This is a genomic window from Streptomyces sp. NRRL B-3229 (genome assembly GCF_000719505.1).
In the GTDB taxonomy this organism is placed as follows: domain Bacteria; phylum Actinomycetota; class Actinomycetes; order Streptomycetales; family Streptomycetaceae; genus Streptomyces; species Streptomyces griseorubiginosus.
This window is the reverse complement of the sequence record NZ_JOGP01000027.1, coordinates 1-54,839: the sequence shown is the minus strand read 5'-3', so window position 1 is coordinate 54,839 and position 54,839 is coordinate 1. Positions and strand designations below refer to the sequence as shown.

Sequence of the window (54,839 nt, the reverse complement as noted above, 5' to 3'; positions counted from 1 at the left end):
AGGCGCGGCGCCGCCGCATCCTGCACGCGAGTGCGCAGTTGGCGAGCCGGGGCGGGTTCGACGCGGTGCAGATGCGGGAGGTCGCGGAGTCCTCGCAGGTGGCGCTCGGCACTCTCTACCGGTACTTCCCGTCCAAGATCCATCTGCTGGTCGCGACCATGCAGGACCAGTTGGAACACATGCACGGCACGCTCCGCAAGAAGCCACCGCAGGGCGAGACGGCGGCCGAGCGGGTCGCGGAGACCCTGATGCGGGCCTTCCGCGCCCTCCAGCGCGAGCCGCATCTGGCGGACGCGATGGTCAGGGCGCTGACCTTCGCGGACCGCAGCGTGAGCCCGGAGGTCGACCAGGTCTCCCACCAGACCACGCTGATCATCCTGGACGCGGTGGGCCTCCAGGACCCGACCCCCGAGCAGCTCTCCGCGGTCCGCGTGATCGAGCACACCTGGCACTCGGCACTGATCACCTGGCTGTCGGGCCGCGCCTCCATCGCCCAGGTGAAGATCGACATCGAAACGGTCTGCCGCCTGATCGACCTGACGGAGCCACGGCGGTAGGCCTCTTGGGACCGACTTGGCCGAGGCGTACGAGCTGGGCCGGGAGGCGGCCGCCCGCGGCCCGCGCGGCTCGCGTACACCGCCGTACCCCGGGCGCGGACGCCCCTGCCGGCACCCACCGCACCGCACCCCACCGCCTCGGCCCCCTACTCCTCCGGCGGGAACACCGGCTCCCCGCTTCCCAGCAGGCTGATCATGATCGCCTCGACCGGGCAGTTCTCGGCGGCGGCCAGGATCGTCTCGTGGGCGTCGGTCTCCGGGTCGGTGGGGTGGGACTGGCGGGCGGTGTCGAGGTGGAAGCCGTCCGGGGCGGTGTGGACGCACTGGGCCGAGCCGATGCACAAGGAGCGGTCGACCTCGACGTGCCAGCGGTCCCCCATCGCCTCAGCCCTCCCAGCCGGCCGGCAGGTGGATCATCTTGTGCTCCAGGTACTCGCCGAAGCCCTCGGGCCCGAACTCCCGCCCCAGACCGGAGGACTTGTAGCCGCCGAAGGGGCCGAGCATGTCGAGACTGAAGGTGTTGACGTTGTAGGTGCCGGTGCGCACCTGCTTCGCGACCTCGATGCCGTGCGCCACGTCGGCGGTCCACACACTGCCGGAGAGGCCGTACTCGGAATCGTTGGCGATCTTCACCGCCTCGGACTCGTCGCCGTACGGCAGCAGGCAGATCACCGGGCCGAAGATCTCCTCCCGCGCGATCCGCATCGAGTTGTCGACGTCCCCGAAGAGCGTCGGCTCGACGTACCAGCCGCGGTCCAGGCCCGCCGGACGGCCGCCCCCGGTGAGGATCTTCGCGCCCTCCTCCTGGCCGATCCTGATGTAGTCGAGGTTGCGGCGCTGCTGGCGTTCCGCGACCAGCGGTCCGACCTGGGTGGCCGGGTCGAGCGGGTCGCCGACGACGAGTGAACTCGCCGCCGCGGCAAGGGCCTCGGCGAACTCGTCGTAGCGGGAGCGGGGCAGCAGGATGCGGGTCTGGGCCACGCAGGCCTGGCCGTTGTTCATCCACGCGGAGGGGACGATCCCCGCGACGGCCGCCTCGACATCCGCGTCCGGCAGGACCACGGCCGCCGACTTGCCGCCCAACTCCAGTGTCACGCGGGTGAGGTTGCGGGCGGCGACCTCCATCACGCGCTTGCCCGCGCCCACCGAGCCGGTGAAGGAGACCTTGTCGATCCCGGGGTGTCCGACCAGGTACTCGCTGACCTCACGGTCGGCCGGGAGGATGGAGAGCACGCCCTCCGGCAGCCCGGCCTCCTTGGTGATCTCGGCCAGGATGTAGGCGTCCAGCGGCGACTCGGGCGACGGCTTGAGCACCACCGTGCACCCGGCGAGCAGCGCGGGCGCGAGCTTGGCGGCGGCGACGAACTGGGGAACGTTCCAAGGGACCACGGCCGCCACGACCCCTACCGGCTCGCGGCGCACGAGGAGGCGGCCGAGGACTCCGTCGCGCTGCTCCTCATAGGTGAAGTCCCGGGCGACCGTGATCGCCGAGTCCCAGACCATCATCGCGCCGAGGGCCTGCGCGAGGACGCTCCAGGAGTACGGGGAGCCGTTCTCGGAGGAGATCACCCGGGCGATCTCCTCGTGACGTACCGCGATGGCGTCCTTGATGCGGGTGACGACCTCGATGCGCTCGTCCAGGGACAGGCGCGGCCAGGGTCCCTCGTCGAAGGCGGTGCGGGCGGCGGCGACGGCCGCGTCCACGTCCGCGCGGGAGGCGTGCGGGACCCGTCCGATGACCTCCTGGGTGTGCGGGGAGATCACCTCGATGACGTCCTTGCCCAGGGGGTCGGTCAACTCCCCGCCGATGAACAGCTGTCCGTGTTCCACGAGCTCGGCCATGGCGAACGCCTCCCAGGGGCGGCTTGCTGACGGTCCATCAGATACCTCGGATACGGAACTGATACCAGTTCCACTCGGAGGAGTCCACGGCCCGCGCACCACGGCTGTTGGTGACCTCAGGCTACCGTCGAAACTCGTTCTAGTTATAGTGGCCGCAGTGGGCGGACGCGGTGATTGGGGAGCTCATGGCGCAGGTGCACGACCATGGCGGCGGGGTGTACGACCATGGCGGCGGCGTCCGGTCCGTCCAGGTACCCATCCCCGACAATCCCCTCGGCCACACGCTCGTGTACGTCGTCGAGACCGACCGGGGTCCGGTCCTGGTCGACACCGGGTGGGACGACCCGGACTCCTGGGACAGCCTCGCCACGGGACTCACCGCGTGCGGAACCGGCGCCGACGAGATCCACGGCGTGGTCATCACCCACCACCACCCCGACCACCACGGTCTGTCGGGCAGGGTCCGGGAGGCTTCCGGCGCCTGGATCGCGTTGCACGCGGCGGACTCCGCGATCGTGCGGCGCACCCGGGAGACGCGGGCCGAGCGCTGGTTCACCTATATGACGGCCAAGTTGGAGGCGGCCGGCGCCCCCGAGGAGCACGTGGCGCCGCTGCGCACCGCACGCCGGCGCCAACTCCCGGGTTTCTCGCCCGCGTTGCCCGACCGCGAGATCGTCCCCGGCGAGCTCCTCGACCTCCCCGGCCGCAGACTCCGCGCGATCTGGACCCCGGGGCACACGCCCGGCCATGTCTGCCTGCACCTGGAGGAGGAGCACCCCGCCCAACTCCCCGGCCACGGGCGGCTGTTCTCCGGCGACCACCTGCTCCCCGAGATCACCCCCCACATCGGCCTGTACGAGGACCCGGACGACGCCACGGTCACCGACCCGCTCGGCGACTACCTCGACTCCCTGGAGCGGATCGGCCGGCTCGCGCCCGCCGAGGTCCTCCCGGCCCACCAGCACGTCTTCACCGACGCGAGCGCCCGGGTGGAGGAACTGCTCGCGCACCACGAGGAGCGCCTCACCGACCTGCGCTCCCTCCTCGCCGAGCCCCTCACCCCCTGGCAGCTCGCCGAGCGCATGGAGTGGAACCGGCCCTGGGAACAGATCCCGTACGGCTCCCGCAACATCGCGGTCTCGGAGGCCGAGGCGCATCTGCGGCGGCTGGTGAAGCTGGGGCGCGCGGAGGCGGTGCCGGGGAGCGAGCCGGTGACGTACGTGGCGGTCTGAGGCCTCGGGAACAGCGCCGTGTGCCGCCGCACAGGGGGCTCTCAGGCGGTTCCCTACGGGCGAGTACAGTAGCCAGGTCGTATCACACCCGTACGGGGGGAAGCCGGTGCAATTCCGGCGCTGACCCGCAACCGTAAGCCCGTCCCAGCGGCAAGCCGGACTGCCCCGCACGGTTCGTGACCGGCTCGCGCGCACCGGCAACCCGCCGACGCGCGGCACCGTCGAGGTACGCGGAGCCGAGCCGCCCGGGGGGTTCTCCCGTGCTGCCCGGCTCCCGCAGTGGAGAAGGGCATCCGCCGATCATGAACGTCCGCCGCAGCGCCGCGGTCCTGGCCGCCACCGTCGCGATCGGCGCGGCCGCGCCCGCCGTCGCCGCCTCGCCGTCCCCGTCGCCGTCCCTGCCCTCGGGGCTGTACGGCAGCGGCGACCCCACGTACGACGGGGTCTGGCGCCAGTCCTACGCCCTGATCGCCCTGCACCGCGTGCACGAGCAGCTCCCCGCCGAGGCCATCGACTGGCTCGCCGGACAGCAGTGCGCGAATGGGGCTTTCCCGGCTTTCCGCGTGAACCCGGCCAAGGCCTGCGACGCCAAGCTGATGGTGGACACCAACAGCACCGCGGCGGCCGTCCAGGCCCTGTCCGCGGCCGGGGGCCACGCCGACGCGGTCACCAAGGCGGTGACCTGGCTGAAGTCCATCCAGAACAAGGACGGCGGCTGGGGTTTCGCCCCCGGCGGGGCGAGCGACGCCAACTCGACGTCCGTGGTGATCGGCGCGCTCCTCACCCAGGACCTCTCCGTCCCTGAGGTCCGCAAAGGCACGAAGTCGCCCTACGACGCCCTGCTGAAGCTGTCCCTGCCGTGTGCGGACGGGGGCGCCTTCGCCTACCAGCCGGACAAGAAGGGCAAGCTCATCGCCAACGCGGACGCGACCGCGGCGGCCGTCGTCGCCGTCCTGGGGAGCGGCCCTCTCACGGCGAAGGCCGAGACCCGGGGGGAGATCACATGCGCCGACACGCCTGGCCTCACTCCGCAGCGGGCCGCCGCCAACGGGGCCTCCTATCTCGCCGGGTCGGTCGCGAAGGACGGCTACCTGAAGTCCGCTCTCCCCGGCGCCGAGGACCAGCCCGACTACGGCAACACGGCGGACGCGGTCGTCGCGCTCGCCGTGCAGGGTGGCACCGGGGCCGCGCGGAAGCCTCTGGCGTGGCTGGAGCGGAACTCCGCGAAGTGGGCGAAGCAGAGCGGTCCGGCGGCCTACGCCCAGTTGATCCTGGCCGCCGAGACGGGCGGCGCCGACCCGAGGGACTTCGGCGGCACGGACCTGGTGGAGCGGCTGACCGCGACCGGCCCGACGCCGGTCGCCGCGTCGAAGGACGACTCCGGCGTCTCGCCGTGGTGGATCGTGGGCGCGGGTCTCGCCGCCGGCGCGGGCATCGGTTTCCTTCTGAGCGGCCGCAACAAGAGGAAGCGGCCGTGATCCGCCGAGCGCCCCTCCTCGCCGTCCGAGCGCCCTCCCTCGCCCTCCTGGCGGCCCTCCTCGCCGTCCTGGCGGGCCTGCTCCTCGCCGTGGCGGAACCGGCCCACGCCACCGGCTACCGCTACTGGTCCTTCTGGGACCGCACGGCCACGACCTGGACGTACGCCACGCAGGGGCCCTCGACCGCGGTCCCCTCGGACGGCGACGTCCAGGGCTTCCGCTTCGCGGTGAGCGAGGACTCGTCGGGCGCGACCAAGCCGCGCGGGACGGCGTCCTTCGCGACGATCTGCGCGCACACGCCGGCCCAGGCGGACCGAAAGCGTGTCGCCCTGGTCATCGACTTCGGCACGGCCGCGGACGCGCCCTCCGGCGAGAGGCCCCATGCGCGGCGGGACGCGTGCGCGGTGGTGGACCGTGACGCGACGACGGCGGAGGCCCTGGCGGCGGTGGCGAAGCCGCTCCGGTACGGCACGAACGCCTTGCTGTGCGCGATCTCGGGGTATCCACGGACGGGTTGCGGCGAGGCGGTGACCGGGGCGAAGAAGCCGGCCTCCGCCGAGAAGAAGCACGACGGCGGTCCCTCCCTGGGACTGTGGGCGGGAGCGGCGGCCGTGCTGGCCCTGGCCGCGGCGGCGACCTGGCAGGCGAGGCGCCGCCGCGATGCGTGACGACGCCGGGCCCCCGCCCCACGGTGGCGGCACCGAAGCCCGCTCCGCCCAGCCCGCCGGTCCCTCCACGAGCCGTCGCGGCACCGGAGCGTCGCCTGAGGCGAGGCCCCGCGGAATCGGCGTGAGGCCGGACAGCGGTGCCGGCCGGACCCCTCACCCCGTTGCCGACCCAATCCCCCGCCCCGTTTCCCTGCACACGGGTGCCTGGTGGCTCTGGGCCCTCTCGCTCGGTGTCGCGGCCACCCGGACCGGTAACCCGCTGCTCCTCGCCCTCCTCGTCGCCGTGTCCGCCTACGTGGTGGCCACCTGCCGCCGCCCCTCCCCCTGGTCCCGCTCCTACGCCGCGTTCCTCAAACTCGCTCTCGCCGTCCTCCTCGTCCGCCTCCTGTTCGCCGTCACCCTCGGCTCACCGATCCCCGGCACCCACGTCCTCGTCACGCTGCCCGGACTCCCCCTCCCCGACTGGGCGCAGGGCATCCGGCTGGGCGGCAGGGTCACCGCCGAATCCCTCGTCTTCGCCCTCTACGACGGCTTGAAACTGGCCGCGCTCCTCATCTGCGTGGGCGCGGCGAACACCCTCGCCAACCCGCACCGCCTCCTCAAGTCCCTCCCCGGCGCCCTCTACGAACTCGGCGTCGCCGTCGTCGTGGCGCTCACCTTCGCCCCCCACCTCATCGCCGACGTCCAGCGGCTGCGCGCCGCCCGCCGTCTCCGCGGCCGCCCGGACACCGGTCTGCGAGGCCTGCTCCAGGTCGGACTCCCGGTCCTGGAGGGCGCGTTGGAGCGTTCGGTCGCCCTCGCCGCGGCGATGGACGCCCGCGGCTACGGCCGCACCGCCGAGGTCCCGCCCGGCGTCCGCCGTACGACCACGGCCCTCACCCTCGGCGGTCTGCTCGGGGTCTGCGCGGGAACGTACGGGCTGCTCACCGCCGAAGGCGGCACGTACGGCCTGCCCGTCCTCCTCGCCGGTCTGACCGCCGCCCTCGCGGGACTGCGTCTGGGCGGCCGCCGCACCCCGCGCACGCGCTACCGGCCGGACCGCTGGACCGCCCGTTCCCTGCTGGTCGCCGGTTCCGGCGCGGCCGTCGCGGCGGCGATGTCCGTCGCGGGCGTCACCGACCCGGCCGCCCTGAACCCCGGCGTGGTCCCGCTGGTCGCGCCCACCCTCCCGCTGTGGCCCGCCGCGGCCGTCCTGCTGGGCCTCCTGCCGGCCTTCCTCGCCCCCGCCCCCAAGGAGCCGTCGCCGTGATCCGCTTCGAGGACGTCTCCGTGACGTACGACGGGGCCGCCGAACCCACCGTCCAGGGCGTCGACCTCGAGGTGCCCGAAGGTGAACTGATGCTGCTCGTGGGCCCGTCGGGCGTCGGCAAGTCCACGGTCCTGGGCGCGGTCAGCGGACTGGTCCCGCACTTCACCGGCGGCACCCTGCGCGGCCGGGTCACGGTGGCCGGCCGCGACACCCGCACCCACAAGCCGCGTGAACTGGCCGACGTGGTCGGCACGGTGGGCCAGGACCCGCTGTCCCACTTCGTGACGGACACGGTCGAGGACGAACTCGCCTACGGCATGGAGTCGTTGGGTCTGCCGCCCGCGGTGATGCGCCGCCGGGTGGAGGAGACGCTCGACCTGCTGGGCCTGGCCCCGCTCCGCGACCGCCCCCTGGCCACCCTCTCCGGCGGCCAGCAACAGCGGGTGGCGATCGGCTCGGTCCTCACCCCGCACCCCGAGGTCCTGGTCCTGGACGAACCGACCTCGGCACTGGACCCCGCGGCGGCCGAGGAGGTCCTGGCCGTCCTCCAGCGCCTGGTTCACGACCTCGGCACCACGGTCCTCATGGCCGAACACCGCCTGGAACGCGTCGTCCAGTACGCCGACCAGGTCGCCCTCCTCCCGGCCCCGGGCTCACGCCTGCGCGTGGGCACCCCGGCCGAGATGATGGCCGAGTCCCCGGTGTACCCGCCGGTGGTGGACCTGGGCCGCCTGGCCGGCTGGTCCCCCCTGGCACTGACGGTCCGGGACGCCCGGCGCAGGGCGGGCTCCCTGAGGGAACGGCTGGCCGGACGGGTACCGACAGACAACGCACCCACGGCCGCCGACGGCGGGCCCGCGCCACAGGGGCCACCCGCAGCCGACCACGGAAGCGAAACGGGTGGTGCGGGTGGGAACCCCGGAACGCCCCGCCGAAGGCGGGCGTTCCGCAACCGACCCACCCCCCTCCCGGCGAACCCCGCCGACGTCACCGCCCTCTCCGTCCGCCGAGCCCACGTCCAGGCCCTGCGCCACATCGACCTCACCATCCGCCCCGGCGAGACCATCGCCCTCATGGGCCGCAACGGCGCCGGAAAGTCCACCCTCCTCAACACTCTCGTAGGGCTCGTGACACCGAGCACCGGCACGGTCGAGGTCGGCGGCGCCCCACCTCACCGCACCCCGCCCCAGGACCTCGTCCGCCGTGTGGGCCTCGTGCCCCAGGAACCCCGGGACCTCCTCTACGCGGACACCGTCGCCGCCGAGTGCCGGGCCGCCGACAAGGACGCCGCCGCCGCACCAGGCACCTGCCGCGACCTCGTGACCGACCTGCTCCCGGGAGTCACCGACGACACCCACCCCCGGGACCTCTCCGAGGGCCAGCGCCTCGCCCTCGCCCTCGCCGTCGTCCTGACCGCCCGCCCACCGCTGCTGCTCCTTGACGAGCCGACCCGCGGCCTGGACTACGCGGCCAAGGCCCGCCTGGTCGGCCTGCTGACGGACCTCGCCGCCGCCGGCCACGCGATCATGCTGGCCACCCACGACGTGGAACTCGCCGCCGAGCTCGCCCACCGGGTGGTCCTGCTGGCCGAGGGCGAAGTGATCGCCGACGGTCCGGCGGCGGACGTCATCATGTCCTCCCCCTCCTTCGCCCCCCAGGTCAGCAAGATCCTCGCCCCGCAGCGCTGGCTCACGGTGGCCCAGGTCCGGAAGGCCCTGTCATGACCCGGGCCCCAGGCGGGCAAGGCCCCACCGCAACTCCGGCCCCCGGCACGCCTCGCACACGCCCGCCTCGCACACCCAGGGCCGTCCACCTCGGCCCCCGCTCCCTCCTCACCCTGGCCCTCGTCAGCGCCGTGGGCGTCGCGGCCTTCGGCTGGCCCTTCCTCGCCCCGCCCGACTCGCAGGTCGGCAGCCACACCCAGGACGCCCCCTGGCTCTTCGCCGGACTGCTCGTACTCCTCGTCGCGGTGGTCGCGGCGTCGATCGCGGAGTCCGGCCTGGGCCCCAAGGCCGTGGCGATGCTCGGCGTGCTCGCCGCGACCGGGGCCGCCCTCAGGCCCATCGGCGCGGGCACCGCCGGTATCGAGCCGATGTTCTTCCTGATGGTGCTCAGCGGCCGGGTCCTCGGCCCCGGCTTCGGCTTCGTGCTCGGCAACGTCACGATGTTCGCGTCCGCCCTGCTCACCGGCGGGGTCGGCCCGTGGATGCCGTTCCAGATGCTGGCGATGGGCTGGTTCACGATGGGCGCGGGCCTGCTGCCGGTGCCCGCCCGCGCCCCGGGCCGCACCGAGGTCCGGATCCTGGCCGCGTACGGCTTCCTGGCCGCCTTCGCCTACGGCACCGCCATGAACATGGCCGGCTGGCCCTTCATGGGCGCCCTCGCCTCGAACATCGCCTTCGACCCGCACGCCGGCGTCCCCGCCAACCTGGCCCGCTTCGTCGCGTACTGCCTGGCCACCTCGCTCGGCTGGGACCTGGGCCGGGCCCTGGTCACCGTCGTCCTGACGCTCACCCTCGGCCCGGCTCTCCTCAGGGGGCTGCGTCGGGCCACCCGCCGGGCCGCCTTCGAGGCCCAGGTCACATTCGAGGGGCCCGAGTGGTGAAGCACCCCACATGACACAGCTCACGTACTAAGCGGAACAGTAGGTGAATATCGGACATAACGCCCATGAGGCACCCCCTCTGACCTGCACTTTGCGAGCCGGATCACACGGGCGGCCATTCCCGGCGATTCGACCAGAACTAGTAAAAGGGGTCTTTGCGGACGACTTTCGAACCTGTTTCTGTGGACGACGTCGCACGGCGCCGACAAGCCCACGGGCCTCGGCGCCGCCGCATGTCCCCCGGGACCGCGAGCGACACCACCGTCCCCGAAGAAAAGGTTCTCCGTGTCCGTCTCCCGCATCGCCCGCCGCATCGCTTCCCCGAAGAAGGCCATCACCACCGCCGCGATGGCCGCCGCCACCGCCGGCCTGGTCCTGACCGCGGCGCCGGCCCATGCGGCCACGACCAGCTCCTCCGCCCAGGCCAAGGCCGTCGCGCACCAGCTGATCCCGAACGCCGCCCAGTACGCGGCCTTCAGCAAGATCGTGGAGCACGAGAGCGGCTGGAACGTCAACGCGACGAACTCCTCCTCCGGCGCCTACGGCCTGGTCCAGGCCCTCCCCGGCTCCAAGATGGCCTCCGCCGGCTCCGACTGGAAGACCAACCCCAAGACCCAGATCAAGTGGGGTCTCGACTACATGAACTCCCGCTACGGCAGCCCGACCGGCGCCTGGGCCTTCTGGCAGGCCAACGGCTGGTACTGAGCCGACGCGCCCGGATCCGCCGTACCCCTTCGACCCGCCGCGCGGCTCACCGCCGTACCCCGTCGAAGAACCGCACCACCTGCGGGGCCGACACCACGACCAAACCGAAGTGGTCCACGGCCCCCTGATCGACCACCCGCACCCTCGCTCCCTGACCTGCGAGGGTGCGGGCGCATGTCCGGGTGTTGGCGAGGGGCACGTCGGTGTCCCCGGCCGCGGCGTACAGCCGCACCGGCACCTCCGGCTTCCAGTCGCAGGTGTGGTCGGCGGCGCGCATCGCGTCCAGCACCGCGCCGGACGGGTGCCGAAGCCGCTCGTGGAAGACGGGCGTGAGCAGCTTCCGCACCGAGGGGGCGAGTCCCCTGACGACCTCCTCCTGCTCGTGGCCGCCGTCGAGGAGACGCTCGACCCGGCTCGCATAGGGCGCTCGGAACGCCTCGGAGGGGTCCTTGTAGAGCGGGTGCAGCCGGTTCTGCGCGACCAGCCAGTACGCGGTGTACAGGACCCCGCTGACGTGGTTCACCCGGCCGTCGAACAGCGCGGGCATCTCCTGGCCCTCCAGGTCGTACGGGCCGCTGACCGGGGCGAGCGCCCTGAGCCGGAAGTGCCGGTCGGCACCCCTGTCCAGGGCCTTGCCGAGCGCCATCGCCACCTGGCCGCCCTGGGAGAAGCCCGTCACGTACAGGTCGCCGGTGAGCGGGCGGCCGAGCCGGTCCGCGGCGGTCCGGGCGGCTCTCAGCATGTCGAGGGAGGCGGTCACGGACGAGGCGGTGTCCATGTACGGGTGCGGGCCCGGCCCCTCGCCGAGACCGAGGTAGTCGGGGGCGGCGACCGCGCGCCCCGCGCTCGCGTTCAGATACGACGGTATGCGCCCGAAGTCCTCGCTCGCCGAGGGCGCGTAGTCGCGGTCGACCATCGTGCCGTGGGTGTCGGAGACCAGGTCGAGGCGGTGCGGGCCGCCCGCGGGCAGCGTCAGCAGGCCGGTCGCCGTGGTGGGCGCCCCGTGCGGGTCGACGGTCCGGTAGGTGAGCCGGTACGCCCGTACGCCGTACCGCACCACGTCGGCGTCGACGTCCCGCTCCGTCAGGAACGCCCTGACCTGCCGGGCGTCCCGGTCGGCGACCGGCGTGACGGACAGCAGCCCACCGCGCGGCGCCGACCGCGCCGGTCCGTCCGGGGCCACGGCCACGGCCACCGGGGCAACGACGAGCCCGGCCAGCATCAGGGCCGCCGCCGCGGCGAGTGCCCTGCGGGCCCGCCGACCTGTTTCTTTTCCCTTGTCTTTCCCCGTGTCATCCCTCATGGCCGTCGACGCTACGGACGCGCCGCGACCCCCGACATCCGAGAGTCCCCCGCTTCCGTGGTGGACTTGGGTGCACCCCGACCGTCCGGCTGTCCGGAGCATCGATGAGCGAACAGAGCGGAACCGGCACGAAGGCGGCCGACGACCCCGAGGCGCGCGGACTGCGGCTGGTGCTCGTGCTGCTGGGGCTGACGGTGGTCAGCGGGCTGATCGACGCGGTCAGCTATCTGGGTCTGGAGCACGTCTTCACCGCGAACATGACCGGCAACGTCGTCGTGCTCGGGTTCGCGGCGGCCGGCGCCCCGGGCTTCTCGGTGGCGCACACCCTGACCTCGCTGGGGTCCTTCGTCGTCGGCGCGATGGCGGGCGGCCGGGTCGCCGTGCGGCTCGGCTCCGGCTCCCGGCGCACCTGGGCCCGGCTCACGCTCGCCGTCGAGGCGGTCCTCCTGGGCGTCTCGGCCGTGGTGGCGGTGGCCGCGCCCGGGGCCACCGCCACCGCCTACACCCTGATCGCCGTCACGGCGTTCGCCATGGGCCTGCGCAACGCCACGGTCCGCAGGCTCGGCATCCCTGACCTGACGACGACCGTGCTGACCATGACGTTGACCGGCCTGGCCGCCGACTCGCGCGCGGGCGGCGGCCCCGGCACCCGCTCCCCCCGCCGTACGGCGTCCGTGGTCGCGATGGTCGCCGGGGCCGGGGCGGGCGCGTGGCTGGAACTCCACCACGGCCTGGCCCTGCCGCTGGCGATCGCGGCAGGGCTGGTGGCCGTGCTGGCGGCGGTCGCCTCGGGGCGCGAGTGACCGCCTTTTCGGGCGCTACTTCGCGAGGAAGGACAGCAGCGCCGAGGTGACCTCCTCCGCGTGCGTCCACAGCAGGCCGTGCGGCGCGCCCTCGATCTCGACGTACTCGGCGGACGGCAGCAGCGCGTGGAAGGGCCGGCCCGTGGCGTCGATGGGCAGGATGCGGTCGCCGGTGCCGTGCAGGATCAGCGCCGGGACGTCGATCTTCGCCACGTCGGCCCGGAAGTCGGTGATCCAGGTCGGCACGCAGGCCACCGAGGCGTGCGCCGAGGCACCCGCGGCCACGTTCCAGCTGCCGCGCACGGCCGCCTCGCTGATCCGGCTGCCGAGCGTCTCGTCCAGGTTGTAGAAGTCCTGGTAGAAGGCGTCGAAGTAGGCGTACCGGTCCTTGGTGACGGCCTCCAGGATGCCGTCGAACACCGACTGGTCCACGCCGGTCGGGTTGTCGTCGGTCTTCAGCAGGAAGGGCTCCAGGGAGGCCAGGAAGGCCGCCTTCGCGACCCGGCGCGAGCCGTAGGTGCCCAGGTAGCGGCCGACCTCGCCGGTGCCCATCGAGAAGCCGACGAGGACCGCGTCGGTCAGGTCCAGGGTGGTGAGGACCTTGTCGAGGTCGGCGGCGAAGGTGTCGTAGTCGTAGCCCGTGGTGGGCTGCGAGGAGCGGCCGAAGCCGCGGCGGTCGTAGGTGATGACCCGGTGGCCGGCCTCCAGGAGCGCGGGCAGCTGCTTCTCCCAGGAGTGGCCGTCGAGCGGGTAACCGTGGATCAGGACGACGGGCTGTCCGGTGCCGTGATCCTCGTAGTAGAGCTCGATCGGCGCGCTGTTCTCTTCACCGACGGTGATGTACGGCATGGGGTTCCTCTCCCTCGGACGGAGGTTCCAGCTCACCAGGAACCGTCCATGGTCACCAGGCAGAAGTGCAGGCGGAAGTAGCGAGTGCTTGTTCTAATTGTCGTGATGACCAGTCATGTTTCCGAAGTCCCGCAGTCCGAGGTGCCCCAGGGCGGCACCGCTTTCGGTGTGATGCTGCGCTCCCTGCGCCGGGCCGCCCGGCTGACCCTGGAGGAGCTGTCCGAGGCGTCGGGGGTGAGTGTGCGCGCCCTCGGTGACCTGGAGCGCGGCCGCAGCCGTGGCCCGCAGCGCCGTACCGTCGAGGCGCTCGCGGGTGCCCTCCACCTGGACGCCGAGCAGCGTGAGCGCCTCCAGCGGCTGGCCGACACCGGCCGGGAGCGCACGGCGGCGCCGGCCCCGCCGTTCCTCCTGCGGACCGTCCCGGACTTCACCGGACGGCGGCAGGAGCTGGCGGACCTGGAGGCGCTCGCCACCGGCACCCGCACGCGGGCCGCGATCCTGTTCGGGCCGGGCGGGCAGGGCAAGACGACCCTGGCCGCGGAGGCCGTACGGCGGCTGAGCGGGGCCTTCCCGGACGGCAGTGTCTGCGTCCAGCTGCACGGGATGAGCGAGGCCCCGCTGCCGCCCGCCGAGGCGCTGGTCCTGCTGCTCACCGCGCTGGGCCAGCCGCCCGACCGGATCCCGGTGGACCCGGTCGCCCGCGAGGCGCTGTACCGGACCACGCTCGCCGGGCGGCGGGCGCTGATCGTCCTCGACGACGCGGCCGACGAGGCGCTCACCCGGCCGCTGCTGCCGGACGCCGAGGGCAGTTTCGTGCTGGTCACCAGCAGACGGCCGCTGGCCGGTCTCGAGGGCGTACGGCGGATCAGGCTCGGCGGGCTCAGCGGCGGCGAGTCGGCGCGGCTCCTCGAGCGGATCCTCGGCGCCCCGCGCACCGACGGCCAGTCCGAGGCGATCACCCGGCTCACCGAGCTGTGCGGCCATCTCCCGCTGGCCCTGCGGATCGTCGGCAACCGCCTCTCCAGCCGCCCGAGCTGGACCCCGGCCCGGCTGGTGGAGCAACTCGCCGACGAGGAGCGCCGGTTGAGCGGGCTGGTGGCGGGCGACCTCGCCGTGCGCAGCGCGCTCGCCCTCTCCTGGGGCCAACTCACCGATGAGCACCGGCGGTTGCTGCGCCGGCTCGCCCTGGTCCCAGGCCATGACACGGGCCCCGAACTCGCCGCAGTGCTGACCGGCGAGGAGTTGTCGGCCACCGAGGACTCCCTGGACCTGCTGGTCGACCGGGGCCTGCTGGAGGAGACGGCACCCGGCCGGTACGCCCTGCACGATCTCGTAAGGCTCTTCGCGCGGGAGCAACTGGACGCCGAGGAGCCGGAGTCGGTGGTCCGGGAGGTGCGGCTGCGGATGGCGGACTGGCTGTTGCGGTCGGCCTCGGCGGCGGGCCGCCGGTTCGAGGCGCCGGGTGCGCCGCAGCCGTGGCCTGGCGAGGTCCCGGCCTTCACGCCCCGGTCCGTGCCGGTGGCCGAGGAGTGGCTGACGGCCGAACGCGCGAACTGGGCGGGCGCCCTGCCGGTGCTGTTCGCGGCGGACCGGCACGCGGAGATCCTGCATGTGTCGCGCACCCTGTACTGGTTCTCCGACCGCTGGGGCCAGTGGCCGGAGTGGCGGACCCTCTTCTCGTACGGCGCCCGGTCCGCGGCCGCCCTCGGGGACCGGGTGGCCGAGGCGCACCAGCTCAACTGTCTCGCCTGGGCCCACTCGGTGGGCGCCTCCCAGTACGAGCGGGCCGAGCAACTGGCCCGACAGGCATTGGAGTTGGCGTCGGAGACCGGCGACCTCGATCAGCAGGCCTGGTCGTGGTCGTACATCAGCGGGGCTTGTATGGGGCTGGCCCGGCCCGCTGAGGCGGCGGAGGCGGCGGCGCGGGCCACCCGGCTCTTCGAGGAGGCCGGCGACCCGGCGGGCAAGGCGGTGTCCCAGCGGGTCCTCGGCAAGGCGCTGCGTGAATCCGGCCGCGCAGCCGAGGCGTTGACCCTGCACCGGGCCCTGCTGGGCACCTCCGTGGGGGACGTACCGGGCCTGGACGCGTACGTCGAGGCCCTGCTCCGGTACGAGATAGCGAGCGACCTGCTGGCCCTGGAGCGCTGGTCCGAGGCGGTGGCGGCCTACCGGGCCGTCACCACCCCTCTCTCCCACGGCGGCCTCGACCGCCTCCAGGCCCAGTCCCTCACGGGCCTCGCCACGGCCCTGCGGCACTGCGGCGAGCTCACGGAGGCGCGCGAGCACCTGGGCCGGGCGCACGGGCTGTTCCTGTCGGTGGGTGACGTGCCGTCCGCGGAGCGGACGGCGGCGGAGATCGAGGAGCTGAGGGGTGCCGGCTGAGGGGACGGGTCTCGGCAGATCCGTTCTCGGGGTGACGGTGAGCGCTCAGGCGCCTTCGCTACACCCCCACCCGGTGATCCGGCCGCCCGTCCTTCGCCAGCATGGAGTGCGCCTCGGCCACCGCCCGGTAGAGCCGCATCCCGGAGTCGCCGCGCGCGTCGTCGAGGGTCCACACCCGCCCGCCGTGCAGCAGCGACCGCCGCGAGAACACCTCCAGCGCCCTCTCGGCCCCGTCCACCAGCTCCTCGGCGACGGCGGACATGTACACCCCCTGCCCGGTGCCGATCTCCGCCGAGGAGTCGAAGACGACGATCCCCACCCGGGGCCGTACGGCGATGTTCCGCGAGTGGGTGACGTCCGGCGAGGACACCCAGTAGAACTCCCGGCACCCCACATGGGCGAAGTAGACCGGCGTGCTCCACGGCCGCCCCTCCGCGTCGGCCGTGGCCAGCACCAGGTACCGGCTCGCCTCGACGATCCCGCGCGCGTTCCCGGCGCTCGGCCGCATCTCAGCGGCTCCTTCGGTACGTCAGCCCGAAGTCCGTCTCCCACTCCGCCGAGGCGGCCTTCGACCGCTCCCACACGCCGTGGATGCTGTCGCCGTCCGCGCTGAGCCGCCCGGTGAACCGCTGCCGGAAGGAGAGCGGCGTGAAGTCCGCCTCCTCGCGCAGCAGCTGCCACACCGCACCGTCGAAGGTCATCGCGTACACGCGCACGACACCCCGCGAGTCGAAGTAGTGCTGCGTGTACGCCCCCGTGCCCGGCTCGACCGACACGATCGCCATGCTCTCGGGCGCGGGCTCCGGCGCCCGCATCCGCTGCACCAGGAACCGTCCTCCGACCTCCCACTCGAACACACACCGCCCGGCGGCGGCCTCCTGGCCGGGGAACTCGGCTTCGACCATCCATTCCCCGACCAGGACCCGCAGCCGTTCCAGAGCTTCCCGCTCCGCCGTCGCGCCCATCACGACCACCTCCTCGCAGTCAGGACCGCGAGGAGGGCGCAAACTCATCGGTGCGGCTCCGCCCGGGCGGCGGACGGGGCCCTACGCCTGGGCGGCGACACCCGCTTCCTTCGCCGCCCGGTGGGTTCGCCACTCCTTGCGGAAGAAGTAGCCGCGCAGGGCCGCGATCGCCAGGAACAGCAGGCCGAAGCCGACCCTGCCCAGGCCTCCGGCCGTGACGAACCAGTACAGGCCCAGCCCGGCGAAGAAGAGGCAGATCCCGATCATGATCGGTTCGCGGACGTAGAAGGGCAAAGCACGGAGGATGACGTTGACCAGCATCCGCAAAGTTGACCAGTGCGCATCAACCCTGTCTACAGCCTTTGAATGATCGTGCCGGTCGCCAGGCCCCCGCCCGCACACATCGTGATCAACGCGAACTCCTTGTCCGCGCGCTCCAGTTCATGGAGCGCCGTGGTGATGAGCCGCGCCCCCGTCGCCCCCACCGGGTGCCCGAGCGCGATCGCGCCACCGTTGACGTTGACCTTCTCCAGGTCCTGTTCGAAGACCTGGGCCCAGCTCAGCACCACCGACGCGAAAGCCTCGTTGATCTCGACGAGGTCGATGTCCTTCAGGGACATGCCCGCCTTGCCGAGGACCGCGCGGGTCGCGTCGATCGGGCCGTCCAGGTGGAAGTGGGGGTCGGCCCCGACCAGCGCCTGCGCCACGATCCGCGCCCTCGGCTTCAGCTTCAGCGCCCGCGCCATCCGCTTGGACGCCCACATGATCGCCGCGGCCCCGTCGCTGATCTGCGAGGAGTTGCCCGCCGTGTGGATCGCCGTGGGCATCACCGGCTTCAGGCCCGCCAGCGCCTCCATGGAGGTGTCCCGCAGCCCCTCGTCCCGGTCGACCAGCCGCCACATGCCCTGCCCGGCCCGCTGCTCGTCCTCGGTGGTCGGCACCTGGACCGCGAACGTCTCCCGCTTGAAGCGCTCCTCGGACCAGGCGACGGCCGCCCGCTCCTGGGAGATCAGACCGAGCGAGTCGACGTTCTCGCGGGTCAGCCCCCGGTGCCGGGCGATGCGTTCGGCCGCCTCGAACTGGTTGGGCAGGTCCACGTTCCACTCGTCGGGGAACGGCTTGCCCGGCCCGTGCTTGGAGCCCGAGCCCAGCGGCACCCGGGACATCGCCTCGACCCCGCAGCTGATCCCGACGTCGATGACCCCGGCGGCGACCATGTTGGCGACCATGTGGGAGGCCTGCTGCGAGGACCCGCACTGGCAGTCGACCGTCGTCGCCGCCGTCTCGTAGGGCAGCCCGACCGTCAGCCAGGCCGTGCGCGCGGGGTTCATCGACTGCTCGCCGGCATGCGTGACCGTACCGCCGACGATCTGTTCGACCGCGTCGGCGGGGATGCCGGTGCGGCCGAGGAGTTCACGGTAGGTCTCGCCCAGCAGATACGCGGGATGCAGATTGGCGAGCGCGCCGCCGCGCCTGCCGATGGGAGTGCGGACGGCTTCGACGATCACGGGTTCGGCGGCCATGGGTGCGGGTCCTCTCCTCCGAACGGATCCCTGGAACTAGTACGTGTTCTAGTTAGCGCACTGCTTGCAGTCTGCGGACGATCCGGCCACCACCGCAAGGGTCTTGCAGGCAATTGGGGACTCCGCACCTCTTGCCTCTTGTAGAACCCGTTACTACCTTCACGGCAGCTCTGTTCCTGATGGGCCGTCAGAAAGCTGTCGAACAGCTGGAGTGAGTTGCCGATGCAGTGTCCAGCGCTTCCCGACGGGTTCGACTTCACCGACCCCGACCTGCTGCAAAGCCGCGTACCGCTGCCGGAGTTCGCCGAACTGCGCCGGGCCGAACCGGTGCGCTGGATCCCCCAGTCGGGCAACATCGCCGGCTTCCAGGACGGGGGGTACTGGGCGGTCACCCGGCACGCGGACGTCAAGTACGTCTCCACCCACCCCGAGATCTTCTCGTCGTACCTCAACACGGCGATCATCCGCTTCAACGAGCACATCCAGCGGGACGCGATCGACGCCCAGCGCCTGATCCTGCTGAACATGGACCCGCCGGAACACACCCGGGTCCGCGGGATCGTCCAGCGGGTCTTCACGCCCCGGGCCATCCGCGCCCTGGAGCAACGCCTGCGCGACCGCGCCCTCGCGATCGTCGAGACCGCCCGCACCCTGCCCGGCGACTCCTTCGACTTCGTCACCCAGGTCGCCTGCGAACTGCCCCTCCAGGCCATCGCCGAGCTCATCGGCATCCCGCAGGACGACCGGGCGAAGATCTTCGACTGGTCCAACAAGATGATCTCGTACGACGATCCGGAGTACGCGATCACCGAGGAGGTCGGCCAGGAGTCGGCCATGGAGCTCATCGCCTACGCGATGAACATGGCGGCCGACCGCAAGCAGTGCCCGGCCCAGGACATCGTCACGAGGCTGGTGTCGGCGGAGGACGAAGGAAGCCTGAACTCCGACGAGTTCGGCTTTTTCGTGCTGATGCTGGCGGTCGCGGGCAACGAGACGACCCGCAACGCCATCACCCACGGCATGCACGCCTTCCTCACCCACCCCGACCAGTGGGAGCGGTACAAGGCCGAACGCCCCTCGACCGCGGCCGAGGAGATCGTCCGCTGGGCGACCCCCGTCAACGCCTTCCAGCGCACCGCCACCCAGGACACCGAACTCGGCGGCAAGCAGATCAGGAAGGGCGACCGGGTCGGGATCTTCTACGCCGCCGCCAACCACGACCCCGACGTCTTCGAGAACCCGGACGTCTTCGACATCACCCGCGACCCCAACCCCCACCTCGGCTTCGGCGGGGGCGGCCCGCACTACTGCCTCGGCAAGTCCCTGGCGGTCCTGGAGATCGACCTGATCTTCAACGCGATAGCCGACGCCATGCCCAGCCTCCGCGCGGCCGGCGACCCCCGCCGCCTGCGCTCGGCGTGGATCAACGGCGTCAAGGAACTCCAGGTCACCCTGGACTGACCCCGGTTCCCGCGCTGCGGACCGACGGCTCGAGCGAGCCGTCGGCCGCTCGCGACGTCGTCCGGGCCCGGGGCCCCTGGAACAGATACGACAGTCCGAACCCGCCGGCGACCACGGCCGCACCGCCCACCGCGTCCAGCACCCAGTGGTTCCCCGTGGCCACGATCGCCGAGACGGTGAACAGCGGGTGCAGCAGCCCGAGTCCCTTCATCCACCACCGGGGCGCGACGACCGCGATGACGACCCCGCACCACAGCGCCCACCCGAAGTGCAGCGAGGGCATCGCCGCGTACTGGTTGGTCAGCGCGGTCAGGGTCCCGTAGTCCGGCTTGGAGAAGTCCTGCACGCCGTGCACGGTGTCGATGACCCCGAGCGCCGGCATCAGCCGCGGCGGGGCGAGCGGATAGAGCCAGAACCCGACGAGGGCCAGCAACGTCGCGAACCCCAGCGAGGCCCGGGCCCACCGGTAGTCCACCGGGCGCCGCCAGTACAGGACGGCCAGCACGGTCAGCGGGACCACGAAGTGGAGGGACTCGTAGTACTGGTCGAAGAAGTTCCGCAGCCAGTCGACCTTGACGACCGCGTGGTTGGCCCAGTGCTCGATGTCGATGTGCAGCAGGCGCTCCAGATCCAGGATCTGCTGCCCGTGCCGCTCGGCGGTGGCCCGCCCCGCGGAGTTGCTGCCGCCGGTCGCCGCGAGCCGGACCTGCTGGTAGGCGGCGTACGTGACCCGGATCAGCAGGAGTTCGAGGAGCAGGTTCGGCCGCGTCAGCACCCGTCGCAGGAACGGCAGCAGCGGCACGTGCCGGAACCGGGCGGGCACCTCAGGGGCGTACTGCGGGGCGATCGGTGTCCGGTAGTACGGCGAGGTGCGCGACAGGAAGGGGATCACGGTGGCGGCGGCGAGCGCGGCCAGCAGCACCAGGTTGTCCCGCAGGGGGTACAGCGTCGCGATGTGCGGCAGCAGCATCTTCGTCGGCAGTGTCATCACCACGACGACGGCGACTGGCCACACGTACCGGTCGGAGGCCCGCTTGCCGACCCGTCCGACGACCGCGAGCAGCGCCCACAGCAGCTGGTGCTGCCAGGTGGTCGGCGAGACCGCGATCGCCGCGCAGCCGGTGATCGCGACGGCGAGCAGCAGCTGGCCGTCGCGGGCGTAGCGCACGGCCCGGCGCACGCCCAGCACGGCGACGGCCGCGCCGAGCGCCAGGAAGAGGGAGATCTCCAGCGGTCCGGCCACGCCCAGGCGCAGCAGCAGGCCGTGCAGGGACTGGTTGGCGAGGTCGTCGGCGGGGCCCCCGAGGCCGGTGCCCGCGATGTGGTGCACCCAGTAGGTGTACGAGTCGTGCGGCAGCACGGCCCAGGCCAGCGCGGTGCCGGCGGCGAAGGTCGCGGCCGCGGTGAGGGCGCCCCGGCGGCGGCCGGTGAACCGGAGCAGGGCCGCGAAGAGCAGGACCGTGGGCTGGAAGGCGGCGGCGAGCCCGATGAGCAGTCCGGCAGTCCGCTCGCCCCGGACGGCGAAGCAGGCGACGAGGACCAGCAGGACCGGGATGATGCTGGTCTGCCCGAGGTAGAGCGTGTTGCGCACGGGCAGCGACAGCATCAGGAGGCTGATCGCGACCGGCGCGGCGAGCAGGGAGGTGCGGCGGCCGACCGGCTGGGGCAGCGCTCGGGCGGCGACGAGACCGAGGGCGACGACCAGGAGCAGGGTGCCGAAGGTCCAGCCCCAACCGAGCGCCTGTTCGGCGGCGCGGGTGAGCGGCTTCAGGACGAGTCCCCCGAACGGGGTACCGGTGAACTGCGTCGAGTCGTACAGCGACCCCTTCACATGCAGGACGCCGTCCGGGCCGACCCAGGTCTCCAGGTCCGTCAGCCGCTCGCCTCTGGGGGTGCGCAGGACGACGGCCACCTCGCGCAGGGCGAGGACGGCCGCCACCAGCCACAGGGCGAGTCTGGCCGCGCGCAGCCGCGCGTGGATCTCGGTGGGGCCCCTGTGCTCCGCATCCGTCACGCCGCTCGGCCTCTCGTCCGGTTCGTGCCATGCGTCCGTGAAGAAGGACGCAGGCGTTCCGGATTCACCTGACGTCCGCTTCGTTTTGTCCGAATGACGATAGTCCGCCGGAAGCGTCACCACGCGATCGGAGCGCGAGATGGATCACATGCGCCGCGGGAAGGGGCGTCCCCGACCGAGGGCGGGGTAGCTGCATAGAGCACGTTTGTTCACACAAGGCGACTGGACTTGAGCGCTCCGTAGGCCCGGCAAGTCCACCTATGGTCGTTTTTTGCCCTTGTCCCCGTCGAAAGGCAGGCGAGCGAAGTTTTGCCCGGTGCTCAAGTCATCACCCCGTCGGCCCACACCCCGGACGCCCCGGATCCCTCCGAAGCCGTAACCGTCGACCCCGCGCTCGTGAAGCGCGCGGTGAAGGCCGCCGCGCTCGGCAACGCCATGGAGTGGTTCGACTTCGGCGTCTACAGCTACATCGCGGTCACCCTGGGCAAGGTGTTCTTCCCGTCCGGGAACCCGACCGCACAGCTCCTGTCGACGTTCGGCGCCTTCGCCGCGGCCTTCCTGGTCCGTCCGCTCGGCGGACTGGTCTTCGGCCCGCTGGGCGACCGCGTCGGCCGCCAGAAGGTCCTCGCGGTCACCATGATCATGATGGCGGCCGGCACCTTCGCCATCGGCCTGATCCCGTCGTACGCCTCCATCGGCGTCGCGGCACCCCTGCTGCTCCTGGCGGCCCGCCTGGTCCAGGGCTTCTCGACCGGCGGCGAGTACGCGGGCGCCTCCACCTTCATCGCCGAGTACGCCCCCGACAAGCGGCGCGGTTTCCTCGGCAGCTGGCTGGAGTTCGGCACGCTGGCCGGGTACATCGCCGGTGCCGGCCTGGTCACCGTCATGACGGCCCTGCTGTCCAGCGAGGATCTGCTGTCCTGGGGCTGGCGGATCCCGTTCCTGATCGCGGGTCCGATGGGTGCCATCGGCCTCTACCTTCGACTGCGCCTGGAGGAGACCCCGGCGTTCGCGGCCGAGGCCGAGAAGGCGAAGTCCGACCGCCCCAAGGTCCCGCTGCGCGAGATGATCACCGGTCAGTGGCGGACGCTGCTGCTCTGCGTGGGCCTGGTCCTGGTCTTCAACGTCACCGACTACATGCTGCTGTCGTACATGCCGAGCTACCTGACCAGCGAGCTCAAGTACGACGAGACGCACGGCCTGCTGGTCGTCCTCGGCGTGATGGCGCTGATGATGGTCGTCCAGCCCTTCGCCGGCGCCCTGAGCGACCGGATCGGACGCCGACCGGTGATCGCCGCGGGCTGCGTGGGCTTCCTGGCGCTCTCGGTCCCGGCCCTGCTGCTGATCCGCCAGGGCAGCCTGCTCGCGATCGCGCTCGGCATGGGCGCCCTGGGCCTGCTCCTGGTCTGCTTCACCTCGGCGATGCCGGCCGCGCTCCCGGCCCTCTTCCCCACCCGGGTCCGCTACGGCTCCCTCTCGGTCGGCTTCAACGTCTCGGTGTCCCTCTTCGGCGGCACGACCCCGCTGGTGGTCACCGCACTGATCGGCGCGACCGGGAACGTGATGATGCCCGCCTACTACATGATGGCCGCGGCCGTGATCGGCGGCGTGGCGGTGTGGTTCATGACGGAGTCGGCGGGCCGCCCGCTGCCCGGCTCACCGCCCCAGCACTGAATTCCCTGACAGGAGCCGGGAGCACGCCTATATTCATTAGCGCAACTAGTTAGCTGACCTAACTAGGCTAGTGGAAGGCAAAGGTGCATGAACGAGTCGCAGTTCTGGGACGACGTCGACGACTACTTCACCACCCACCTCGCCCCGGAGGACGACGCGCTCCGGGCGGCCTTGCGCGACAGCGAGGCCGCCGGGCTCCCGTCCATCGCCGTCACAGCGCCGCAGGGCAAGCTCCTCCAGCTCCTGGCCCAGATCCAGGGCGCCCGCACCGTCCTCGAGCTCGGCACGCTCGGCGGCTACAGCACGATCTGGCTGGCCCGCGCCCTGCCCGCCGACGGCCGCCTGGTCTCACTGGAGTACGACCCGAGGAACGCCGAGGTCGCGCGCCGCAACCTCGCCCGAGCGGGCCTCGACAAGGTGGTCGAGATCCGCGTGGGGGCCGCCCTGGACTCGCTCCCCTTGCTGGCCGACGAGCACCCGCCCCCCTTCGACCTCGTCTTCATCGACGCCGACAAGGCCAACAACCCGCACTACGTGGAGTGGGCGCTCGAACTCACCAGCGCGGGCAGCCTGATCGTCGTCGACAACGTCGTACGCGGCGGCCGGATCGCCGATCCCGACAACCCAGCCCCCGACGTCCAGGGCACCCGCACCGCCCTCGAACTGATCGGCCGGCACCCGAGGCTGAGCGGCACGGCGATCCAGACGGTGGGCAGCAAGGGCTACGACGGGTTCGCGCTGGCGCGCGTCCTGCCGTGACCCTTTGACGATCACACCTCGTGGTAGAAGCCGACGTTGACGCTGCGCGGGGCGGTGCGGTCACGGATGACGATCTCGCCGTTGCCGCCCCGGGGCAGGGTCACGAAGCCGCCGTAGACCAGCGGCTGGGCGTACGCCCCCGACACCAGCTGTACTTCGGACGAGGGATCGGGCTGTGAGCCCTGGAGCCAGGTGACCTGCCAGACGCCCTCGGGTCCGCACAGGAACTCCAGGTGCACCCGGGAGACGAACAGCCAGTCGTCGGGCGTCACGAGCCGGCACACGGACTTGTCGCGGCCCACGCGGAGCACGGTGCCCGGGTCACTGGGCGCCTCGGCCATCTGCATCCCGGCAGTGGCACCCTCCTCCGCCGCGGTGACGACGGCCATGGTGAGTTCGAGCACGTGCGCTCCTCCTGGAAGGTTCCTTGCGCGGCGCCCCCGTTGGACCACCGCCGCCGCATGATAAATCGCCCGGCATGGCGGTGTCCGGTGCAAGGCAACGCAAGACCGGCCCGCCGCCCGGGTCCGGGCAACAGGCCGGTCATGTGTACGACGAGACGTCAGCTGTGCAGCAGCCGCTCCGTCAGCTCACGGTAGTCCCGCAGCGCCAGCCGGAGTTGCTCGGTGTCACCGGCGGCGCCGCCCTTGCCCTGACCGCCGTCACCGGCCTGCCAGGAGTTGCGCAGCGTACGCCGACGCTCCTTCACCGCGTCGGCGAACCGCGCGGCGACCTCCTCCAGCACGTGGTCGGCCTCCTCGACGGCAGACCGGGGTTCGTCGACGAACCCGGCGACGGCGTGCTGGAGCCGCGTGCTGAGCTTGTCGGACTCCTCGTGCGGAAGCAGCCGGACATCGCGCCCGGACGTCTTGACGTCCCCGGCTGCGGAGTCCCGCGCAAGATCCCGCTCACCGGAGTCCCTCCCGAGACCCCGCTCACCGGAGTCCCGCCCTAGCCCTCGCTCACCAGAGTCGTGCTTGAGGCCGCCCTCGCCGCCCCGCACACCGTCCCGGTCGCCGACGGCCGGCGGTACCGCACCCGGCACCGCCTCGCGACGCCCTTCGTTCCCGACGCGGTCCGGGGCCTCCGTCCCGGTGGGCGCCACGAGGGGGCTGTGCGCCCCCGTGGACTCACTCGTCGCGCCCTTGCCGCCGATCCTGCCCTCGCCGCGGGCGCCGTCGGCTCCCGGCTTGCTCGTGGCATCCGTCATGTCACTCAACTCCCCTTCGCGTGACGCCTGTTGAATGCCCACGTGTGCTGGCCGCGACCGTCGTCACGACCGTCGCGGGGCTGACCCGCGTGCACGTCCGTGGTGGTGCGGGACTCCTCGCGGCGCTGCGGCGACCCGATGAGGTCCTCGAACAGGGCGCGCGCCTCGACCATGGCCTCGCGCATCTCCTCGGTGTCCACCCGCCCGTCGCCGTCCCGGTCGGCGTTCACGCGGGCGCCGGCCACGGTGTGCACCCGCCGGTAGCCGTGCACGTGGTGCGCGTGGTGCACGGACAGCGCGGCGAACTGCTCCTCGTACTGTCCGCCGTCCGGGAATCCGCGGTCCTTGGCGAGCTCGGCGAGCAGCCGGTCGGCCTCGGCGACGGCCTCCCGAGGGGAGTCGACGAAGCGTTCCTGGGCGGCGGTCCAGCGCTCTTCGTACCGCTGGCGCTGTGCCGGTTCGAGGGGCTGCTCGCGCAGGGATCCGTGCCGCTCCACGCGCTCAGCGAGTTCGCGCTCGGCGGCCTTCTCGTCCCCGTCGTGCCGGGCCACGGCGCGGTCGTACTCGGGCCCGAAGCGGCGCTTCAGGCCCCGGCCGTGCTGCGGGCTCCGGCCTCGCAGGGTCAGGACGGCCGCCACGATGAGGACGGCCGCGACGATCACGATCAGAGCGATGATCAGGCCTGTTGACATGTCTGCCGGGTTGCCGTGAACGCCCCGTTCAAACCGTCTCCGCATGTGTGTACAACGAAGGGGGGTTCAGTTGTGGGGTGGGTGCGGGTCCGTCGTGGCTGGTCGCGCAGTTGCCCGCGCCCCTGGGGGGTTGCAGCCCACCTGCGTTATGAGGGGAACGCCCGCCCCCACCGAACCCGCAGACTCACAACCGCACCCCCGCCTCCCCACCAGGCCGCTCCCGATCCGACCCGCACATCTCATCGTTCAGGGACTTCACCAGCTGCGTGAGATCCGTCGGCCGATCCGGCCCCCACCAGTCCCCCAGCAACTCCCCCAACGACTCCTCCCGCGCCGCGGCCAACCGCTCCGCGACCTCCCGCCCCGCCGCCGTGAGCCGGAGATCAGGACCCTCCCGCTCCGCCAGCCCCCGCTCCTCCACCTGCCGAGCCGCCTCGACGATCACACCCAACGGCACCGGCGTCCGATCGGCGAGCAGCGCCGGCTCCACCCATCCGTGCCGCCGCATCCGCAGCACCAGCCAGCTCGACGCCGGCAGCAGGTCGTACCCGGCCCGCTCCGTGATCCTCCGGTACAGATCCCGCCGCCCCTCCCGCGTCCCCAGCAGCGACAGCGCCCGGCACACCTCGTCGTACGACGACCGCTCCACCGGATTGCTGGCCAGCGTCTCGGTGACGTCGGGCGCCGTGACCGACCCCCGCAGCCGGTCCTCCTTCAGGAACCAGGCGAGGACGAACCCGAGAAACGCGACGGGCGCGGCGTACAGGAACACGTCGGTGATGGACGAGGCGTACGCGTGCAGCGCCGCGGGACGCAGCGCGGCCGGCAGTTCCCCGAGCCCCCGGGAGTCGGACTCCAGCCCCGACACCGAGACACCGGGCGGCAGTTGGACTCCCCGCAAGGCCTCGGCCAGCTTGTCACCCAGCCGGTTCGCGAAGACCGTACCGAAGATCGCGACACCGAAGGACGCCCCGATCGACCGGAAGAAGGTCGCCCCGGACGTGGCGACGCCGAGATCCTCGTACGACACGGCGTTCTGCACGATCAGCACCAGCACCTGCATGACCAGCCCGAGCCCCAGACCGAACACACAGAAGTACAGGCTCATCACCCACGTGGAGCTGCCCTCGTCGAGCCGGTGCAGAAGCAGCAGCCCCAGCGTCGTGACGGCCGTCCCCGCGATCGGGAAGACCTTCCACCGCCCGGTACGGCTGACGATCTGCCCGGAGACCGTCGAGGACAGCAGCAGCCCGAACACCATCGGCAGCATGTGCACCCCGGACATCGTCGGCGAGACCCCCTGCACCACCTGGAGGAAGGTGGGCAGATAGGTCATCGCCCCGAACATCGCGAACCCCACGATGAAGCTGATGACGGCGGACAGCGCGAAGGTCCGGATCCGGAACAGCTTCAGCGGCAACACCGGCTCCGCGGCCCGCCGTTCGACCGCCACGAACGCGACCGCCAGCGCCACCCCCAGTACCGCGAGCCCGACGATCTGCGGCGAGCCCCAGCCCCACGTCGTACCGCCCAGCGAGGCCACCAGCACCAGACAGGTGGCGACGGCGGCGATGAGGAAGGTCCCCAGGTAGTCGATGACGTGCTTCGCCGACCTGCGCGGAATCCGCAGCACGACCGCGATCACGGCCAACGCCACCACGCCCACCGGCAGATTGACGTAGAAGACCCACCGCCAGCTCAGATGCTCGGTGAACAGGCCGCCCAGCAACGGCCCGAGGACACTCGTCGCCCCGAAGACCGCCCCGAACAGCCCCTGGTAGCGCCCCCGTTCGCGTGGCGGGACGAGATCGCCGACGATCGCCATCGACAGCACCATCAACCCGCCGCCGCCCAGCCCCTGAAGGGCCCGGAACGCGATGAGCTGGGGCATGTCCTGGGCCATGCCGCACAGCGCCGAGCCGATCAGGAAGATCACGATCGCGGTCTGGAACAGCCGCTTGCGCCCGTACTGGTCCCCGAGCTTGCCCCACAGCGGGGTCGCCGCGGTGGAGGCCAGCAGATACGCCGTCACCACCCAGGACAGATGCTCCATCCCGCCGAGGTCGCTGACGATGGTGGGCAGCGCGGTGGACACGATCGTCTGGTCCAGCGCGGCGAGCAGCATGCCGAGCAGCAGGGCCCCGATGGAGACGAGGACGTTGCCGGACACATGTTCTTCACCTGTGTCTCGCACATCTCCCGTCATACCCTGCGCATCCGCCGTCATGAAGACCTCCCGGGGCTCTCGTTGCCACTCCATCGTGGTCGGTGTGACCGTTTATGGCCTGTCGAGTCCTTTTGGAAGCCATCGTTCCGGGGGCTTCCGTGTGCCGCCCGTGGAGGGGTTCTGCATAATCTCTGGGGTTCGCGAGGGGGAGGGACGAACACATGGCGGAGTCGAACGGTCATCTGTGCCCGGAGTGCGGGGCACCCAGAGGGGCCGACCGCACCCCGTCCTGCGGCTGCACCGAGCGCGCGGCGGACGCGTTGCGCGACACGCGCACGGCGGAGGCGGCCGCGGCGGAGGACTTCGATCCGCTCCGCATACGCCCGTACGTGGACCTGGCCGACGAGACCACCCCCGTAGCCCGGATGCCCGCCACCGAACAGACGATGCCGTTACGGGCAGTCCCCCCGACCGCGCAGGACCCCGCACCGGCACCCGGCGAGACAACAGCGCTCCCCACCGACCAGAGCCTCTTCCAGGCGACGGAAAACCCCGCAGCCCCCACCCGCGAGCACCCTCGCCGCCCCCGCCCCCGTACCGTCCTGCTCGCCGCGGCCGGAGCGGTCGTGACCGTGGTGGCCGCGGCCGGTTTCGCCAGCGGACTGTTCGCCTACGAGTCCCCGTCACGGGACGAGGCGGCCCCGCGGGACGTACGGCCGGCCGTCCCAGACGCGACGACGACCCCCGCGCCCGCCTCGCCGTCCACGACCACGGAGTCCGTACGACCACCCGCCGCACACCCGTCGCGGACGGCGAGCGCGAGCCCGCCGGCGTCGCCGGGCCCGTCGGTGTCCAGCGCTTCGCCGAGCCCTTCCCCGCCGGCGTCCCCGACGGCCGCCCCGACCGCCTCCGCCACGGCGACGGACTCGGCGGCCGGTTCGGACGCGGCCCGGAAGGCGGCCCCGCCAGAGCTGCGGCGGGGGTCGGAGGGCCCCGAGGTGGTCGAGCTGGAACTCCGCCTCACACAGCTCGGGCTGTACACGAGGAAGGCGAGCGGCCAGTACGACGAGGTCGTCGAGGACGCGGTGACCCGCTACCAGTGGGCCCGCGGGATCCAGCCGCCGGAGTACGGGGTGTACGACCTGGCGACGCGGAACCGGCTGGAGTCGGAGACGACGGAGCCGTAGGCCGCTCCAGGGGGTCACGCGCGAGGCCACGGACCGCCGCACGAAACGACACACAGACCGCAGACCGCCGTACGTCAGACACACACAACCGCTGTCCACCGCACGAAGCGGCAATGGGCTCGCGCATGTCCCGGAGCGCAGCTCCTAACCGACGTGCAACCGCATGCCGCCGTCACCCAGGGCCTCCACCCTCACCTGCGTAAGATCCGGCACCGTCACATCAGGTCCGTGGACCCCCGCCCGGGCCCCGATCCCGACCACCCTCATCCCCGCCGCCTTCCCGGCCGCGATCCCCGCGCCGGAGTCCTCGAAGACGACACAGTCCGCGGGCGCGACGCCCAGCTCCGCCGCCCCCTTCAGGAAGCCCTCGGGGTCCGGCTTGCTCGCGCCCACGGACTCCGCCGTGATCCGGACCTCGGGCAGCGACAGCCCCGCCGCCGCCATCCGCGCCGTGGACAACGGCACGTCGGCCGAGGTCACCAGCGCGTGCGGCAGTCCCCGCAGGGACGCCAGGAACTCGGGCGCCCCCGGCACCGCCACCACCCCGTCCATGTCCGCGGTCTCCTCCGCGAGCAGGCGGGCGTTGTCGGCGAGGTTCTGCTCCACGGGCCGCCCCGGCAGCAGGAGCGCCATCGAGGCGTGGCCCTGGCGGCCGTGGACGACCTTCATGACCTCGTCGCCGTCGAGTCCGTGCTCTGCGGCCCAGCGGCGCCAGATGCGCTCGACGACGGCGTCGGAGTTGACGAGGGTGCCGTCCATGTCGAGCAGGAGGGCGCGGGCGGTGAGCACGGTGGACGCGGCGGCCGTCATCGGCAACTCCAAGCGCAGACGAGAGAGACAAGGCGGCCCCGCCCGCCGGTCAGGGAAAACGGGCGGGAGCCACTTTGTTTTCCCACGGTACAAAACCGGAGCGGGTTCACGCCACCGCCTTCGGGAACGACCCGGAACAGTTCACCCGGTGTTCGCCTCAGCCGGCCACGGCCTCCCACAGGCTCCACAGGCCGAGGGCCAGCATCAGCAGCGCCGCGATCCTGGTGATCAGCTTCAGCGGCACCCGCCTCATCAGGGCCTTTCCGCCGACGATCCCGAGTCCGGCCACCGCCCACAGCGCGAGCACCGCACCCAGACCCACGGAGAGCGGATCGTCGTAGCGGGCCGCGAGGTTGGCCGTCATGATCTGGGTCAGATCACCGAACTCGGCGACCAGGATCAGCATGAACCCGGCCCCGGCGACCTTCCAGAAGGACTGGTTCTCGGGCTTGCGGATCTCCTCGTCGCCGTCGTCCTTCTTCAGCAGCAGGACGGCCGCGCCGCCCAGGAAGAGCACGCCGGTGATCGCCTGCACGATCTGCTGCGGCAGCAGGGTCAGCACGCTGCCGGCCGCGACGGCGAGCGCGACATGCAGCGCGAAGGCGGCGGCGACGCCCGCGAAGACGTAGGAGGCGCGATAGCGCGTGCCCAGGACAAGACCGGCGAGCGCGGTCTTGTCGGGCAGCTCGGCCAGGAAGACGACGCCGAACACGACGGCCGTCACGGTGATGCTGATCAAGGGTCCTCAATCGGTCGGGCTGCCCCACCGAGAGTGCTGCACCTCACACGACGACACCTCGGCACGGCAGCGCACACGGCGCCCGGGCCGGGACGGCACGGGCGTGCACTGCTTGCCGAAGGTCTCGCTGGCCGGTCCGCGCGAGCGGGCCTGCCTCCGGGCGCCGGCTCAGACGAGCTGAGCAGTATGTCGACGGTCCGGCGAAGAGCTACTCCCCTTCAACTCCGACCATCGTACGTGATCGTTTCACCGTAAACCTTGTCATGTCATGTACGCGTCACTAACTTCTTACCGGGCGCACACCTCCCGGCAACACGGTGCGCCGAGCATTCGATCGCCCGCGCCTCAACACCCCCACCCCGCCAGGGAGTTCGCATGTCGAAGTTCTACGCGCGTCGACGGCTCAGCATACTCGGCGCCCTCACCGCGCTCATAGCCTCCGTCGCGGTCCTCAACGGCCCGTCCGCCTCCGCGGCCCTCCCCACCCCGGTCAGCGCGGCCACCGCCCGCAGCTACCTCGCCTCGCTCACCGTGGCGACCGAGAACCGCACCGGCTACAACCGGGACCTGTTCCCGACCTGGATCACCATCAGCGGCACCTGCAACACGCGCGAGTACATCCTCAAGCGCGACGGCTCGAACGTGGTCACCGACTCCGCCTGCACCGCCACCAGCGGCAGCTGGTACTCCCCCTACGACGGGGCCACCTGGACCGCCGCCTCCGACCTGGACATCGACCACCTGGTCCCGCTCGCCGAGGCCTGGGACTCCGGCGCGAGCGCCTGGACCACCGCCCAGCGCCAGGCCTTCGCCAACGACGTCACCCGCCCGCAGCTCCTCGCGGTGACGGACAACGTGAACCAGTCCAAGGGCGACCAGGACCCGGCCACCTGGATGCCGTCCCTGACCTCGTACCGCTGCACCTACGTCCGCGCCTGGGTCCAGGTGAAGTACTACTACGACCTCTCCGTCGACTCGGCCGAGAAGACCGCGCTGACCAACTACCTCGCGAACTGCTGACGATTCCGCGCCGGAACCTCCCCGCGGACCTCCGTCGTTCCGTACCGTACGGGGCGACGGAGGAGGATCACGTGACCGATCTGCGGCTGGGGCCCCTGCTCAGGTACGTCGACGGCTCGTCCGCGACCGTGTGGGTCGAGACGAGCCGTCCGTGCACGGCCGAGGTGCGCTGCTCGGACGGCACCTCCGGCACGTCCGGCACCTTCCAGATCGCGGGCCACCACTATGCCCTCGTCGCGGTCGACGGCTTCACCCCCGGCACGACCCGGTCGTACGAGGTGTTCCTGGACGGCACCCGGGTGTGGCCGCTGCCCGACTCGCCGTTCCCGCCGTCGGTCATCCACACGCCCGCGGAGGACGCCGCCGTCCGGGTCGCCTTCGGCTCCTGCCGCTGGGCCGCGCCGCCGGAGGGCGAGAAGGACCCGGTGGGCCCGGACGCCCTGGACACCCTCGCGACCCGGATCGCCGCAGACCCTGACGGCGAACGCCCGGACGTCCTCCTGCTGCTGGGCGACCAGGTCTACGCCGACGAGACCTCCCAGGCCACCCAGCGCTGGCTGGCCGTCCGCCGCGACCTGAGCGACCCGCCGGGCGCCCAGGTGGCGGACTACGAGGAGTACACCCACCTCTACTACGAGTCCTGGCTCGACCCCGAGGTGCGCTGGCTGCTGTCCACCGTCCCCAGCTGCATGATCTTCGACGACCACGACGTCATCGACGACTGGAACACCTCCGCCGCCTGGCTGGAGGACATGCGCGCGCTCCCGTGGTGGCGCGAGCGGCTGCTGAGCGGCCTCATGTCGTACTGGGTCCACCAGCACCTGGGCAACCTCCCGCCGGCCGAACTGGCCGCCGACCCGCTCTACGCCGCCGTACGGCAGTCCCCGGACGGCACCGACGAGTTGCGCGCCTTCGCCTGCCGGGCCGACGCCGACGCCGCCTCCGTGCGCTGGAGCTACCGGCGCGACTTCGGCCGGGTGCGGCTGCTCATGGTCGACTCCCGCGCGGCCCGGGTCCTCGAGGAGGAGAAGCGCTCGATGCTGGACGCCGGCGAGGCCGAGTGGCTGCGGGAGCAGGTGCTGGCGGAGCGTTCCTCCTACGACCATCTCCTGATCGGCACCTCGCTGCCCTGGCTGCTGCCGCACCTGGTGCACGACGCCGAGGCCTGGGACGCGGCGCTGTGCCGGGGGGAGCGCGGGGCGCGCTGGGCCCGGTTCGGGGAGAATCTGCGGCGCAAGGCGGACCTGGAGCACTGGGCGGCGTTCCCGCGCTCTTTCGCCGCGCTGGCGGACCTGATCGCCGAGGTGGGCTCCGGACCCGAGGCGCCGGCGACGGTGCTGGTGCTCTCCGGGGACGTGCACCACGCGTACGTGGCCGAGCCGAAGTGGCACACCGGCGGTCCGGACGCGCGGGTCCTCCAGCTCACCTGCTCCCCCGTCCACAACTCCGTCCCCGGCTACATGCGGTTCGGCTTCCGCTTCGGCTGGAGCGCGACGGCCCGGGCGCTCGGACGGCGGCTCGCCCGGCACGGCCGCTGCGAGCAACCGCCGGTGTCCTGGCGGCACACGGGCGGCCCGTGGTTCGGCAACCAGCTCATGACCCTGACCCTGAACGGCCGTTCGGCACGGCTGCGACTGGAGCAGGCGCGGGAGTCGGGTCAGGGGCGGGTACGGCTGCTGACGGTGTCGGAGTCCGAACTCACCGGAGCGGGCGGGCACCAGGCGTCCCGACTTCCGAACGTGTGACAGTGCTCACTATCTGACTGCTCGTCAATAAGCTTGCCCTGTAGGGCAGTTGACTTTTTGACGTACCTGCCCCAGAGGCACATTCGGACACACTTTCGGAAGCGGATACGGCGGCCACAGCCCTCCCACGTGCGGCTGCGAGTGAAATGGCTGGGACAACTGAGACGAATCAGTGGCCAGATGTTGAACTTGCAAGCATCGAATCGGGGCCCCTACCGTGGATGGCTGACTCGGTCCCATCCCCCTGGGGCGATCCCCCTAGTGGGACCGACCCGACCGAAGGAGTCCCCCACATGACCGGACGCCTGAACAGCGCCCAGCCATACGCCCTCGGCCTGTACCGCATCGTCGTCGGCCTGCTCTTCCTCTGTCATGGCGCCGCCTCGCTCTTCGGCGTGCTCGGCGGTGCCGCGGGCACCGGCGGCACCCTCGACGCCGGGACCTGGCCCGGCTGGTACGCGGCCGTGATCCAGCTCGTCGGCGGAGCCCTGGTGCTCCTCGGCCTGGGCACCCGCGTCGCCGCGTTCGTCGCGGCGGGATCCATGGCGTACGCGTACTTCAAGGTCCACCAGCCGAACGCCCTGTGGCCCATGGAGAACGGCGGTGAGGCCGCGGCGATGTTCTGCTGGGCCCTCCTGCTGCTGGTTTTCACCGGGTCCGGCGCGTTCGGCCTGGACCGGCTGTTCGCCAAGCGCTCGGCGGAGGAACGCGAGCCGGCCGCCGAACCGGTGGCCGTCTGAGCGGATCCCGTAAGGTGCCCTCCCCGCGTCCGTGGGGAGGGCACCGGCGTGTTCGCGAGGCCGCGGCCGACTGCCCGGGACCCGGCAGCCGGGTGAACATGTCGCACGCGTCTCGTGAGCCCCCCGTGAATCTCCTGTCACACTCCACGCGTACGCTGTATGGCTGTCCAGGGGGAATCACGGGGAGACGCGGTGTTGGAGAGTCTGGGGTCGCTGACCGGCAGTCCATGGATCTACGCCATGGTCGCGCTGTCGGTGCTCCTCGACGTGTTCCTGCCGGTGCTGCCGAGCGGGGTGCTGGTCATCACGGCGGCGACCGCGGCGGCCGCGGGCAGTGCGGCGACCGGGCGGGTCCCGGACGTCCTCTCCCTGATCCTCTGCGCGACGACCGCGTCCGTCCTCGGTGACCTCGCGGCGTACCGCCTCGCCTTCCGGGGCGGGGAACGCCTCGACCGCGCCATCGCCCGCTCCCGTCGCCTCACCACGGCGCAGGAACGTCTCGGCGACGCGCTGGCCGCGGGGGGCGGGGCGTTGGTGGTCCTGGCCCGCTTCGCCCCGGCCGGCCGCTCGGTGGTCTCCCTCCTCGCCGGCACGGCCCAACGCCGGGCCCGCGACTTCCTCCCCTGGTCCGCCCTGGCCGGTCTCTCCTGGGCCGCGTACAGCGTCGCCCTCGGCTACTTCGGCGCGCACTGGCTGGGCGCGACATGGCTGGCCACGGGAGTGTCGGTGGCAGCACTGTTCGGAGCGGGCGCGGGAGCGGCCTACGTGATGCGCCGCCGGCCGGTGGAGGCGGGGTAGGGCGAGGGATGACGGTCCGGGGGCACAGCACGACAGGCCCCAGCTCCGGCTGAGCCCGGATCACCCCCACCTCGCCGCACTCAGCCCGCCTCTCGTCGGGCGGCGCCGCGGACCTCCAGGCCGGCCAGCAGTTCCGCGGTCGCCTCGGCGATCACCTCGACGGCGCGGTCGAACACCTCCTGGTTGTGTGCGGCCGGGGCGCGGAACCCCGACACCTTGCGCACGTACTGGAGCGCGGCGGCCCGGATCTCCTCCTCCGTCGCCTCCTCGGGCAGTACGGGCGGACGAAGCGTCTTGATACTGCGGCACATACCGACAGTCTCCCTCCCGGAACGGATCGGTGCTTCCGCCCGCTCCTGAACGAATGCCATGATCCTCAAGGGCCGGCGGAACTTGTGCCGACAGCACTCCGCACCCGCCCCTGACCGACTCAGCCTGGCTCTTCCCCTCTCTCCAGTCTCTCCAGATCGAACCGCCAGTCGTTGGACGTCAGCCAGTGCCCCTTCGGGTACTCGAACTCGGCCTGTCCCAGCAACGTGAAGCCCGCCCGGCGGCAGACCCCGTTCGACGCGAGGTGCTCCACGCTCGGGAACGCGTGGAGATACCGGTGTCGGCCGGCGGCCCGTGCCTCGGTGATGACGGCCCGGGCCGCCTGCGCGGCCAGCCCGCGCCCCTGGAACTCCGGCAGGACCCCCCACCCGGTCTCCCACACCCACGTCTCCCGCCACTCCCGCTCCCAGAACCCGATGGAGCCGACGGTCTCGCCGCCCTCCGCCAGCGTGACGCGGTACATCCGCCCCGCCGACAGCTCGACGTACCGCCGATGCCGCGAGACGAGCTTCTCCTCGCTCTCGGGCCCGCCCAGGTGCGCGGTCATCTCCGGACTGTTGGTCCGCTCCAGCAGCCAGAAGTCCCCCTCCGCCCAGGGCACCAACCGCACCTGCTCCACGCGCTCCACCCGCACCTCCGCCGCCACCCCGACCATGTCCCCCACACTAGGGCCCGGGTCTGACAACGCCCCGGCCACGACGGCACCCGCTGCACCCCCGTCCCCAGAGCTCGCGAACTCACGACAGGCGTAATGCCGTTGAGCCGTCGCCCGTAGTGGGCGAGGCTGCCGGGCATGGAGTTCTTCTGCTACCACCGTGACCGGCCCGGCTCCCTGCCCCTGCGGGAGGAGCTGACGGAAGCGCACTGGGCCTACATGGACGGGTACGAGGCCGAGCTGATCGCCCGTGGGCCGACGTTCACCACCGACGGCGAGACGCTCACCGGCAGCGTGCACATCGTCGACCTGGCCGATCCCGCCGCCGCGCGGGCGTTCGCCTTCGAGGAGCCGAACTACCAGGCGGGCGCCTACCGGGACGTGCTGCTGCGCCGCTGGCGCAACCTCCTGGGCCGCACCATGTGGGACTTCCCGGGCGGCCGGACCGGTGACGACCGGTACCTGGTGCTCGGTCTCGGCTCGGGAGAGGCCGCCGACCTCGCCGTACCGCCCGGCAAGGAGGACCTGATCGCGTACGGCCCGCTGCTGTCCGACGACGCGACCGCCTGGCTGGGCACCGCGGCCCTGGTCCGGGCCGCGGACCCGGACCGGGCCCGGGCCGTGCTGACCCGGGAGCGGTACGCGGCCGTGGAGGTCCACGCGTGGGAGTTCGGCGGGCGACGCTGACAAGCCCGTTTCACGGGGCAAGCGCACAGGGAGCCGCCGTACGACGAGGAGCGCCATGGGTACCGCCGTCCACGTCCCGCAGACCAGGGACATGATCGGGGACGAACTCTCCGGAGACGAGGCGTTCGCCGCCCTGCGCCACTACGGGGGGCTGCGGCTGCTCACCGACTCCTTCGCACGGTTCCGCTACGCGGACGGCTTCACCAACGCGCGCGCCCTCGCCTTCCAGGTGGTGCTCGGACTGGTGCCGTGCACGGTGGCGCTGGTGGGCCTGGCCACCTCGGTGCACACGGAGAGCGTGGGCAGGGTCATCGAGCTCACGCTCGGCCGGATCGTGCCGGGCGCCAGCTCCGACATCGTCGAGGAGGCCTTCGAGGGGACCCGGCGCACCGCGCACGGCAGCGTCTGGAGCACGCTCGCCCTGTGGCTGGGCCTCGGCTTCGCCCTGCTGAACCTCGCCTCCGCCATGGGCCAGATCGAACGCGGCGCCAACCGGATCTACGGCATCGAGCGCGACCGGCCCTTCCCGCGCAAGTACGGGCGCGGGATCGTGCTCGCGCTCGCCGCCGGGCTCCCTCTGGTGCTGGGCTTCGTCGTGCTCGTGGCCGGTGAGGCGGTGGGCGACGCGGTGGCCCGGACCCTCGGCGAGGACGGCGGCGGGCCGCGCTGGTGGGGGGTGCTGGACGTGCCCGTGGGGCTGGCGCTGGCCTGGGTGGCGTCCGCGGTGATCTTCCGCTGGTCGCCGCGCCGCGTGCAGCCCGGCTACACCTGGCTGGCCTTCGGCTCGGCCGTCCATCTGCTGCTGTGGGTCGCGGCCACCTGGCTGCTCGCGCTGTACGTCGAGGAGAGCGGTGGCTTCGGTGCGGTGTACGGGCCGCTCACGGCCTTCATCGCGCTGCTGCTGTGGGCCAATCTGACCGGGGTCGCGCTCTTCCTCGGCATCGCGTTCGCCGCCCAGCTGGAGGCGGCCCGGGCCGGCATCGGGTCGGCCGTCCACCCGGACCCCGGCCCGGGTGACTGACCCCGGACGGCTCCCGTGAGGGGGCGGCCCGGGTGACTGACCCCGGACGGCTCCCATGAGGGGGCGGCACCCATGAAGGGACGGCAGCCGTAGGGGGGACCACCCGTGGGGGGGCCACCCCTGCCGTCAGCCCCCCGCCGCCGCCGTGACCGTAGCCGGGTCCACTCCCGTCAGTTCGACGATGCGGTGCGGGGGCACACCCGCGGCCAGGGCGCGGCCGATGAGGTCGTCCCGGCCGTCCGCGAGGTCGCGGTAGGCGAGCAGTTCCTTCTCGACGTCGGCGTGCGCCCCGGGTGCCGACAGATGGCGGACCCGGCTCAGCTCCTCGTCGCTCAGCGGCACGGGCAGCCGTTCCGCGTCCTCGGGCACGGCCGCGTTCTCCTCCGGGGGCAGCAGCCGCAGATGCGGCGAGGTGGGTGTGCTGCCCTGCGCGTCCAGCCAGGCGCGGACCGCGGGAGTGTCCATGCAGGCCAGCTCCCCGACCTCGGCGGGGGCCACGCCGAGCGGCACGGACGGGTCGTCGAGCAGGAACAGGTAGGCGTCGTCGGTCATCCTCGGCTCCCTCTGCGCACGGGCTGATCGCGTTCTCAACAGCGGCTGATGGACGTCCCCTTACCCCGCCTCGCCCGTATTACCGCCGTCACCAGCGGCTCCCACCCGGGGGCACACCCGTTCGCGTGAACCCCCAGAAGACACTCGCCACCCAAAATCGAACAGGCGTAGCATTGTGCCGTGGCAACGACCTATGACTTTCCGAGTGACCTCCTCGCCGGTCAGGAGGAGCTGCATCAGGTCCGGGCCGAGCTGTCGGCCCTGCTCAAGCGGCTTCCCTGGTCGGTCGCGCCCCTGGACGGCTTCAGCGACGACAGCGGCTGGCGGAAGGTGGAGCGCCCCGCCTCTCCCGGCTGGACCCCGGACGAACAGGCCGAGGTGGAGAAGCTCCGGCAGCGCGAACACGAACTCGCGGTCTTCGTCACCACTCACCGCTTCTGGACGGAGGTGGCCTCGTCCGAACGCGTGGACGCCCGCTCCGGCCTGAAGCACGCGCACGAAACCGGCGCACGGGAGAGCGACTGAACGCGGGAGGAGCCCCGGCGAACACGAGAAGACCCCGGCCGTGATCGGCCGGGGTCTTCTCCCGATGTGGGCGCGGACGGTTTCGAACCGCCGACATCCTGCTTGTAAGGCAGGCGCTCTACCCCTGAGCTACGCACCCGAGACGAGTCGACAGCCTACCTTGCCGCGGACCCTGTCCTGCAAACCCTTACCCGCGGGGCCACGCGGGTCAGGGTCGATACGGGGGAAAACCCCACCCCTTGTCCGGGAGCGGCCCGGATCCCCCTCGACCACTCCGGTCCCTAGGGTCGGAAGCAGGGTCGCGGAGTGCCCGCGACCGCCCGCCCAGGGCCAGTTCAGGGGGAGATCGTCATGGTCCGTTCCGTTCCCGCACGTGCCGCCGCCGCGGCCGGGGTCGTCGCGCTTCTCGTCGCCGGCGCCACCGCCTGCGCCTCCGCCGGGGACGACAAGACCCCCGACCACAAGTCCTTCGCCCTCCAGGGCCGCACCCTCACCGTCGACTCCGACGACTCGGCACTGGAGATCGTCGCCGCCGATTCGAACAAGCCGGGCTCGATCGAGGTGACCCGCTGGTTCCAGGGGACCGTCGCCGTCGGCAAGGACCCGGAGGTGACCTGGTCGATGAAGAACGACCGGCTGAAGCTGCGGATGAAGTGCAGCGGTGTCGTCGCCGACTGCGCGGCCAAGCACCGCATAGAGGTGCCCCGGGACATCGCTGTGAAGGTCGAGAACCGGGACGGCAGCGTGCGGGCACGCGGGTTCACCCGGCCGCTCGGCATCAGCTCCGGTGACGGCTCCGTGCGCGTCACCGACTCCAGCGGACCGCTGGACCTGCGCACCGGCGACGGCTCGATCCGCGCGGAGGTCACCTCCCGCCGGGTCACCGCCCGCAGCGGGGACGGCTCGCTCCACCTCGAACTGGGCGCCGTACCGGAGCGGGTGGAGACCCGCAGCGGCGACGGCTCCGTGACCGTGGAGCTGCCGAAGGCCGCCTACCGGGTCGACGCGCAGTCCGGTGACGGCGGGGTCGACGTGTCCGTGCCCCGCTCCGACTCCGGCGAGCACGTCGTGTCCGCCCGGAGCGGAGACGGAAAGATCACGGTGCGAACCGCGAACTGACCGGGCCGTGTGTTCGTCCCTTACCGGTGGGAGAATGACACCGGGCACCGCCAGGACGGAACACAGCACGGGAGAGGGATGTGACGGCGACACCGAAGCAGCCGTACTTGTCGCCGTCGAGGCCGCGCGCGCACCGCCAGGTTCTCAAGGACACCCTCACCCTGCTCGGGCTGCCGCTGCTCGCCGCCCTCGCGCTCCCGTCCGCGTTCGCCGGCGGTGGCACCCGCCGCTGGTTCGGCGGGCGCGCGGAGAGCCAGCGGGCCGAGGCGCAGGCCGCGAAGGACGCCGCCGCGGCGGCGTTCTACGAGCTGGACACCGCCCAGCGGGATCTGCGGATCTCGATAGAGACCATCACGGCCGTCGACGACTCCCCCGCCGCCCGGCGCGCGGTCGCCGACTTCCAGGCGATCAGCGGACGCATCGACGAGGCCAGCAGCCACTACATCGAGGCCGTGGACGCCCATGACCTCGACCGGGACGACCTGGAGGCGTCGGTCGCCGCCCGCGCTCGCACCGAGCTGACCCGGGCCAAGGACGAGCTCGGCAACGTCAAGAAGGAGCTGGACCGTTTCGGCGACAGCCTCGGTCCGCTGCTCGGCAAGGCCGAGACCCAGCTGGCCCGGCTCGCCCCGGCTGTGGAGCGCGCCCGGCAGGGGCTGCTGGCCGCCTCCAACGCCCTTGACGCCGTACGGGAGTCGGGGCTGAAGGCGGACGACCTCGCCGCCCGGCTCGCCGCCCTCGGACCGGAGCTGACGAAGCTGAACCAGGGCGCCGGGCAGCACGGCGTGCCGCAGACCCTGGAGCGGGCCGAGCGCATGGCCCGGGAGGCCGGGGCGATCCGGGCGGAGGCCGAGCGGCTGCCGGAGCGGGCCGCGGAGATCGACCACCGGCTGGTCTCGCTGCGGACCCGCGCCGAGGCGCTCACCACCCGTGCGGGCCAGGTCGACCCGGTCCTCAGCGAACTGCGCCGCAGATTTACCGCCGCCTGCTGGCAGGACCTCCAGCACGTCCCGGACCAGGCCACGGAGAACGTACGGCAGGCCGAGCTGAAGCTCCGTGAGGCGCGGGCCGCGCGCGACGAACAGCGCTGGCCGGACGCGACCTCGCTGCTCTCCACGGTGCGTGCCCTGCTCAACACCACCGACGAGGCCGTCTCCGCGGCCGGCGACCGGCTGCGCCGGCTGAACGCCGTGCAGAAGGACCCCCAGCAGGAGATCGACCGCACCCGCTTCGCCCTGCGGGACGCCCAGCGCCTGGCGATGACCGGCCGCACCACTCCCGACCCACGGCACGCGCGCCCCCTGGACGACGCGGTGGCTCGCCTGGACCGGGCGATCGGCACGCTGGAGGGCCGTCATCCCGACTACTGGCACTTCCTGACCGAGACGGAAGCGGTACGGCAGGCGGTGGCGCGGGTGGTCTCCCAGATCCGCGAGGAGCGGGGCGGCGCGCACTGACGCGCGCACTTCGAGGCCGTGCACTCTGCACCGTGCACTCCGAATTGGACATTTCATCCTTTTTTGCATAGATCGTCCCAATGCGGTGACATGGAACTAGACCCGCAGATCTCTCTCAAAGGAGATGGTGGTATGTCTTCCACCGAGTTCCAGCTCGACGACCTCACCGAGGTCCAGGGCATCGACGTCGAAGCGGCTCTCGACCCCGTCGAGGCCGACGGCTACTACCGCGACAGCCGCCAGTGCGCGGCGCTCGCTCTGACGTCCTCGTCGAGCAACCTCCTGCTGTCGCCTCCGACGCCACGGCCGAAGAAGGGCTGACGGGAGAATCCGCATGGAGCAGTCAGGCGCTTCGACCCGCCTCGCGGGCGCGGTGCAGGACCTCATGTCGGAACTGGTCTCCGCTCTTCGGAGCGGGGACCGCTTCCGGCTGGCAGGCAGGGCCATGGACGGGGACGGCCCCGAGGCGGCCCCAGCCCCGGCCCTCGCCGCCGTACGCGTGGTGGGAGCCGATGCCGTCCTGCCGAGTGTGCTGCTGCGCTGCGCACCCCCCGAGCCGGCCGATCTCACCATGTTCGCCAGGGCCGTTCACACCTGGCCGCCACCCGCCGACGCCCCGCCCACATCCCTGTGGAGCCACTGGGCGATGCGGCGGGCGCTGCTGCGCCTTGACGCGAGCCTCGATGGTGCGCCCGGCGACGGGAGCGAGCCGGGGACGGAGTGGCTCGACGAGGCACCGTGGCAGTTCCTGACCCACCAACTCGCTGTCCTCGCCCCGCTCGCGCTGCCCGGTGAGGACTGCGCGGTGGCCCGCGTGGCACGTGGCCGCCCGGTCGACGTCGCCCGGGGATTCGTCCGGGCCGTCCGCCGCCGCGACTGGCTCCAGGCGGCCGGAGCGGGACGCTGGCTGGCCCTCCTCGACGGGGTGCCGGAAACCCTGGGCCTGGACACCGGGCTCGAGTTCGTGTCCCAGATGGGCGGCGAGGACGCGCGCGTGGCGTTCCAGGTACGGGCGGCCCAACTGATGCGCACCCGGGTGCCGGTGTGACGGCGGCACCCGAAGTCCGCCCGGGGCGCGCGGTCCGGGACCTGGGCGAGGCCGCGCTGACCTGGGTGTCCGCCCACCGGGACGGCTTCGCACTCGACGAGGACGCGCTCGCCGAGCACGGCAACGTGAACACCACCTGGAAGCCCCTGGGCGAGCTGGCCCAGGTGTGCGTCTGCGTACGGCGGCACACCGGGCGGACCGATCCGCTGCATGTGCTGGCGTCCGACCTGCTGTCGTTCGCGTGGCAACAGACCGGCCGGGGCGCCCTGTTCATGGAGCTGCAACGCCTCGAACCCTTCGCGACCTACCCGTTGGAGGTCTACGCGGCGTTCGCGTCGGCGGGTCTGCGGCACGACCGCTACGAGAGCGCCACCGCGACGGTGGCCCGCACCCGCGGCTGGCACGTCACGGAGCAGGAACCCAACCGGCGGCTGAGCGTGCTCAACTCCGAGCGCCGCAGCGGAATCGCCCCGCACGGCGACATGACGCGGGCGTTGGAGCGCACCTGGCTCGCCGGGCTGCCGGAACCGTGGACCTTCGAACTGCCCTCCGGCTACACGCTGACCCACGTCGTCTTCCACCTCACCGACTGGGGCCTGACCCCGCGGGCCGTGCCCCCGCAGGTGGCGGAGTACCTGCGGCACTGGCTCCCGCCCTGGCTCGACACCTGTCTGGAGGACGAGCAGTGGGACCTGTGCTGCGAACTCCTCGCGGTGGCGAGCAGCCTGCCCGGCCCGCCCGAACGCGCCCTGCTCGAGGAGGCCTGGGCGAGACTCTCGGTGGCCCAGGACGACTCCGGTGCCGTCCCGGAGGTCGGCGGACGCGGCAGCCGTACGACCGCACCCGCCTTCCTCGACTGCTACCACTCGACTCTGATGACGGCGTTCGCCGCCGCACTGACCCTCGACCGGTTGCGCGGGACCGCGGCCGGCGGACGGGGAGGGCCGGAATGAACCACACGCGTCTCGTCCACAACGTCGGCGTCGGGGCCCTGGAGTGGCTGCACGCCCACCGGGACGGTTTCCGGCTGGAGTCGGACGTCGACCCCGAGGTCGGGTTCCTCGAACGCTTCAAGCCGGTCGGCGAACTCGCGCTCATCTGCGGGGTGTTGTTCCGCGAGGGCGTGGCCGGGTCCCGGCAGGCCACGCTGGCACGGCAGTTGATCGACCACGCCTGGTGCCACACCCTGGACGGCGGCCGGATGCTGGTGCGCGGCCAGCACCTTGAGCCCCTCTCGCCGATCCCCTTCGAGGTGTATCTGCCCTTCAGGGAACTGGGGTACAGCTGCCCCGAGGCCGAACGGGCCTTCCGGCTCAACCAACGGCTGGACAGTTTCGCCGCGTTGGAGATGTCACCGGTCCGCCGCCTCGGCCTGTCCGCGTTCCAGCGCCGCTTCGGCGTAGCGCCCCGGCCCCCGGAGGCCGACCTCGTCGGCGCGACCTGGCTGGGGCGCTCACCCGAACCCTGGACGGTGGAGGGGCACATCGCCTACGACACCACCCACACCGTCTTCCATCTCACCGACTGGGGCGAGCGCCCCGAGGGCCTGCCGGCCGGGATCGCCGACTACCTCGCGCTCTGGCTGCCGGTCTGGCTGGACGACTGGCTCGATCTGCGCCGCTGGGACCTGCTCGGTGAACTGCTCGTCGTCGACGCCTGTCTGCCCGACCCCACCTTCGACGTGCGGGCCTGGGAAGGTTTCGCCGCCGCCCAGCAGCCCGACGGCGCGATGCCCGCCGTGCGCGAGATGCCCGAGGGCGACCCCGACGAGGTGTTCGACATCGTGTACCACCCGACGCTGGTCGCCGCCTTCGCCTCCGTGCTGGCCACCTCCCGCGCCCTGACACGCCTCGCGCGGACCCCGTCATGACGACCCGCGCACGACCGGCGCGTCCCACTCCGTGGCCGGGCGAGCCGGAGGAGCCGGACGGGTCGGAGCAGCCGGAGGAGTCTGGCGAGCCCGGTGAGCTGCTCGGCGTCACCGGCGCACTCCCGCCAGGCACGCTCCCGTCTCACACGCTGTCGCCCCGTACGCTCCCGCCCGACGCCCCCGCTCCCCCCGACGACGAAGAACTGCGGCGGCGCCTCGACGCGGCCGTCGACGCCGTGGACGCGCCCGACGTGGTCTTCGCGCTCTCCCGGCACGGTCGCCGCACCGTGCGCACCGGCGGCACCGCACCGCCCCCGCCCGTCCCACGCCACCGGCTGCGCTACGAACTGGGCTCGGCCTCCAAGACGTTCACCGGATTGCTGCTGGCCCACCTGACCCGGACGGGCGCGCTGTCCGCGGGACTGCCGGCCGCCGTACTGCTGGACCCGGCCCGGCGCAGTGACGGGGATCCCGTCACGCTCGCCCATCTGATCACCCACACCGCCGGACTGCCGGCCCTGCCCGCCGACTTCTTCCTCCGGGCGCTGCCGGTCTGGCACACCAACCCCTACGCCCGCTATCCGGCCGAGCGCGTGGTCGACGCCTTCCTGCGCCACCGGCCGCGCCACCGGCCCGGCACCCGCTGGCACTACTCCAACTTCGGCGTCGCCGTCCTCGGCCACGCCCTCGCGGCGGCGACCGGCACCCCGTGGGACGCCCTGCTCACCGGACAGGTGCTGCGTCCCCTGGGGCTCGGCGGCACCGCACTCGGGCCTGGCGGACCGGACACCGATGCCACCGGGCACCGCAAGGACGGCACAACGCCCGTTCCTCCACTGGCCGTCGGCGGCTTCCAGGCGGCCGGCGCCGTCCGGGCCGACCCGCACGACCTGCTCACGTTCCTCGAAGCCCATCTGGATCCGTCGGACCGCCCGCTGACCGACGGGCTGCGCGCGGTACGCCGCCCGGTGCTCCGGCGCGGGATCGGGCACCGGCACGTGCACACCGTCGCCTGGTTCCAGCACCCCACCGAGCACGGCCCGATGTACTTCCACGGCGGGGCGACCCTCGGCCAACAGGCCTTCCTGGGCTTCCGGCCCGCCACCGGCACGGCCCTGGCCGCCCTGTGCACCCGCCGCTTCCGCGCCCGCGACACCTTCGTACCGACGGCCTACGCACTCCTGGCCGAGCTGTAGCACGGCGGGGACGGCCGAACCTCGGCCGCCCCCGTCACCGCCACCGCAGCCTCAGCCCGGCCCCGTCACCGCCACCGCAGCCTCAGCCCGGCCCCGTCACCGCCACCTCAGCCCGGCCCCGTCACCGCAACCTCAGCCCGTCCTCATACCGGCTGCCACAGCTCGGGAGCCAGCGCCGGCTGCCAGGCGGTCTGCGCCTGGTGGGACTGGAGGCACTCGTAGGAGACGCCGTCGAGGGTCACCCGCGCCCCGACCTCGTACACCCGGCCCGCGGCCCAGCCGCCCGCCTGGCCGCCGTCCTCGGGAGCCGGGGTGCCGCTCTCCGCCGTGCTGGTCTTGAGCGTGAGGCCGTACGTGCTGAGCAGCGGGTTGATCGGCTGGTAGAAGGTGGTGCCGCCGCGCGTGCAGTCGCCGGAGCCGCCGGAAGTCACGCCCTGGGCCTGGACGCCCGAGATGAAGGAACCACCGGAGTCCCCCGGCTCCGCGCACACGGTCGTACGGGTCACCCCGTCGACGGTGCCCTCGGCGTAGGTGACGCTCGTGTCGTGCTGCTGGATCGTGCCGCAGTGCCAGCCCGTGGTGGAGCCCGAGCGGCACACCGCGGCCCCCGTCAGCGCCTGCACCGAGCCGGCGGTCTGGACGTCCTGGTCGCCCTCGCCCTTGACTGCGGGCGTAGCGGTCCAGTCGGAGTTGACGCCCACCCAGGCCATGTCGTTGCCGGGGAAGACGGAGGCCTGGAAGGTGCCCTGCGCGACCTGGTTGTACCCGGTGGTCGTCGCGCCCGCCTGTCCGCAGTGGCCGGCCGTGGCGAACCCCTGCTGGTCGCCCTTGGTGACCCCGAATCCCACGGAGCAGCGGGCCGTGCCGTCGATGTAGAAGGGGTCGCCGCCCCGGATGTCGTACAGCGCGTGGGGCTGGTCGGCCGACACCTGGACGTCCACGAGCGCGCTGTCGACACCGGCGGTCGCGACGAGCGTGTCCGCGGCGGCGCGGCTCGTCGCCTGCACCGTGACCCGGTTGGTGCGGACGTCGATGTACCGGACCGGCGTGTCGACGGCCTTGCTTGTCGCGGCGGCGTCCAGCTTCGCCCGTACCGCCTTCAGCTCCTCCAGCGGCGTCCTGACCACCACGGCCCGCGCACCGGCGGCCTCGATGGCCGCGGTGTCCGCGACGTCGGTGGTCGCGACCGCCAGGTCCGCGGAGGTGAGGCCGCTGAGCCACGCGCCGGCGAAGCGCTCGCCGAGCGCGTTCTGGAGCCGGCCGGCGCGCGAGCCCGCCTCGGCCTCGTTGACCAGACGCGTCCTGGCCTGCGCCTCGGTCAGCTTCAGATCACGCTCCAGCGCCCGCAGCATCGCGGGCGAGGGCTCGCCGACGCCGGGTGCCCCGGCGGCGGAGGGCACCGGCGGTGGCGCGGGGGGCTCGGCGGCCGCGGCCGCGGGCAGTCCTGCCAGCACGAGCGCGCCGAGCACCGTCAGTGCGGCACCGCCGACCGCAGCGTGTCTGTGGGCCATGGGAGGTCTCCTCGGATAGGGGGTGCGAAACATCTCGAATCCCTAGGCCTTGCCGAAATTGCCTCAGGGGATGTCCGCTCGCCCCGCCCGTCCGCGCATCGGACGACAGGAAGGGGCCGCCCGGCGCAGCAGCGGGTGCCGAGGGACCGGCACCCCGGGTACGTCGGAGAGGTCGGCGCAGGGCCTGGGTCACCCGGGGCGGTCCGGTTAACCTGTGCTCATGCCTCGCTACGAATACCGCTGCCGGACCTGCGGCGACACCTTCGAACTCAGCCGCCCCATGGCCGAGTCCTCGGCCCCCGCCGACTGCCCGGCCGGCCACGACGACACCGTGAAGCTGCTGTCGACGGTGGCGGTGGGCGGCTCGGCCGCCGCGTCGGCCCCGGCCCCCCAGGCGGGCGGCGGCGGAGGGTGCTGCGGCGGCGGCTGCTGCGGCTGACCGCCGTATCAGACGAAGACAGAGACAGCAGGCCCCGTAAAGCCCCCCGTACAGCAGCCTCTTCAGGTTGGCTTCAGGTCCGCGTCCCTAACGTGGGCCCATGTCAGCCATCGAGTGGGTCAACGGCCTCATGGACACCCTGGGCGCGCCCGGCGCCGGGGTGGCCATCGCCCTGGAGAACCTCTTCCCGCCCATTCCGAGCGAGGCGATCCTGCCGCTCGCGGGCTTCGCGGCGAGCACCGGCAAACTGAGCCTGCTCGCCGTGCTGCTGTGGACTACGGCGGGCTCGGTGATCGGCGCCCTCGCGCTCTACGGCGTCGGCGCGCTCCTCGGCCGGGACCGCACGGTGGCCCTCGCGGCCCGGCTGCCGCTCGTCAAGGCGAGTGACGTCGAGCGCACCGAGGCCTGGTTCCTGCGGCACGGCACCAAGGCGGTGTTCTTCGGCCGCATGATCCCCGTCTTCCGCAGCCTGGTCTCGGTCCCGGCCGGTGTCGAACGCATGCCGCTGCCGGTGTTCCTGACGCTGACCACGCTGGGCAGCGCCCTGTGGAACACGGCGTTCGTCCTCGCGGGCCACGCCCTGGGCGCCAACTGGACCCAGGTCACCGAGGTGGTGTCCGCGTACTCGAAGGTCGTCCTGGTCGCCGCCGCCGTCGCGGTCGCGGCCTTCGTGGCCGTACGACTGCGGCGGCGGCCGGCGTCCGCTACGGACGGGACGCCTTCAGGAACTCCCGAAGGATCCGCTCCCCCGCCAGCACACCCCTCTCGGGCAGCGCGCTGATCGCGGGGGCCGTCCAGCCCTCGTCCGCCAGTTCCCCGTGCCCCGGACGCCAGCCCCGGTCGGCGGCCAGCAGCAGGTCGGCGTCGAGCAGGGAGTCCCCCGCGGCCAGCGTCCAGGAGGCTCCGGTGCGCCGGGCCACCTCGCGCACGGCCGCGCTCTTGGTGAGCGGCCTGGGGACGGCGTAGATCTTGCGGCCCTGGAGGGAGACCGTCCAGCCGCGCTCCTCGGCCCACACCGCGAGCTCCTTCACCCAGTCCTCGGGCAGCAGTTCGCGTTCGACGACGAGGTAGGCGAAGAGGTCCTCGGCGATCCGGTGCTTGCGCAGCCACACCGGGTCGGCCGTCTCGTGGAGGTGGGCGCTGATCTCGTCCAGGGGCGCGCACTCGTCGGCCAGGCGGGCCGTGACCCCGGCGTGCCAGTCGAGGTCGGTGACGCCGTCGACGAGCAGGTGACCGCCGTTGGCGCAGATCGCGTAGGCGGGTGCGGGGCCGGGGAGGTTGATGCGCTGGTACTGCTTGCGGGTGCGGGTCGTCGTCGGCACGAACACCGCCTTGTCACCGAGCTCGGAGAGCAGCCCGGCGGCCGTCTCCGTCATGTACGACAGGGGTCTGCTCTCGTGCACCTCGACACAGAGCAGTCGGGGGGCCCGCGCGTCCGGCATGGTCAGCGCGAGGGCGGCGGCGGAGTAGATGAGCGTACGGTCGAGATCGCTGGCGACGAGTACGGGAGGCTGCGTCGGCATCAGAGGTTCACCGCCCGGCCGTCGGCGCCGGTCGCGCCCCGCGTGTACTTCGGGTGGATCAACCCCACGCAAGTGTACGGGAGTTCGGCGACCTCTTCCACGGGGACACCTCTCTGCTCGGCCAACAGACGGACATGGTCCAGGTCGGCGCCCGCACCGGCGCGCGCCAGGATCTTCCAGGGCACCCGGCGCAGCAGCACCCGGGTGGTCTCACCGACACCCGGCTTGACGAGGTTGACGTCGTGGATGCCGAACTCCTCACTGATGCGTTCGACGGCCGCCCAGCCCTCCCAGGTCGGTTCGCGGTCGCCGGCCAGCAGTTCCTTCACGGTGGCGTCAACGGCGTCCACGACCTCGGGGAAGCGGGCGGCGACGGCGTCCAGGAAGTCCACCGAGACGTCGGCGTCCGCGAGTTCGCGGTAGAACTTCGCGCCGTGGAAGTCGTCGGGGCCGACCAGGTCCGCACGCAGGACGGTTCGCGAAATCAGGCCGGACACGGTGGAGTTGAGGCACGCGGAGGGGATCAGGAAGTCCTCGCGGGTGCCGTACGTCCGCACGCAGGAACCGGGGTCGGCGAGTACCGCGATCTCCGGGTCGAAGCCGGCGGCCCCGCCCTCGGCCTCGAACTCCTTGATCGCGTCGGCCAGTTCGCGGGTGATCGCACCCTTGCCGGTCCAGCCGTCGACGAACACGACGTCGGCCGGGTCGTGGTGGGCGGCAAGCCAGCGCAGGGCGTTGGCGTCGATACCGCGGCCGCGGACGATCGAGACGGCGTAGTGCGGCAGTTCGAGACCGTGGCGGAAGCGGGCCCAACGGCGCATCAGGACACCGACGGGGGTGCCGGCGCGGGCCAGCGAGACGAGGACGGGACGCGGTGAGCGCTCCTGGAGCACGATCTCCGTGACCGCGCCGACGGCCTGCGCGAGCCTCGCGGACGACTCCTTCAGGGCCGCCAGGAAAAGCTCCTGGTACTGCTCGCTCGGCTGGTACTCCACGGGCAGCGACTCCGCGTAGTGCGCGCCGCCGCTCTGGATGGCCTCCTCACGCTCCTCGGTCGGCGCCTCCAGGGTGACGTCCGAGAGGTCCTGGAGCAGCCAGCCGACCTCTTCGGGTGCGTACGAGGAGAAGGCTGGGCCGCGGAGGGGCTCGGGGAGCATGGAGGGCCTTTCGGGGGTGTGGCTGGGGACGACGGCGAGGACCACGTGCGGGGTGTGCGCGGCCAGCTGCGCCAACAGGCCGTCGGGCGCGTGCAGTTCTGGGGTGTCGGCGGTGTCGTCGACGACGACGACCACGGCGTCGAAGCCGGCTCCGGCGACGTTGTAGGCGTAGCGGTCGCCGGGGCCGTCCGCGGGGGTGTCGTGGGCCGGGAAGGTGAGGCGGGTGCGGATCGCGTATCCCGGGTCGTCCACGGCGAGGACGGGGCTGCGGGTGGTGGTGGAGTAGGTGACCTCGGTGTTCCCGGCCGCGGTCTCTTCGAGGGCGTGGGCGAGTCTGAGGGGGGCGTACATCAGCTCTTCGAAGCCGAGGATGTGCACGTGGTGCGCGTCTCGTTGCAGGGCTTCTGCCAACCTTGCGGCCATCGCGGGGAGTTCGGATTCGAGGCGTATTCGGTGCGCCGGAGTGAATCCGTGGCGGCCGCCGTCCGGGAGGTCGCGGGGCCACATCAGGTCCACACGGTTGATTGCCGGGTGCGGGTGCGTGGGGGCTGGTCGCGCAGTTCCCCGCGCCCCTAGGGAGTCCAGCTCGAACTTCGCTACAAGGTCCTGCCCCTTCTCCAAGACCCCCTCCGGCAGGCGTACCGTCCCCGATGCCGCTGCCACCAGGTCCACCCTCGCGCCTATCTCGCCGGCGAAATCGGACAGGCGGCCCGCGTCCTCCTCCGAGCGCATGTCCACCAGGGCGACCACCACGTACCGGTGTCTGGGGTACCTGGCGTGGAGATCCCTGATCGTGTTCAGGACTGTGTTGCCCGTCGAGAACTCGTCGTCGACCAGGACCAGGGGGCCCTGGCCGGCCAGCAGGGCCGGGTCCTCCGGGAGCAACAGATGCGAGGTGGCGTGGGAGTGGGACTCCTCGAAGCCGCCCGCGGGGGTCACTCCGGGGACCGGGCGGCGGGTGGAGTGGAGGTAGGGGGCGAGGGCGAGGCCGTCGGCGACCGAGTGGCCGAGGCCCGTCGCCGTTTCCGCGTAACCGAGGACGACCGCCCGGGCCGCCTCCTCGTCGCCCAGCAGCTCGCGGACCCTGCGGCCCAGGGCGACGCCCTCGCCGTAGACCACCGAGGGCGACTGGGGCACGTGCTTGCCGAGCACGTGGGAGACCAGGAGGTGGGCCCGCTTGGGGTTGCGCCGGAGGGCGAGTCCCAGGAGGTCTCTCAGCCGGTCGTCGCCCACGAGTTCGACGCCGAGCCGGTCGGCGACCCAGGTCCCCGACCAGACCTCGCCCGGTGTCCGGTCGTTCACTGCCTTGTTCATGCGTCCCTTGGTGTCCACGAATGCCACGAGTGGTCAGCTGGTTATTCCGGCGGCGAGCAGCTCGACGAAGCCGATGTCCTCGTTGGCCACCCCGAAGACCTCGGCGCGCAGCATGGTCCGCTCGGCCCAGGCGCGGTGCGGCTTCACTTCGTTCATCTTGTTCGTGTACTGCGACCTCAGCACCCCACCGCCGCCGCGCTCGGGCCGCAGGATGTCCTGGGCGTCGCTGAACTCCTCGTGGCTGACCACGGACAGCGCGTGCACGGGGAGGACGTGGGAGGGGTGGATGCAGGTCTTGCCGAGGAGGCCGTTGGCCTGGTCGAGGGTGATCTCGCGCAGCAGGCCGTCCATGGCGTGCTCGATGAGGGCCTCGCGCAGTTCCTCTGCCTGGCCCTCCAGGAAGGGGCTGCGGCGCAGCTGGGGCTTGAACATGCGCTCCTGGACGCGGAAGTACTCCCAGACCGGTCCGGTGACGGTGAAGCCGGTGCCGTCGGCGCGGCCCAGCATGTTCACCACGTCGGCGATCACGGAGGCGACGATCTGGACGTCCCAGGCGGTCATGTCGGGGGCGCGGCGCAGGCCGTAGGAGGAGCAGAAGTCGGTGACGCCGAGGCGGAGCGCCAGGACCCGGTCGCGGTACTTGTCGACCGCGCGGGCTATGCCCTCGAGGGTCTCTACGCGCGTCTCCCGGTAGAGCAGCTCCGGCGACTCCAGCACCGGCATGGCGAACAGCCGGCGTCCGCTCGCGGCCTCGGCGACGGAGAGGGCCTCCAGGAAGGGGATGCCGCGCTCCTCGGTGAACTTGGGGAGCACGAATCCGGAGAGCAGACGGACCGCGGGGCCGAGCCGTCGTACGAGGTCGGGGATCTGCTCGGGGTGGCGGACCCGGATGAAGAGCAGCGGCAGGTCCACCGCCCGGTCCGCGAGGTCGGTGAACTGGCGGACGAGGTTCTCCTCACCCGCGGGCACGTCCTCGTCACCGATGGAGTCCTCCAGGCACAGCACCATCGAGACCACGCCGAGCCCTGCTTGTTTGACGATGTCGTCGGCGAGTCGCGGCCGGGTGGCCGGACTGTAGAGCGTGGCGCCCAGGGCCGCGGAGAGCAGCCGGGCCGGGGAGTCCGCGGTGAACTCGCACGGCTGCTGGTGGAAGAGGCGCTGCCGCACCTCAGGGGCGATGTGCCCGAAATGACGCATAGGACTCCCCCGTGGCAGTTGTGCCGCCTGCGAACCGCTCACAGGTGGCCGGTAATAGTACGTAGGTACCCATGTCCCAGGTTCCCACCGGGCATGAATTTCAGGTAACGCAGCGGAACACGGCCCACTGGACACCGGTACGACATGAACCGCTTTTCCCGCACCCCCGCGTTGTCGTGACCAGGACCGAGAGGGCAGGATGACCGCATGACGCACGCCATGCTGAAGGGGTCGAACGTCCCGCTGGATGCCACCACGGTACGCGCTGTGCTGCGCTGGGCGCCCGGGCAGGGGGTTCCGCCGGTCGACGCCTCCGCGCTGCTCCTCGGCCCCGACGGTCGTGTGCGGTCCGACGAGGACTTCGTCTTCTACAACCAGCCCCGCCACCCCTCCGGCAAGGTCTGGCTCCTCGGCAAGAAGCGTCTCGCCGAGGGTCCCACCGACACGATCCAGACGGATCTCGCCGGTGTCGAGTCCGACATCAGTCAGATTCTCGTGGTCGCTTCGGCGGAGGGCGCCACCTTCGACCAGGTACGGGATCTGCGCATCCTGCTGTACGACGCCTCGGTCGCCGACGGCGAGCCGCTGGCCTACTTCGACATCAAGCCCGAGACGGGCGCGGAGACGGCCCTGATCTGCGGCGAGCTGTACCGGCGCGGCGAGGGCTGGAAGTTCCGCGCCACCGGCGAGGGCTACGCGGACGGCCTCCAGGGCCTGGCCACGGACTTCGGCATCACGGTGGACGAGTCGGACCCCGAGGAGCCCGCCGCCCAGCCCCTCCCCCCGGAGCAGCCGGCCCAGTCGGCCACCTCGGTCCCGACCCAGCCGGCCTACGGCTACCCCCAGCCGACGACTCCCCCGGCAACGGTCCCGGCCTCGGGCTACGGCTACCCACAGCCGGCCCCGGTACCGGTCCCGGCAGGCGAGTTCCGGATGCCTCCGCAAGGGCCCCAGTTCATCGGGCGGTGAGGAGTAGCGCCCTTAAGGGGCGCGGGGAACTGCGCGACAAGCCACGACGGACGCCGCACCCGCCACACCACAGAACTCCCCGAGCTCTCAGGCGAACCTCACCGATCCGCCTTCGCCTTATAACCCCGCCCCCACTGCAACCCCCACCCGTACAACCGATCCAGCTCCCCCTGGAACCCGTACACGAACTGCACCTCACGCCGCACGACGAGCTCACCCTTGACGTTCTCGATCATCACCACCGCGCAGGACCGCGCCTGGGGGTGCCGCTCGTCGAGACCTATCTCGATCCGCGGCCCGTTGCTCGGGTACAGCGTCACGATCGCGTGCGTACGGTCGAAAGCCGGCGTCTGGTCGTAGATGTACACGAAGACCAGCAGCCGCTTGATCTGGTCCCGGTGGTCGAGGTTGACGTACATCGTCTCGCCGGACGCCGACCCGAACCGGTCGTCCCCGCTGAGCTTCACGTACGGCGGCGCGTTGACGTCCCCCAGCAGACCGCCGAGCGGCTGTACGACCCCCTTGGTGCCGTCGGCCAGCTCGTACAGGCATCCCAGGTCGAGGTCGACGTTGACCATGGACTGGCTGTGCCCCATGACCTCCGGGGGCTTGAGCGCCTTGAAGGGGTGCCGCAGCAGCGACTCCCGCTGTGAGCCCCCGATGTCGGAGGTCCGCATCCGCCAGGTCAGGTTGATGCGCAGGTTGCCGGTCGCCGCCCCCTGCTTGGTGAGCGAGACCCGGTTGTGCCGCTTGGTCAGTTCGATCGCGTTGCTGGCCGCGCTGCCCGAGTCGAAGTCGACCTCACGGCCGCCCCGGAGCCCGTCGAAGAAGCCCATTCCCGCCCCCACGCTCACGTTGGAAAACCGGCGTCACTACCTGGAAAACCGGCGGGGCGGCCGGAGGCCGGCCGCCCCGCTCAGAGCGTTCCTCACCAGGAAGGGTGTCACACCCCGGACGAGACCTCAGTCTTCTCGTCCGAGCCCTCGGCTTTTCCCTCGGCGGCCGCCAGCGCGTTGTTGCGGCGCACGGAGGACCAGAAGGACCAGCCGATCAGGACCACACCGACCAGGCCGGTGATGATCTCGTTGATCT

54 protein-coding genes, 1 tRNA gene, 1 pseudogene and 1 riboswitch (1 of these 57 running past the window's edge) are annotated in these 54,839 nt (G+C 72.1%); of the genes and pseudogenes, 31 read left to right on the top strand and 25 right to left on the bottom strand.

What is annotated here, in order from left to right; genetic code table 11:
- Window positions 1–557: the 3' portion of a TetR family transcriptional regulator gene (locus IF54_RS0133240; RefSeq protein WP_030325620.1), read on the top strand. The gene continues 79 nt to the left of window position 1, outside the view; the window shows 557 of its 636 coding nt (coding positions 80–636); its start codon lies off the left edge, out of view; it ends in the stop codon at window positions 555–557.
- 146 nt (window positions 558–703) lie between these two features.
- Here IF54_RS0133240 and IF54_RS0133235 read toward each other — a convergent pair whose 3' ends face one another.
- Together IF54_RS0133235 and IF54_RS0133230 are read right to left on the bottom strand one after the other, a co-directional pair.
- Window positions 704–937 (bottom strand): ferredoxin, encoded by a 234-nt coding sequence (locus tag IF54_RS0133235; RefSeq protein ID WP_030325619.1) that lies wholly within the window; start codon window positions 935–937, stop codon window positions 704–706.
- A 4-nt stretch (window positions 938–941) separates the two neighbouring features.
- Window positions 942–2,399: an aldehyde dehydrogenase gene (locus IF54_RS0133230; RefSeq protein ID WP_030325618.1), complete on the bottom strand. Its 1,458-nt coding sequence runs from the start codon at window positions 2,397–2,399 to the stop codon at window positions 942–944.
- Between the two features lie 185 nt (window positions 2,400–2,584).
- Here IF54_RS0133230 and IF54_RS0133225 point away from each other — a divergent pair, with 185 nt between their 5' ends.
- The 7 genes from IF54_RS0133225 (at window position 2,585) to IF54_RS0133195 (ending at window position 10,336) form a co-directional block, all read left to right on the top strand.
- Window positions 2,585–3,631 (top strand): MBL fold metallo-hydrolase, encoded by a 1,047-nt coding sequence (locus tag IF54_RS0133225; RefSeq protein ID WP_030325616.1) that lies wholly within the window; start codon window positions 2,585–2,587, stop codon window positions 3,629–3,631.
- Between the two features lie 96 nt (window positions 3,632–3,727).
- Window positions 3,728–3,797: riboswitch (cobalamin riboswitch) on the top strand.
- Window positions 3,798–3,933: 136 nt separating this feature from the next.
- Window positions 3,934–5,109: a prenyltransferase/squalene oxidase repeat-containing protein gene (locus tag IF54_RS0133220; protein ID WP_030325614.1), complete on the top strand. Its 1,176-nt coding sequence runs from the start codon at window positions 3,934–3,936 to the stop codon at window positions 5,107–5,109.
- Window positions 5,106–5,777, top strand: a complete 672-nt coding sequence (locus IF54_RS0133215) for an SCO2322 family protein (RefSeq protein ID WP_051735629.1) — start codon at window positions 5,106–5,108, stop codon at window positions 5,775–5,777. Before IF54_RS0133220 ends, IF54_RS0133215 begins: the two co-directional genes overlap by 4 nt.
- A 115-nt stretch (window positions 5,778–5,892) precedes the next feature.
- The gene (locus IF54_RS0133210; protein ID WP_030325608.1) at window positions 5,893–7,026 is read left to right on the top strand and encodes a CbiQ family ECF transporter T component; all 1,134 of its coding nucleotides are present in this window, start codon (window positions 5,893–5,895) and stop codon (window positions 7,024–7,026) included.
- Window positions 7,023–8,750, top strand: coding sequence for an ABC transporter ATP-binding protein (locus IF54_RS0133205; protein WP_030325605.1), 1,728 nt, complete (start codon window positions 7,023–7,025; stop codon window positions 8,748–8,750). Before IF54_RS0133210 ends, IF54_RS0133205 begins: the two co-directional genes overlap by 4 nt.
- Entirely contained in the window at window positions 8,747–9,631 is an 885-nt protein-coding gene (locus tag IF54_RS0133200) for an ECF transporter S component (RefSeq protein WP_030325603.1), read from the top strand. Before IF54_RS0133205 ends, IF54_RS0133200 begins: the two co-directional genes overlap by 4 nt.
- A gap of 285 nt (window positions 9,632–9,916) precedes the next feature.
- Window positions 9,917–10,336 carry a transglycosylase SLT domain-containing protein gene (locus IF54_RS0133195; RefSeq protein ID WP_030325602.1) on the top strand — a complete coding sequence of 140 codons (420 nt, stop codon included), beginning with the start codon at window positions 9,917–9,919 and terminating at the stop codon, window positions 10,334–10,336.
- A 46-nt stretch (window positions 10,337–10,382) separates the two neighbouring features.
- Here the strand turns inward: IF54_RS0133195 and IF54_RS0133190 are convergent, their stop codons facing one another.
- Window positions 10,383–11,639: a hypothetical protein gene (locus IF54_RS0133190; protein WP_030325599.1), complete on the bottom strand. Its 1,257-nt coding sequence runs from the start codon at window positions 11,637–11,639 to the stop codon at window positions 10,383–10,385.
- A gap of 104 nt (window positions 11,640–11,743) precedes the next feature.
- Here IF54_RS0133190 and IF54_RS0133185 point away from each other — a divergent pair, with 104 nt between their 5' ends.
- On the top strand, window positions 11,744–12,442 hold the full coding sequence (locus tag IF54_RS0133185) for a YoaK family protein (protein WP_030325597.1): 699 nt from the start codon (window positions 11,744–11,746) through the stop codon (window positions 12,440–12,442).
- Between the two features lie 15 nt (window positions 12,443–12,457).
- Here the strand turns inward: IF54_RS0133185 and IF54_RS0133180 are convergent, their stop codons facing one another.
- On the bottom strand, window positions 12,458–13,291 hold the full coding sequence (locus tag IF54_RS0133180; protein WP_030325595.1) for an alpha/beta fold hydrolase: 834 nt from the start codon (window positions 13,289–13,291) through the stop codon (window positions 12,458–12,460).
- Window positions 13,292–13,396: 105 nt separating this feature from the next.
- Between IF54_RS0133180 and IF54_RS39925 the strand changes: the two genes are divergently transcribed.
- Window positions 13,397–15,673: an ATP-binding protein gene (locus IF54_RS39925; protein WP_030325593.1), complete on the top strand. Its 2,277-nt coding sequence runs from the start codon at window positions 13,397–13,399 to the stop codon at window positions 15,671–15,673.
- A 58-nt stretch (window positions 15,674–15,731) separates the two neighbouring features.
- Here the strand turns inward: IF54_RS39925 and IF54_RS0133170 are convergent, their stop codons facing one another.
- The 4 genes from IF54_RS0133170 to IF54_RS0133155 all read right to left on the bottom strand — a co-directional run bounded on the left by IF54_RS0133170 (window position 15,732) and on the right by IF54_RS0133155 (window position 18,161).
- Window positions 15,732–16,181: a pyridoxamine 5'-phosphate oxidase family protein gene (locus IF54_RS0133170; protein WP_030325591.1), complete on the bottom strand. Its 450-nt coding sequence runs from the start codon at window positions 16,179–16,181 to the stop codon at window positions 15,732–15,734.
- 1 nt (window position 16,182) lies between these two features.
- Window positions 16,183–16,638 carry a hypothetical protein gene (locus tag IF54_RS0133165; protein ID WP_030325589.1) on the bottom strand — a complete coding sequence of 152 codons (456 nt, stop codon included), beginning with the start codon at window positions 16,636–16,638 and terminating at the stop codon, window positions 16,183–16,185.
- Window positions 16,639–16,719: 81 nt separating this feature from the next.
- Complete coding sequence (locus IF54_RS0133160) at window positions 16,720–16,959, bottom strand: hypothetical protein (RefSeq protein ID WP_030325587.1); 240 nt, start codon at window positions 16,957–16,959, stop codon at window positions 16,720–16,722.
- 32 nt (window positions 16,960–16,991) lie between these two features.
- On the bottom strand, window positions 16,992–18,161 hold the full coding sequence (locus IF54_RS0133155) for a steroid 3-ketoacyl-CoA thiolase (protein WP_030325585.1): 1,170 nt from the start codon (window positions 18,159–18,161) through the stop codon (window positions 16,992–16,994).
- A gap of 222 nt (window positions 18,162–18,383) precedes the next feature.
- On the opposite strand from IF54_RS0133155, the gene IF54_RS0133150 reads away from it, so the two are divergent.
- Window positions 18,384–19,622: a cytochrome P450 gene (locus tag IF54_RS0133150; RefSeq protein ID WP_030325583.1), complete on the top strand. Its 1,239-nt coding sequence runs from the start codon at window positions 18,384–18,386 to the stop codon at window positions 19,620–19,622.
- On the opposite strand, the gene IF54_RS0133145 is transcribed toward IF54_RS0133150, so the two are convergent.
- A complete protein-coding gene (locus IF54_RS0133145; RefSeq protein WP_030325582.1) occupies window positions 19,609–21,636 on the bottom strand; it encodes a bifunctional glycosyltransferase 87/phosphatase PAP2 family protein in 2,028 nt (675 codons plus the stop codon). The two genes, IF54_RS0133150 and IF54_RS0133145, sit on opposite strands and share 14 nt — an antisense overlap.
- Before the next feature lie 309 nt (window positions 21,637–21,945).
- On the opposite strand from IF54_RS0133145, the gene proP reads away from it, so the two are divergent.
- Both proP and IF54_RS0133135 read left to right on the top strand, forming a co-directional pair.
- Entirely contained in the window at window positions 21,946–23,310 is a 1,365-nt protein-coding gene (gene proP / locus IF54_RS0133140) for a glycine betaine/L-proline transporter ProP (RefSeq protein WP_030325580.1), read from the top strand.
- Between the two features lie 87 nt (window positions 23,311–23,397).
- Window positions 23,398–24,069 carry an O-methyltransferase gene (locus tag IF54_RS0133135; protein ID WP_030325578.1) on the top strand — a complete coding sequence of 224 codons (672 nt, stop codon included), beginning with the start codon at window positions 23,398–23,400 and terminating at the stop codon, window positions 24,067–24,069.
- An 11-nt stretch (window positions 24,070–24,080) separates the two neighbouring features.
- Here the strand turns inward: IF54_RS0133135 and IF54_RS0133130 are convergent, their stop codons facing one another.
- The 4 genes from IF54_RS0133130 to IF54_RS0133115 all read right to left on the bottom strand — a co-directional run bounded on the left by IF54_RS0133130 (window position 24,081) and on the right by IF54_RS0133115 (window position 28,198).
- Entirely contained in the window at window positions 24,081–24,473 is a 393-nt protein-coding gene (locus IF54_RS0133130; protein WP_030325576.1) for an FHA domain-containing protein, read from the bottom strand.
- A gap of 158 nt (window positions 24,474–24,631) precedes the next feature.
- Window positions 24,632–25,279: a hypothetical protein gene (locus IF54_RS0133125; RefSeq protein ID WP_030325573.1), complete on the bottom strand. Its 648-nt coding sequence runs from the start codon at window positions 25,277–25,279 to the stop codon at window positions 24,632–24,634.
- A gap of 5 nt (window positions 25,280–25,284) precedes the next feature.
- Window positions 25,285–25,971 carry an EF-hand domain-containing protein gene (locus tag IF54_RS0133120; protein ID WP_030325571.1) on the bottom strand — a complete coding sequence of 229 codons (687 nt, stop codon included), beginning with the start codon at window positions 25,969–25,971 and terminating at the stop codon, window positions 25,285–25,287.
- Between the two features lie 184 nt (window positions 25,972–26,155).
- A complete protein-coding gene (locus IF54_RS0133115; protein WP_030325569.1) occupies window positions 26,156–28,198 on the bottom strand; it encodes an MFS transporter in 2,043 nt (680 codons plus the stop codon).
- A 161-nt stretch (window positions 28,199–28,359) separates the two neighbouring features.
- Between IF54_RS0133115 and IF54_RS0133110 the strand changes: the two genes are divergently transcribed.
- Window positions 28,360–29,325, top strand: a complete 966-nt coding sequence (locus tag IF54_RS0133110) for a peptidoglycan-binding domain-containing protein (RefSeq protein ID WP_030325567.1) — start codon at window positions 28,360–28,362, stop codon at window positions 29,323–29,325.
- Window positions 29,326–29,469: 144 nt separating this feature from the next.
- Here the strand turns inward: IF54_RS0133110 and IF54_RS0133105 are convergent, their stop codons facing one another.
- The gene (locus IF54_RS0133105) at window positions 29,470–30,135 is read right to left on the bottom strand and encodes an HAD-IA family hydrolase (protein ID WP_030325566.1); all 666 of its coding nucleotides are present in this window, start codon (window positions 30,133–30,135) and stop codon (window positions 29,470–29,472) included.
- A 157-nt stretch (window positions 30,136–30,292) separates the two neighbouring features.
- Window positions 30,293–30,874: a TMEM165/GDT1 family protein gene (locus tag IF54_RS0133100; protein WP_020136489.1), complete on the bottom strand. Its 582-nt coding sequence runs from the start codon at window positions 30,872–30,874 to the stop codon at window positions 30,293–30,295.
- 375 nt (window positions 30,875–31,249) lie between these two features.
- Between IF54_RS0133100 and IF54_RS0133095 the strand changes: the two genes are divergently transcribed.
- The 4 genes from IF54_RS0133095 (at window position 31,250) to IF54_RS0133080 (ending at window position 35,177) form a co-directional block, all read left to right on the top strand.
- Window positions 31,250–31,894 (top strand): HNH endonuclease family protein, encoded by a 645-nt coding sequence (locus IF54_RS0133095; RefSeq protein WP_030325564.1) that lies wholly within the window; start codon window positions 31,250–31,252, stop codon window positions 31,892–31,894.
- Between the two features lie 71 nt (window positions 31,895–31,965).
- Window positions 31,966–33,639 (top strand): alkaline phosphatase D family protein, encoded by a 1,674-nt coding sequence (locus IF54_RS0133090; RefSeq protein ID WP_030325562.1) that lies wholly within the window; start codon window positions 31,966–31,968, stop codon window positions 33,637–33,639.
- Window positions 33,640–33,932: 293 nt separating this feature from the next.
- Window positions 33,933–34,379, top strand: a complete 447-nt coding sequence (locus tag IF54_RS0133085; protein ID WP_030325561.1) for a DoxX family protein — start codon at window positions 33,933–33,935, stop codon at window positions 34,377–34,379.
- 240 nt (window positions 34,380–34,619) lie between these two features.
- Entirely contained in the window at window positions 34,620–35,177 is a 558-nt protein-coding gene (locus IF54_RS0133080; RefSeq protein WP_020136485.1) for a DedA family protein, read from the top strand.
- Between the two features lie 80 nt (window positions 35,178–35,257).
- On the opposite strand, the gene IF54_RS0133075 is transcribed toward IF54_RS0133080, so the two are convergent.
- Together IF54_RS0133075 and IF54_RS0133070 are read right to left on the bottom strand one after the other, a co-directional pair.
- Window positions 35,258–35,488, bottom strand: a complete 231-nt coding sequence (locus tag IF54_RS0133075) for a DUF2277 domain-containing protein (protein ID WP_030325559.1) — start codon at window positions 35,486–35,488, stop codon at window positions 35,258–35,260.
- A gap of 119 nt (window positions 35,489–35,607) precedes the next feature.
- On the bottom strand, window positions 35,608–36,162 hold the full coding sequence (locus tag IF54_RS0133070; RefSeq protein WP_051735627.1) for a GNAT family N-acetyltransferase: 555 nt from the start codon (window positions 36,160–36,162) through the stop codon (window positions 35,608–35,610).
- Between the two features lie 138 nt (window positions 36,163–36,300).
- Here IF54_RS0133070 and IF54_RS0133065 point away from each other — a divergent pair, with 138 nt between their 5' ends.
- Complete coding sequence (locus IF54_RS0133065) at window positions 36,301–36,849, top strand: YciI family protein (RefSeq protein WP_030325557.1); 549 nt, start codon at window positions 36,301–36,303, stop codon at window positions 36,847–36,849.
- A 55-nt stretch (window positions 36,850–36,904) separates the two neighbouring features.
- Window positions 36,905–37,870 carry a YihY/virulence factor BrkB family protein gene (locus tag IF54_RS0133060; RefSeq protein WP_030325555.1) on the top strand — a complete coding sequence of 322 codons (966 nt, stop codon included), beginning with the start codon at window positions 36,905–36,907 and terminating at the stop codon, window positions 37,868–37,870.
- A 126-nt stretch (window positions 37,871–37,996) separates the two neighbouring features.
- On the opposite strand, the gene IF54_RS0133055 is transcribed toward IF54_RS0133060, so the two are convergent.
- On the bottom strand, window positions 37,997–38,422 hold the full coding sequence (locus tag IF54_RS0133055; RefSeq protein WP_030325553.1) for a DUF6003 family protein: 426 nt from the start codon (window positions 38,420–38,422) through the stop codon (window positions 37,997–37,999).
- 180 nt (window positions 38,423–38,602) lie between these two features.
- Here IF54_RS0133055 and IF54_RS0133050 point away from each other — a divergent pair, with 180 nt between their 5' ends.
- Window positions 38,603–38,947: a hypothetical protein gene (locus tag IF54_RS0133050; RefSeq protein WP_030325551.1), complete on the top strand. Its 345-nt coding sequence runs from the start codon at window positions 38,603–38,605 to the stop codon at window positions 38,945–38,947.
- A 67-nt stretch (window positions 38,948–39,014) separates the two neighbouring features.
- On the opposite strand, the gene IF54_RS0133045 is transcribed toward IF54_RS0133050, so the two are convergent.
- Window positions 39,015–39,086: transfer RNA gene (locus IF54_RS0133045), tRNA-Val, on the bottom strand.
- A 212-nt stretch (window positions 39,087–39,298) separates the two neighbouring features.
- Between IF54_RS0133045 and IF54_RS0133040 the strand changes: the two genes are divergently transcribed.
- The 7 genes from IF54_RS0133040 to IF54_RS0133010 all read left to right on the top strand — a co-directional run bounded on the left by IF54_RS0133040 (window position 39,299) and on the right by IF54_RS0133010 (window position 45,637).
- The gene (locus IF54_RS0133040; RefSeq protein ID WP_030325549.1) at window positions 39,299–40,066 is read left to right on the top strand and encodes a DUF4097 family beta strand repeat-containing protein; all 768 of its coding nucleotides are present in this window, start codon (window positions 39,299–39,301) and stop codon (window positions 40,064–40,066) included.
- Window positions 40,067–40,146: 80 nt separating this feature from the next.
- Window positions 40,147–41,523 carry a hypothetical protein gene (locus IF54_RS0133035; RefSeq protein ID WP_030325545.1) on the top strand — a complete coding sequence of 459 codons (1,377 nt, stop codon included), beginning with the start codon at window positions 40,147–40,149 and terminating at the stop codon, window positions 41,521–41,523.
- 132 nt (window positions 41,524–41,655) lie between these two features.
- Window positions 41,656–41,844: a hypothetical protein gene (locus IF54_RS0133030; RefSeq protein ID WP_020136474.1), complete on the top strand. Its 189-nt coding sequence runs from the start codon at window positions 41,656–41,658 to the stop codon at window positions 41,842–41,844.
- Window positions 41,845–41,857: 13 nt separating this feature from the next.
- Window positions 41,858–42,571, top strand: a complete 714-nt coding sequence (locus IF54_RS0133025; RefSeq protein ID WP_030325543.1) for a hypothetical protein — start codon at window positions 41,858–41,860, stop codon at window positions 42,569–42,571.
- Window positions 42,568–43,524: a DUF6895 family protein gene (locus tag IF54_RS0133020; RefSeq protein ID WP_030325541.1), complete on the top strand. Its 957-nt coding sequence runs from the start codon at window positions 42,568–42,570 to the stop codon at window positions 43,522–43,524. The genes IF54_RS0133025 and IF54_RS0133020 overlap by 4 nt, the downstream gene beginning before the upstream one ends.
- A complete protein-coding gene (locus IF54_RS0133015) occupies window positions 43,521–44,441 on the top strand; it encodes a DUF6895 family protein (RefSeq protein WP_030325540.1) in 921 nt (306 codons plus the stop codon). Before IF54_RS0133020 ends, IF54_RS0133015 begins: the two co-directional genes overlap by 4 nt.
- Complete coding sequence (locus IF54_RS0133010; protein WP_030325539.1) at window positions 44,438–45,637, top strand: serine hydrolase domain-containing protein; 1,200 nt, start codon at window positions 44,438–44,440, stop codon at window positions 45,635–45,637. Before IF54_RS0133015 ends, IF54_RS0133010 begins: the two co-directional genes overlap by 4 nt.
- 143 nt (window positions 45,638–45,780) lie before the next feature.
- Here the strand turns inward: IF54_RS0133010 and IF54_RS0133005 are convergent, their stop codons facing one another.
- On the bottom strand, window positions 45,781–47,148 hold the full coding sequence (locus IF54_RS0133005) for an alpha-lytic protease prodomain-containing protein (protein WP_030325538.1): 1,368 nt from the start codon (window positions 47,146–47,148) through the stop codon (window positions 45,781–45,783).
- 220 nt (window positions 47,149–47,368) lie between these two features.
- On the opposite strand from IF54_RS0133005, the gene IF54_RS0133000 reads away from it, so the two are divergent.
- Together IF54_RS0133000 and IF54_RS0132995 are read left to right on the top strand one after the other, a co-directional pair.
- The gene (locus IF54_RS0133000) at window positions 47,369–47,587 is read left to right on the top strand and encodes an FmdB family zinc ribbon protein (RefSeq protein WP_030325537.1); all 219 of its coding nucleotides are present in this window, start codon (window positions 47,369–47,371) and stop codon (window positions 47,585–47,587) included.
- A 100-nt stretch (window positions 47,588–47,687) separates the two neighbouring features.
- Window positions 47,688–48,368, top strand: coding sequence for a DedA family protein (locus IF54_RS0132995; protein ID WP_030325536.1), 681 nt, complete (start codon window positions 47,688–47,690; stop codon window positions 48,366–48,368).
- Here IF54_RS0132995 and IF54_RS0132990 read toward each other — a convergent pair.
- The 3 genes from IF54_RS0132990 to IF54_RS0132980 are packed head-to-tail and all read right to left on the bottom strand — an operon-like array spanning window position 48,292 to window position 52,778.
- Window positions 48,292–49,110, bottom strand: a complete 819-nt coding sequence (locus IF54_RS0132990; protein WP_030325535.1) for a hypothetical protein — start codon at window positions 49,108–49,110, stop codon at window positions 48,292–48,294. The genes IF54_RS0132995 and IF54_RS0132990 overlap by 77 nt on opposite strands.
- Window positions 49,110–51,581, bottom strand: a complete 2,472-nt coding sequence (locus IF54_RS0132985) for a phosphoribosyltransferase (protein ID WP_030325534.1) — start codon at window positions 51,579–51,581, stop codon at window positions 49,110–49,112. The genes IF54_RS0132990 and IF54_RS0132985 overlap by 1 nt, the downstream gene beginning before the upstream one ends.
- Before the next feature lie 33 nt (window positions 51,582–51,614).
- Window positions 51,615–52,778, bottom strand: coding sequence for an HpcH/HpaI aldolase/citrate lyase family protein (locus IF54_RS0132980; protein WP_030325533.1), 1,164 nt, complete (start codon window positions 52,776–52,778; stop codon window positions 51,615–51,617).
- 207 nt (window positions 52,779–52,985) lie between these two features.
- Between IF54_RS0132980 and IF54_RS0132975 the strand changes: the two genes are divergently transcribed.
- A complete protein-coding gene (locus tag IF54_RS0132975) occupies window positions 52,986–53,747 on the top strand; it encodes a TerD family protein (RefSeq protein ID WP_030325532.1) in 762 nt (253 codons plus the stop codon).
- 98 nt (window positions 53,748–53,845) lie between these two features.
- Here IF54_RS0132975 and IF54_RS0132970 read toward each other — a convergent pair whose 3' ends face one another.
- Window positions 53,846–54,583: a TerD family protein gene (locus tag IF54_RS0132970; protein ID WP_030325530.1), complete on the bottom strand. Its 738-nt coding sequence runs from the start codon at window positions 54,581–54,583 to the stop codon at window positions 53,846–53,848.
- Window positions 54,584–54,690: 107 nt separating this feature from the next.
- A pseudogene (locus IF54_RS42410) lies at window positions 54,691–54,839 on the bottom strand (DUF475 domain-containing protein); the annotation flags it as partial.

Excerpts from the sequence above, each read along its gene's own strand:
- IF54_RS0132995 (WP_030325536.1), top strand. The coding sequence starts at position 47,688 with ATGTCAGCCATCGAGTGGGTCAACGGCCTCATGGACACCCTGGGCGCG.
- IF54_RS0133235 (WP_030325619.1), bottom strand. The coding sequence starts at position 937 with ATGGGGGACCGCTGGCACGTCGAGGTCGACCGCTCCTTGTGCATCGGC.
- IF54_RS0133180 (WP_030325595.1), bottom strand. The coding sequence starts at position 13,291 with ATGCCGTACATCACCGTCGGTGAAGAGAACAGCGCGCCGATCGAGCTC.
- IF54_RS0133135 (WP_030325578.1), top strand. The coding sequence starts at position 23,398 with ATGAACGAGTCGCAGTTCTGGGACGACGTCGACGACTACTTCACCACC.
- IF54_RS0133060 (WP_030325555.1), top strand. The coding sequence starts at position 36,905 with ATGGGTACCGCCGTCCACGTCCCGCAGACCAGGGACATGATCGGGGAC.
- IF54_RS0133125 (WP_030325573.1), bottom strand. The coding sequence starts at position 25,279 with ATGACGGATGCCACGAGCAAGCCGGGAGCCGACGGCGCCCGCGGCGAG.
- IF54_RS0133165 (WP_030325589.1), bottom strand. The coding sequence starts at position 16,638 with ATGGGCGCGACGGCGGAGCGGGAAGCTCTGGAACGGCTGCGGGTCCTG.
- IF54_RS0133105 (WP_030325566.1), bottom strand. The coding sequence starts at position 30,135 with ATGACGGCCGCCGCGTCCACCGTGCTCACCGCCCGCGCCCTCCTGCTC.
- IF54_RS0133085 (WP_030325561.1), top strand. The coding sequence starts at position 33,933 with ATGACCGGACGCCTGAACAGCGCCCAGCCATACGCCCTCGGCCTGTAC.
- IF54_RS0133055 (WP_030325553.1), bottom strand. The coding sequence starts at position 38,422 with ATGACCGACGACGCCTACCTGTTCCTGCTCGACGACCCGTCCGTGCCG.
- IF54_RS39925 (WP_030325593.1), top strand. The coding sequence starts at position 13,397 with ATGACCAGTCATGTTTCCGAAGTCCCGCAGTCCGAGGTGCCCCAGGGC.
- IF54_RS0133115 (WP_030325569.1), bottom strand. The coding sequence starts at position 28,198 with ATGACGGCGGATGCGCAGGGTATGACGGGAGATGTGCGAGACACAGGT.
- IF54_RS0133065 (WP_030325557.1), top strand. The coding sequence starts at position 36,301 with ATGGAGTTCTTCTGCTACCACCGTGACCGGCCCGGCTCCCTGCCCCTG.
- IF54_RS0132970 (WP_030325530.1), bottom strand. The coding sequence starts at position 54,583 with ATGGGCTTCTTCGACGGGCTCCGGGGCGGCCGTGAGGTCGACTTCGAC.
- IF54_RS0133120 (WP_030325571.1), bottom strand. The coding sequence starts at position 25,971 with ATGTCAACAGGCCTGATCATCGCTCTGATCGTGATCGTCGCGGCCGTC.
- IF54_RS0133170 (WP_030325591.1), bottom strand. The coding sequence starts at position 16,181 with ATGCGGCCGAGCGCCGGGAACGCGCGCGGGATCGTCGAGGCGAGCCGG.
- IF54_RS0133110 (WP_030325567.1), top strand. The coding sequence starts at position 28,360 with ATGGCGGAGTCGAACGGTCATCTGTGCCCGGAGTGCGGGGCACCCAGA.
- IF54_RS0133220 (WP_030325614.1), top strand. The coding sequence starts at position 3,934 with ATGAACGTCCGCCGCAGCGCCGCGGTCCTGGCCGCCACCGTCGCGATC.
- IF54_RS0133010 (WP_030325539.1), top strand. The coding sequence starts at position 44,438 with ATGACGACCCGCGCACGACCGGCGCGTCCCACTCCGTGGCCGGGCGAG.
- IF54_RS0133095 (WP_030325564.1), top strand. The coding sequence starts at position 31,250 with ATGTCGAAGTTCTACGCGCGTCGACGGCTCAGCATACTCGGCGCCCTC.
- IF54_RS0133160 (WP_030325587.1), bottom strand. The coding sequence starts at position 16,959 with ATGCTGGTCAACGTCATCCTCCGTGCTTTGCCCTTCTACGTCCGCGAA.
- IF54_RS0133015 (WP_030325540.1), top strand. The coding sequence starts at position 43,521 with ATGAACCACACGCGTCTCGTCCACAACGTCGGCGTCGGGGCCCTGGAG.
- IF54_RS0133155 (WP_030325585.1), bottom strand. The coding sequence starts at position 18,161 with ATGGCCGCCGAACCCGTGATCGTCGAAGCCGTCCGCACTCCCATCGGC.
- IF54_RS0133005 (WP_030325538.1), bottom strand. The coding sequence starts at position 47,148 with ATGGCCCACAGACACGCTGCGGTCGGCGGTGCCGCACTGACGGTGCTC.
- IF54_RS0133225 (WP_030325616.1), top strand. The coding sequence starts at position 2,585 with ATGGCGCAGGTGCACGACCATGGCGGCGGGGTGTACGACCATGGCGGC.
- IF54_RS0133230 (WP_030325618.1), bottom strand. The coding sequence starts at position 2,399 with ATGGCCGAGCTCGTGGAACACGGACAGCTGTTCATCGGCGGGGAGTTG.
- IF54_RS0133150 (WP_030325583.1), top strand. The coding sequence starts at position 18,384 with ATGCAGTGTCCAGCGCTTCCCGACGGGTTCGACTTCACCGACCCCGAC.
- IF54_RS0133030 (WP_020136474.1), top strand. The coding sequence starts at position 41,656 with ATGTCTTCCACCGAGTTCCAGCTCGACGACCTCACCGAGGTCCAGGGC.
- IF54_RS0132990 (WP_030325535.1), bottom strand. The coding sequence starts at position 49,110 with ATGCCGACGCAGCCTCCCGTACTCGTCGCCAGCGATCTCGACCGTACG.
- IF54_RS0133200 (WP_030325603.1), top strand. The coding sequence starts at position 8,747 with ATGACCCGGGCCCCAGGCGGGCAAGGCCCCACCGCAACTCCGGCCCCC.
- IF54_RS0132975 (WP_030325532.1), top strand. The coding sequence starts at position 52,986 with ATGACGCACGCCATGCTGAAGGGGTCGAACGTCCCGCTGGATGCCACC.
- IF54_RS0132985 (WP_030325534.1), bottom strand. The coding sequence starts at position 51,581 with ATGAACAAGGCAGTGAACGACCGGACACCGGGCGAGGTCTGGTCGGGG.
- IF54_RS0133080 (WP_020136485.1), top strand. The coding sequence starts at position 34,620 with ATGGTCGCGCTGTCGGTGCTCCTCGACGTGTTCCTGCCGGTGCTGCCG.
- IF54_RS0133025 (WP_030325543.1), top strand. The coding sequence starts at position 41,858 with ATGGAGCAGTCAGGCGCTTCGACCCGCCTCGCGGGCGCGGTGCAGGAC.
- IF54_RS0133070 (WP_051735627.1), bottom strand. The coding sequence starts at position 36,162 with ATGGTCGGGGTGGCGGCGGAGGTGCGGGTGGAGCGCGTGGAGCAGGTG.
- IF54_RS0133000 (WP_030325537.1), top strand. The coding sequence starts at position 47,369 with ATGCCTCGCTACGAATACCGCTGCCGGACCTGCGGCGACACCTTCGAA.
- IF54_RS0133190 (WP_030325599.1), bottom strand. The coding sequence starts at position 11,639 with ATGAGGGATGACACGGGGAAAGACAAGGGAAAAGAAACAGGTCGGCGG.
- IF54_RS0133075 (WP_030325559.1), bottom strand. The coding sequence starts at position 35,488 with ATGTGCCGCAGTATCAAGACGCTTCGTCCGCCCGTACTGCCCGAGGAG.
- IF54_RS0132980 (WP_030325533.1), bottom strand. The coding sequence starts at position 52,778 with ATGCGTCATTTCGGGCACATCGCCCCTGAGGTGCGGCAGCGCCTCTTC.
- IF54_RS0133185 (WP_030325597.1), top strand. The coding sequence starts at position 11,744 with ATGAGCGAACAGAGCGGAACCGGCACGAAGGCGGCCGACGACCCCGAG.
- IF54_RS0133040 (WP_030325549.1), top strand. The coding sequence starts at position 39,299 with ATGGTCCGTTCCGTTCCCGCACGTGCCGCCGCCGCGGCCGGGGTCGTC.